Source organism: Chitinophaga sp. 180180018-3, assembly GCF_037893185.1.
In the GTDB taxonomy this organism is placed as follows: Bacteria; Bacteroidota; Bacteroidia; order Chitinophagales; family Chitinophagaceae; genus Chitinophaga.
Map to the genome: position 1 here is coordinate 7,961,101 of NZ_CP140772.1, position 57,671 is coordinate 8,018,771.

Sequence of the window (57,671 nt, forward strand, 5' to 3'; positions counted from 1 at the left end):
CCAGCAGATACGGTGGCTGATTTGTACCGGTTAAAGTGATAGATAATAGGCGGACTGGTTTCTTCTTCGATAGACACTACGTTATCGAGCTGAATAGCCTGGCCATTGTTGTTGCGGACATAAAGATTTTCAAGATCCATAGGATCGTCGCGGTTGGCGCGGAATACCTGCCCCATTACCTGGTATTGTTTACCATTGCGGATGAAATAGCCATACCGCAGGTTACTTAATGCCAGCTGAAGTGTTTGTGAGATGTCCTGTACAGAAACGCCCAGCTGCGTAGCTTTATCACGATTGATGTGAATGCGCAGTTCAGGCTTATTGAATTTCAGGTCTACATCCGTACCCTGGAAAACAGGGCTGTTGCTTACTTCATCCATGAATTTGGGAAGTACAGCTGAGAGGGTATCGAAGTTGATATGTTCCAATACAAATGATACAGGCAGCCCGCTACGACGTCCTACCTGAATAGTTTGTTGCTCGATGGCAAATACTTTTCCTTCCGGGAACCGGCTCATGTTCCGGTTCACCATGTTTACAATGTCTTTCTGTGAGCGGGTACGGTCGTGGGGCTCGGTGAGCATCACATTGGCAAAGGCGGTGTTAACTGCGCCAGACCCGCTGAATCCGGGTGAAGTAACACTCAGTATGATTTTCTTTTCCGGAATGGAATCGACCATGAACTTCGTGAGTTTGTCCACGTATTTATCCATATAGTCATATGCCGTGCCTTCCGGAGTGGTAATTGACAGGCGGAAAGTGCTACGATCTTCCAGCGGCGCCAGTTCAGCCGGCAGTGTTTTGAACAGGAAGTAGATCATGACCAGACACCCGGCAACGATCAACCCTGCCACCCAACGGAAACGCATAAACGTTTCCAGCGAGCGTTGATAGCCATCTTCCATCCATCGGAAAAACGGTTCCGTTTTAGTATAGAACCAGGAGTGCGTATGTGTTTTACGGCCGAGTTTTACGTTCAATACCGGAGTAAGTGTGAGGGACACAAAGGCCGAGATCAGCACAGCTCCGGCCACCACGATACCAAATTCACGGAAGAGGCGGCCTACGAATCCCTGGAGGAATATGATGGGCAGGAAAACAAATGCGAGGGTAATAGAAGTAGCTATTACGGCAAAGAAGATTTCCTCCGAACCTTCCCTGGCGGCGCGCATACGGGGCATCCCGGCTTCTATCTTCTTATAAATATTTTCAGTAACCACAATACCATCATCCACCACAAGACCAGTAGCCAGTACAATGGCCAGCAGTGTGAGGATATTGATGGTAAATCCGCAGGCGTACATAATGAAGAAGGCACCGATCAGTGATACCGGAATATCTATCAGCGGGCGAAGTGCCATGAGCCAGTCGCGGAAAAACAGGTACACGATAATGATCACCAGTACAAGGGCTACTATCAGTGTTTCTTCCACCTCATCGATCGATTTTTTGATGAAGCGGGTGTTATCCATAGCGATATTCACCGTATAGTCGTCCGGGATATCTTTTTTCAGCTGTTCATATCTTTTGTAAAATTCATCGGCAATGGCCACATAGTTGGAGCCAGGCTGCGGGATTAACGCCAAAGCAATCATAGGGCTGCCGGATTCCTTCAGCATGGTTTCTTCGTTTTCCGGCCCCAGTACGGCCTGACCGATGTCCCGGATACGTATTTCATTGCCATTGATGTTCTTTATGATCAGCGCATTGAAATCATCTTCTGATACCAGACGGCCGAAAGTTCTCACGGTAAAGTCGGTAGCATTACCGGCAATTTTACCGGAAGGAAGTTCTACGTTCTCGCGTTGCAGGGCACTCTGAACATCACCGGGGGTAAGGCTGTAAGACGACAGCCTGGCAGGATCCATCCAGATGCGCATGGCATAGCGTTTTTCGCCCCAGATCTGGATAGCACTGACACCAGGAATGGTTTGTAGTTTTTCCAGCAATACGTTGGTGCCATATTCTGTTACTTCCAGCTGATTGCGGGTGTTGCTTTGTACCGTCATGGAGATGATGGCATCGGAGTTTGCATCCTGCTTAGACACCACCGGCGGAGCATCGATATCGGGAGGTAAGCTGCGCAGCGCCTGGGACACTTTGTCGCGCACGTCGTTGGTAGCGCCTTCGAGGTCTTGCCCCAGCTCAAATTCTACGGTAATATTGCTGCTTCCCTGGCTGCTGCTGGAAGATATATTTTTGATCCCGGCGATCCCGTTGATCTGTTTCTCCAGCGGTTCGGTGATCTGTGTTTCGATGATATCGGAGTTGGCGCCGGCATAAGAGGTACGCACGTTAACGATGGGCGGATCAATTGCCGGGAAATCCCTTACGCCCAGGAACGTGAAGCCCACCAGACCGAATATCACGATAATGATATTCATCACGATAGCAAAAACCGGGCGTTTGAGCGATAAAGAAGGTAAACTCATGATAGACTAAATATTTGAAAGAATCAGGAATCAGGAATAACTCGTATCCGAGGCCTCATTCTCAATTCTTAATTTCATTGTATTTGAGTGGCATTCCTGGCTTGAGTTGCAGGATACCGGTGGTGATCACGGTATCGCCGGGTTGCAGGCCGGAGGTGATCTGAACACTGCTTTCGGTGCGTATGCCTGTTTCTACCACTACAAATTTTGCTTTCCCTTTATCAGCAATGATCACCTGTTTGTCGCGGGTGCCTGGGATAACAGCCTGAGAAGGAATCATCATGGCATCCGGGAGATTTTTCAGTACAATTTTTACTTTGGCGAAAGAGCCCGGGAAAAGCTGTCCATTATTGTTAGGTACAATAGCTCTGAGTTTGACAGTACGGGTGGTGAGGTCGATTTTAGGATCGATGGCATAGATGCTACCTTTATATTCGTGGTTGTCGCCAGCCACATAAAAGTTCACCTGGTCGCCGTTTTTGATGGCATTGCGGTATTTTTCGGCCACAGAGAAATCCATTTTCAGCGGGTCTACCTGTTGGAGGGTAGTGAGAACGCTGGCGGACGACACAATTGCTCCCTCACTGACATTACGTAATCCAAGTTTACCGTTGAACGGGGCGCGGAGCTCTGTTTTCTGCAATTGCGTTTGGGTATATTCCATATCGGCTCCATAGGCGCTTACCTGGTTGCGGGTCACATCTACATCCTGCTGGCTGATACCGTTTATTTTCAACAGGTTCTCCTGGCGCTCGAGGGTGGTCCGCGCCAGTTGCTGCTGTAATTTCAGTTTCTGCAGCTGCGCTTTAAGGTCTTCATCGTAAAGCTTAACGAGCAGATCGCCTTTCTTAACGTTGGTACCTTCTTTAAAATAGAGATGAGTGATACGGCCATTGATTTCGGGCTTCACTTCCACTTCCTCATTGCTTTGCAAGGTGCCGCTTGCTTCAATAGTCTGATCGAGCCTGGCAGATCTTACGATCCAGGCATCGGTCAGCATCAGCCGGGCATTGTTTCCTTTGGTAGCGGGTGCCTGTTTATCGTTGGCTTTACTTCCGGTTACCTTTTTATAAATAAAGAATGCAATGATACCAGCGGTTGCTAATAAGACAGTGTTGCGAACAATCCCTTTGGTGATGGCCATACTTTCGAGTGTATTTTTCCTGCGATTATTATAGGTATTGAGTTTAGAAATCGGTCTGGCAAGACAGTACTTCATGAACCGGACAAATTTAAGCATTGAGGGGGGTGAAAGCACCCCGGAACTGTTAAATAGCGTTAAAGCTTTAGATAAGTGGTGAAAAAGCCTGTTGAATGGAGAATTTTTATGATTTATATAAATTGAAAATAAGGGAGTGGTGTAATTGTCATGAAAAAGGCGACTTTTGTGTTAAAATAAGCAAATCTATAAACCCACCAGTATCAAAATTGTATAAATTCTTTTATTAACAAAGCTATGAATATGTTTACTGTACTGGATTTGGAGAGAATGCCCATATTGGAATCCCCTTAAAATTCGGGCCATCTGTTGGCAATTCAATAAAAATTATATTTTTGCACTCAAGTTTTAAACCAAAAACACTTAAAATTATGTCAGACATTGCATCAAGAGTTAAAAAGATCATCATTGACAAATTGGGCGTTGACGAAGCCGAGGTAACTCCTGAAGCCAGCTTCACCAATGACTTAGGTGCTGACTCTTTGGATACGGTAGAACTGATTATGGAATTCGAAAAAGAATTCAACATCTCCATTCCTGACGAACAAGCTGAAACTATTACTACTGTTGGCCAGGCAGTTGCTTACCTGGAAGAACATGTAAAATAATCCTACTAATCAGAATTGTTTTAATGCAACCAAGACGAGTTGTCGTTACAGGTTTAGGCGCTCTTACACCGCTCGGCAATTCCGTAGCCGATTTTTGGCACGGATTGACGAACGGTGTATCCGGCGCAGATTATATCAAGCAATTTGATGCTTCCAAGTTCAAAACCCGTTTTGCTTGCGAACTGAAGAATTTCGATCCTGCTAACTACCTGGACAAGAAGGAGGCCCGTAAAATGGACCCCTTTACACAAACGGCTGTAATTGCCGCAGATCAGGCGATACTGGACGCCAATATCAACAAAGACAAGATCAATGTAGATCGTGTGGGGGTGATATGGGGTACTGGTGTTGGGGGCATGGTCAATTTCAGTCAAGAGCTGAAAGAATTCCACACAGGGGACGGTACACCCCGTTTTAGTCCTTTCCTGATCACAAGGCTTATTCTTGATATTGCTGCCGGATATATTTCTATCCGTCACGGTTTCAGGGGGCCTAACTTTTCTGTTGTATCAGCCTGTGCATCTGCTACCAATGCGATTATTGAGGCAATGTACAGTATCCGTTATGGTAAGACCGACATGGTGATTACCGGTGGATCTGAAAATGTGATCAACGAGCCTTGCGTTGGTGGATTCAATTCCATGAAGGCTTTGTCAGAAAGAAATGATGATCCTAAAACTGCTTCCCGACCCTTTGATCTGGACCGTGATGGTTTTGTGATGGGAGAAGGAGCTGGTGCCCTGGTGCTTGAGTCGTTAGAACACGCACAGGCAAGGGGAGCCAAAATATATGCTGAGCTGGCAGGCGGTGGTGCTACAGCAGATGCGCATCATATCACTGCACCCCATCCTGAAGGACTGGGTGCCATGAATGTAATGCGGAATGCTTTGGCGGATGCCGGAATGCAGGCTGGCGAAATTGATTATATCAACGTTCACGGTACTTCCACTCCATTGGGAGATATTGCCGAAGTAAAAGCCATTCAGCGCGTTTTTGAAGAGCATGCCTATAAAATGAACATCAGCTCTACAAAATCCATGACCGGACACTTACTCGGGGCTGCCGGCGCCGTTGAATCCATAGCCGTGATTATGTCTATCATTAATGGCATAGTTCCTCCTACGATCAACCACTTCACAGACGACCCGCAGCTAGACCCGAAACTGAATTTTACTTTCAATGTCGCACAAAAGAGAGAAGTAAAAGCAGCCCTGTCTAATACCTTCGGATTTGGCGGACATAATGCCTCCGTGATTTTCAAAAAATTTGTTCCTTGATCCTGATTGTGTGAGTTTACTGCCAGGTTTTTTATATCGACTTTTTTCCAAAAAAAGGCACTTGTATAAAGAGCTGCACAACCTGCTGGGATTCCCCCCGGGTAATTTTGCACTTTATGAAGTGGCCCTGAGCCATCGTTCCAGTAAGGAAAAATTCCTCGAAAGCAACGAAAGGCTGGAATACCTGGGTGACGCTATTCTTGGCGCCATCGTGGGTGACTATCTGTTTAAAAAATATCCCTACAAAACAGAAGGATATCTGACAGAGATGCGGTCTAAGATCGTTAACCGGCAACAACTGAACGACATTGCCATCAAGATGGGATTACGTAAACTGACCATCTACGATAAATACAACAGCTTCCTGAAAATAAGCCAGATCTTTGGTAATACCCTGGAAGCATTGGTAGGAGCTGTTTACCTCGACCGTGGCTATAATAAAACTCAGCAGTTTGTACATAAGCGCATCATCCTTCCGTATATTGATATGGAAATGCTGGAAACAGTGGAAATGAACCACAAGAACAAACTGTATGGCTGGGCCAACAAAAATGGTAAGACCCTCGAGTTTGAATTGCTTGAAGAGCAGATGGACAATGGCCGGCGCATTTTTACAGTAGGCGCCGTGGTAGATGGAGAACTGATCTGCAGCGGCAAAGCCTTCAATAAAAAAGATGCCAGCCAGATTGCAGCACAGCAGGCAATTATCCAGCTGGGTCTTGGCGAAAAGGACTAATCTTTCTCTTATTTTCTTCGCACCGGGTGCCGCAGGATCGTTTTAAGTTTTGTCGGTACCGTTTTTCTGAAATCAGATAAATATACTTCGTGATGACGGCCATTCATCGCCAGGTCGTACTGCGTCATATAATCGTCCATCATTTTCAATGAAACCGGCTCCTCGCTATATGGGCCTACATGCAGCATCTGTACACTCAGCCCTTCTTCCATATGTTTCAGATCAACCTGACGGATATACGCAGATTGTTTCTTTTTCTCTGCTTTCAGCAGCGCTTCAGAAAAATTCTGTTGGGTAATATGATCTGGCATTCTGATAGCCAGTTCGTAATACCACTCACTGCGCGGTACCTTCAGTGGATCGGTAGTGGTATCATTTACCCACCAGAAGCCTTCCAGCTTACTAACGGTAAAATCCTGGTCTTTCGACTTGCTGCCAAATTTAATCGCATAGGCGACCGCGTATAATGCACCCGTCACTTCCTCAAATGTGCTGCTGTTGGGATCTCCTTTCCCATTGATTGTGAGAAACAGACCCTTCCCGATTGTTACCAGTTCGGGAGAGGCGGCAGCAGAATAATACTGTTTGAATTTTTTTGTAAGATCCAATTTTTCCATTTTTTCCGGTTTTAGGTTTATATCGAATAAGAAGGCGCCAAATAGTATCCACCCAGGAAGGATATTAGTTTTCATCGTATTGTATTGTAATTCCAATGGGGACCGTTGAGTAGCGATCCCCATCAGAGAGGTTTATAGAAAGCCGATCAATACATTAGTCAGGTTCTGCGCTGGCTGATCGAAATTGAAGCGCAGATACTGCTCCCGGGTATAGCCGCTCATTTGCATTCCCAGCAGCTGCATACCGGCAATGAGTTTACCATAGGTTTCGCCGAGTTGCTCCCAGGGACCGTTATGTTGCATGCTTACAGATTGGAATGGCGGAAGTGTTTCGCATTGCCAGGGAGCGGGAACGGGTTTAGTGGCTGCTACCGGCAAGCCAATATCGAGCGTAAATACAGTATCAGGCTGGCCATCGAACTGATAGTAATGCCACTCCGGCGCACCGCATATTTCCAGGCCGGCAGCAGCTGCCTGCTGATACGCTTCACGGATTTCCGTACGTACCAGTTCCAGCATGCCCGCCAGGTTAGTCTTATGCCGGCGGTAGAAGAAATGGAACGACTGTGCTTCCTGCATTTCCGGGAGTTTTTCCGTTTGATCGAAGAAGCTGAACCAGAATTTAAGTTTTTCGTTATCCAGCAGACCGAATTGCTGATAGATAGCTTTGGCGAAAGCTACCATGGCAGGGCCACTGGCAGTAATTACATGATTATCAGCTACCGCCGGCGCGTTTTGATATCGTGCAGCCCCTCTGTAGGCAGGAGCCAGCATTTTAAGCACCTCGGGGTGGTTGCTGGTATGTTCAATCAGGTCGAGAAAGCCATGCTGCGCTAATAATGCAGTAGCACCACAAATGGCTGCTACCGTTTTTTGCTCCGCCAGCACGCGTTGTATCAGGGGAATAATCTCCGTATTGGCCCCCTGTTCCATCGGAGCGCCCCCGGGCAGGATCAGCAGGTCGATATCGGCCGTCAGTGCATCAGCCAGACTGCTTTGCGGCTGTACCTGTACTTTGCCTCCGGAAATAACCGGATGCCCGTCGAGCGAGAAAGTAACAATATTGGTTTCGGTAAAGGAACCCAGGCCATAAAGTGCAAGAGCCGGTTCCCAATCGGAATAGCCGTTAAAGAGGAATACGTAGCAATTCACCAGCGTTTTCATGTTGTACTGTTTTTGATGACAATACAAAGCAACTACCGGCAGGTGACAACCTTATGTCAGCAGTTTTGGAAGAATTAAAAATAATGTTCGTGAAGTTCGGTTACCAGGTCTTTCATGGTAGTTTTCAGCTCTTCCGGCTGGATCACACTCACCCGGTTGCCGAACATGATCAGCCACCTGGCAAAATAACCCAGATGTGATTGGAGGAACGTGAGCTCTGTTTGATTACCATTTACCTTTTCTTCCATCAGGCCGAAATAGTATTTCTGGTCGCGTACATATCGTATGAGCTCGTTATCAATAGCTATTTTGATCAAATGGGTATTCTCCCTGTTCTTATTGCGCTGTTGCTCAAGATAGTCTTGCAGGGAGAGATGTTTATCTTTTTTATAGGTAGCAGCCAGTACATTCAGCTTACGGATCCGGTCTACGCGGAAATCGCGGTAGCCCTGGCGGAGCCGGCAAAAGGCGATCAAGTGCCAGTGGGCGCTCATATGAAAAATACCAATGGGCTCTACTTCCCTGCGGGTAGCGACTTCATCCTGAAAGGAGAAGTATTCCATGTTGATCACCTGGTTCATTCCAAGTGCATGCTGAATATCACTGAGAAAACGATTGGGAAACTCTTCCACTCCCGGCGCCTCAAGCGTTTGGTAGCGCACCACTGCAATGTTTTCATCGAGGGATTCGAGGTAGTCTTTCTCAGAGCCGCGGAGCACGGAACGTATTTTTTCCATAGCCAGGCTGAACTGCTTTCTGTTGCTGTGGTCGCTGAACTTTTCCATGAGCTTTTCGCCCGTCAGGAGGGCTGCTGCCTCTTCTTTCGAAAACATTACCGGAGGCAGATGATAGCCATCCACAATGTAATAGCCGGTTCCGGCTTCCGCCCCAACAGGAACACCTGCCTCCTGAAGTGCCTTCACATCCCGGTAAACAGTTCTCAGACTGATATTAAACCTGTCGGCTATTTCGGAAGCCTTTACTATTTTTTTGCCCTGAAGCTGTATCAGAATGGCGGTCAGACGGTCGATTCGATTCATGGAAAGTGGTAGATTCTGAGAACGAATTTCGGGTCAGAAAATTATTTTCAAAAATTTTTTTAAACTGTTTAAACTTTTATTAAAGCGGGACGTCTTAAATACATCAATCTCCTGATAACAGATAGGAAAACGGCAAAAGACACCGACGACTTTCGGGAGATCATCAAGACAATGCTACAGTACAGAATATAGGTTAAATGGTAAGTCCCTGCAATTTCTTGCGGGGACCGGTTTTTTATAGAGGTTCCAACTCGAGGCAGTATAATCCAAGTATTTGGTCTTTAATTAACTATATATATAACATCTTCCTAATTAATTAACAACAGAACTAGTAGCTCATCTCGTTTAACTTTACTTTACCCCTGAATGTCCAGAAAAGGAAAGTAGTATATCCAATTACCATGGGGGTACCGATGGCTGCGATCAGCAGCATGATCTTCAGTGATTTTGTGGTAGAGGCTGCTGCATAAATGCTGATACTGTATGCAGGGTCGGTAGTAGAGATAATGATATTCGGGAACAGGCCCACCGCAAATAATATCAGCAGGCATGCCGTAATGATGCAGGAGTATAAGAAGGCGGTGTAATATTTACGGGCATCTACATTTCTCTTAATATTTAATAAGATCAATACGGCAATCATTGGGAGGGCAAACAATTCAGGATGTGATTTGAACTGATGGGTCATATGTGGTACATAAATGAGTGTAGCCATTGACGTTAGTATGAAGCATAAAATGAAAAATTTGCTGCAGTTATTGACAATGATGGTAAGCTTTGCATACAGGCGGTGTTCGGTTTTCATCACCAGATAAATAGCGCCGTGCAGCATAAACAACGACAGGGTGGTAAATGCGATCAGGATTGCATAAGGGTTAAAGAACGTAAGCAGGTTTCCAGTGAAATCATGCTCCTTATTGATGGGCAGGCCATGTATGAGATTCCCGAGCACCAGACCCAGCGACAAAGTAATACAGGTGCTCGAAACTGTATAGCTGATATCCCACATTTTCCTCCACCAGCGCCAGGTTTCCTTGCTCCTGAATTCAATGGAAATAGCACGGAATATCAGGAATACCAGGAATAACATAAATGGAATATAGAAGGTAGACAGGATAATGCCGTACACCAGCGGAAAACCGGCGAACAGCGCGCCACCTGCGATGACCAGCCATACTTCATTCCCGTCCCATACCGGGCCGATCGCATTCAGCGCGAGGCGTCTGCTTTCTTCCTTATTGAAGAAGAGGTGTAATGAGCCTGCCCCGAGGTCGAAACCATCGAGTACGCCATAACCGGTAATTAATCCGCCAATTACCAGGAACCACCAGGTGGGAAGATCCAGTCCGAGTATTGTTTCCATAGTGCTATATTTTAGTAGGATGGAAAGTGAGATTATCGTTATAGTATCCGTCATATTCTGTGTCTGCATTCTCCGAAACATCCGGTCCGTGTTGTATTTTCCTCGTCAGCAGGTAAATGAACAGGGCGAACAGCAGCAGATATACCAATGTGAATAATATCAGGGAGAACATCACCTGGTCAGCTGTTACTTTGCGGGAGAGCGCGTCGGAAGTACGCAGTAATTTATAGACCACCCAGGGCTGGCGACCAACTTCCGCTGCATACCAGCCTACCTGGTTGGCTATCTGCGGAAGTAGTACCGCCCAGGCAAAGATGACCATCAGCCATCGTTGCTGGAAGAGCTTCTTTTTCCATAGCAGGAAAAGCGCCAGTAGTGTAAGCCCAATAAGGGTTACACCGATGCTGATCATAATATGATACATCTGGAAAACAAAATTAACAGCCCGGGGCCTGTCGGCCGCAGGTGTGGCCCTCAATCCCTCCACAGGAGCTGAAAAGCTGCCATGCGTAAGAAAGGAAAGTCCGCCTGGTATTTTGATACCGGTAGTTTTTTCGTTTTTCACATCTACCCACCCTACAATATACATAGGCGCCACAGCAGTGCTATCGAAATGGCCTTCCATAGCGGCGAGTTTAGCGGGTTGATATTTACTGACGTAATGGGCAGAACGGTGTCCGGTGAAAAGTTGCAGCAGCGCGGCAATTACAGCCACGCTGAGTCCCACTTTGAACATGGCCTGGGCATGTTTGACAAAACGGTTTTTCAGTACATACCAGGCGCCTACACTCATCACCAGGAAAGCGCCTGCGAGAAATGCACCGATCACCACATGAGCGTAGCGATCAATGGATGAAGGATTCAGTACCATTTCCCAGAAATCAGTTACCACTGCGCGTGCCTGCAGATCATGGCCTTCAATACGGTATCCGGCGGGTGTTTGCTGCCATGAATTGGCGATTACAATCCACAATGCTGAAAACATGGAGCCAAGCGCCACCATGCAGGTAGAAAAGAAGTGCACGCCTTTATTTACCCGGTTCCATCCAAACAATAATACACCCAGGAATGCGGATTCCATGGCAAATGCAAAGATGCCTTCGGCGGCCAGGGCACTGCCAAAGATATCGCCTACATAGTGAGAATAAGTAGCCCAGTTGGTGCCGAATTCGAACTCCATGACAATGCCGGTAGCCACGCCTATACCGAAGATAAGAGCGAAGATCTTGATCCAGTACCGGGTAATGTCTTTATATAAGGAAAGCCCGGTTCTGAGATACAGTCCTTCCATGATTACCAGACATAAGCCCAGGCCTATGCTCAACGGGGGATAGATATAATGAAAGGCAATAGTGAAAGCGAATTGTATCCTGGCAAGAATTTCTACAGACGGCATAACACTGAATTATTGATGCAAAGGTAGCAGGTGATCAGATGCGCGAAACTGATGTTTATCATGTATTAATATAAACATAATATTTGTGACCACTGAACAAGTAAATAACGGAATTATCAACTTGTTTTATTACCTTGAAACAATAATTTTAGTGTAATGGTTTACTTAATATAACGTCCTGCTTATAGCAGGACGTTTATATTTTAATGTTGAGACGTTTGGGCGGCGGATAATATCATTGCAGAGCTGGCTGTGATTCCCGACGGGTAGCTTTGCTTCCGTCGGGAATACGTTTTTATGACATCACAGCCATTGATTCAAATTCTTTTTTCCTGTCGCGGTATTCTTCCATTGTGAAATTATAAACAACGGAATCGCGTTTATTTTTATTCGCCACAAAATGACAGGCATGTATATATGGCTCTGCGATATTCAGTTTATCCAATGGTGTTACTACCAGCAGCTGCAGATTTAACTGGCCGCAATACTCCATCAGGTAATGGCTCTTTTCAGGATCCAGTTTACTGAATGCTTCATCGACGGTAATGAAACGCAGGCTGCGGTGCTGGCGGTTGCTTTCGTTGATACCAAACTGGTAAGCAATGGCAGCTCCGAGGATGGTGTAAGTGAATTGTGCTTTTTCACCGCCCGACAGGCTGGCTGTATCTTCGTAATATTTGAACGCTTTGTTGTCGGAGATGTAAAACTCTTTAGCGCCGAAATCGAGCCAGTTGCGGACATCGGTTACTTTACGCCGCCATGCTTCATTCTGTTGTAATTCATCTATCAGCACCTTGATATTTTCAAACAACTGATCACCATATGCCTCATCCTTTTCCATGTGATATTTGTAGGAATCCGGCACCGCGCTGCTTAGTTTTTCTTTGAAGTTGCGAATCTCCACATCGCGCACATGGCGGCATTCCAGCTGCAGATAAGTATCCGGATTTTTATTAAAGGTGATATTGCGCAAAGGTTCGTTCAGGTCTTCCATCACTTCGCGGATGAGATCTTCCTGACCGTATATCCATGCCCGGTAGTTGGTAATGGCATTGAGCATACTGGTATCCATATATTTCCGGAAGCGCTCCTTATGTTCAATGAGGCGTTGGAATTTGATGCGTTCATACAGCGCCGTAAATTCGTCGAGATATTTTACATGCGGCTGCAGATCGGTCACGTCGCCGAGCCAGTTGGGATAGGTATCGTGAATGGATTTGGGCGGCATTACAAATGCGGCCAGTTGCCGGGTGATCTCGGATTCCTTTTCGGTGGATTGGCGTATCGCTTCATTCAGTGAGGCTTTCAGGCTTTCATCTGCCTTCTTGCGATGGGCAGCGAGTTGCAAGGCTGTTTCAGCTGTTTCGGTGATCGCCAGATCTGACAGGTATTCCATGGCACGCTGTTGTGCTGCATCATCGAGTTTATTTACGCGGAGCTGTTTGAAGTAGCGTTGTTTCTCGTTCACTTTATCATCGAGTCGGCCTTTTTCCTGCAGGATCTTTTCTTTTTCCTGCTCCCGGGCGCTGATCAAACCGGCGGCTTCATCCAGCTGGTCGCATATCACCTGGTATTTGTCGGATGTTTGCAGCAGCTGTGCTTTTTCCCGCGAGAAGGTTTCAATTACTGCCACATGGGATTGCCAGCTGATCTCGCCGAAGTTGCGTAATGAGAGGAATGCGCTCAGAAAAGCATGATTACCGGATATAGCCTTACGGGATGTTTCCAACTGGCTGATGCTATGCTGCAACATATCGATGTTGGCATTGCACTCGTCCTGTTCTTCTTTGAGCAACCGCAGTTTGTTTTTATTATTCCATCCCAGTACATAATTGTTTTTCTGAGAACGGTTAGGGCGGTCATCTTTTTCGTGGCGGGTTGCCTGACGGGTCAAACCGTTGGAGGTAACTGCTTTTTTCGATTTGTTGAACACCTTCATATCGTCGGTACAGGTGTAATCGAATTGATCGAGCAGTTGCTGTTGCAGCCATTCCTTGAACGCTGTTCCGGGCTTGATATCTATTTTCTGCAGGAGGCTGTCTTTCTCAGAAGGCATGCGTAGCATCGTGTACGACTGTTCCTCGATCTTATGATAAACGAGCCTGGTTTGCAGATTATTCTCGTTAATATAACGGTTAATATCTTTGATATAATCTTCCGGTACCAACAGTCGCAGTGCGAAGTTGTGCAGCACCTTTTCAATAGCGTTCTCCCAGTGACTTTCCTTATCTTTTATTTTTATCAGTTCGCCGGCAAAAGGGAGATCCTCTTCCGATACGTCCAGCATATCAGCGAGCTGTTGTCTGATGCGGATCAGTTCAAAAGGAATATTGTTTTTCCGATGAAGGAAGGAATCGATTTCTTCCTCCAGCCGGGTGGCCTGCGACCGTTCGGCGGAAAGACTGCTTTTATGATGGAATATTTCTTCCTGCAGCGATTCTATTTGTTTGTCGAGACTACCCAGTTGTTTTTCAGCCAGGGTAATATTTTCATGAAACTGCTGTTCATCCGGAGAGGCCTGTAACTGCAGGCGTTCAGCGAGTTTATTATACTCCTCCATTTTGCTACGTTTCGCTTCCAGCGATTTCTGTTCGTAGTGAATTGTTTTTTCAATGGAGCGGAGCTGCTCATCAACGCTGTTGTTAGCTTTCTGGGCAATCAGTTCATCTTTTCTTAACTGCAGCGTGCGGAGCTGTTCGTTGGCTGAAGTCAGCGTACTGGCAATGGTTTCCTGTTCCTGTTGCAGTACCTGCAATTCTTTTTCCAGGATATCTTTTTCCTGCTTGTTAAACCAGGCGGGCAGTATATCCTGCAGTGCCTGCAGTTCCCGGTTTTTTGTTTGTACAGTGATCCAGGAGGCGCGGTTTTCGATGATGGGCTCCAGCATTTTCAGCTGGGTTTCATCTTTTTGAATAGCCCGGTGGCTGGTAAGCAGGCTGTCGTAGTTTTCCTTGAGTTTCAGAAATTCATTCTCACTGTCTGTTTCTTCCAGCATCTGGCCGCGGATAAAGGTATTGAGGTCGCCCAATACTTTTATGCCCACAGTCTGGTTAAACAGTGATAAAGCCTTTTCACTCCTCAGGCCAAATATATTGCTGAAAAGGGCTGCATATTCCTTGAAGCTGTCGGTAATTTCCGTTTTGGGGAATTCCAGTTTCAGTCTTTTTTTCCAATCGCCTTTGATATCAAATTTACCATTACCGAAATGATCGTTGATATTAAGTTTATGTGGAGATACAATGTATTGCCGTTTCATTTCTCCGGCGTGCCACCTTACCTGCGCCAGTGTGATCTGGTGCATTGTGGCAGCGTTGTAGAAGTAAGCCAGCAGTACAGAGTAAGGATTGTTTTCCTTATGCCGGAGCTGATCGGTTTTAGATTGCTGGGATTCTTCGGAAAATGTTTTACCGTAGTATCCCCAGAAGTAGGATTCCTCGCCTCTGTCGCGGCGTTGCTCCGTACCGGACGATTGGTTATAGAATCTTTTCCCTGAAGGTACGAGCAGGGTCAGGAGGGCATCGATGAGTGTTGTTTTGCCGCTACCGTTGGCGCCTGTGAGCAGGGAAGTATTTCCATTGGTATTAACACGGTATATTTTATTGTGAAATGTTCCCCAGTTGTATATTTCAAAATATTGCAACCGGAATCCACTTTCCTTTGAATCGCTATTGAACAGGGTGGACATGCAGTTTTAATTTTGATTTGATTTCTTCCAGTTTTTCGTTATTCACCAGTGCTTTGATGATCCTTTTTACCTCGAACTGTTGCATTTCCTTGTTGGCAGCGTCTTCGCGGGTAACTTTCAGTACGCCTACATTCAGCAGGGTATTAATCGGTTTGTTAAGATCTTTCAGCAGTTTAGACCTGTTGTGTCTTTCTTTGAAGAAGAGTGCAAGTCGTTCTTTGATTTCCTTCTGAGTAAGGAAAAGCCTGGTACCATTACCCTGTACGTCGAATTCATCGAGTGCTTCACGGAGTACGATGCATAGCAGGGTGGCTTCATAAGTAAGCCTTGTTTTGCGCATGAGGCGTGGCAGCGGTTTTTCATTAGCGCTGTCGTCGGCTTCCGGCTGTACGATACGGGCAAACCCGTCGGCTTCGCTGATCACCAGCTGCAGACCGGTTTGCTGCAGGTATTTATTTAATTCCGTCTGCCATCCCAGCAGATCTTTCCAGTAAGTTTTATCCTCTTCATATACGGGCCCCTGCATGAGTTTCAGGAACACGTGTGCGAAAGGTGAAATATTTTTCTCGGCCATAGTTTTAGTTTTGTGAATTAGTAAACAGCACCATCGGCATATTGATGACGCGGTTACCCAGAGACACGGGATCAGGGGTTTCGAGGATAATATGGTGAGCAGATTGGCTGGCAATTGAGAAATAGGTTACCAGTTCAGTAAGCCCTTTTTCGGCGCCATAGATATCGATCAGCTCTTTCAGGCTAATCTGTTTCTTATGTTGCAATTGGGTAGAAATTCGGTCTTCCAGCAAAGCACGGTCGATATTAAAATGGTTGAAGAGTGCGTTGATATCTTCTGCACTGAAGTCGGTACCACCTACCCCTTCAGGGAATTCCACATCGGGGTTGATTTTCTTTTCTTCCGCCATTTCCCAGCGATCGAACAGGTCTATTTCAGGATCGCTTTCCAACTCAATAAAAAATTCTTCACCGGGAGGATTCTCGAGTGATTGAAACGCCAGTTGCCGGATTTCGTTGATCAGTTCCACGGCTATTCTCCGGTCGGTGAGATTATTTTCGCTGAGTACGCGGCTAAGTTTATCACTTAATTTTTTGTTGGCATCGATCACTTTTTTGCCGGAAGCGTGCAGGTATTGTTTCAGCTTTTTCAGGAAGCGGTCGTTTTTATATTCGATGTTCCTGTCTTCCAGCAGCATGTATAGCTTTTCTATCAGCTCCCGCATTTCTTCCTGCTTCTGTTCATCCATGAGAAATTGCCAGAAGGAGTAGAAACTTTTGCCCTGATCTTTCTGGCGCAGGGCTTCGAAAGAATCCAGTGTATAAGCCAGCAGGGCGCCTTTGGCGATATCCCTTTCACTTTGTTTCCGGTATATTTCCTGTGTGATCCGTTCGAAGTTTTGTTCTACTTCTTTGAAATCGCTCAGGAGTTCCCTCGACATACGGTTTACATCGTAGAAACGTTCCTTTATCTGGGTGTCGTCAAATACCTGTACTTTACCGGTAATTGAGATAGCCTTGATCTCCTGTTCAATCTCAAATTTTTTCCTTTCCAGTTCCTGTATTCGTTGCCTGGGGTCTTTATTGCTTTGGTCTATCAGCTCCTTTAGTTTGGCAAAGATGTCTTTAAAGCGACTTTCAGTACCAACGAATTCCCGTTTTTGAAGGGTAGATACCCAATGCATTACCTTTTCCATGTCGCTGCTCAGCTCATGGATATCCACACCGTCGTCGTCGGGATATTTCCGGAGGAAGCCTTTATTGCTCCACTGGTCAATATATTTCCTGGCTTTTTCGTCGTTGTTATCCAGCAGGCTGGAGGCATCTATTTCATCGTCTGCAGACCTGTAGCCGGTGATGTCGAGATAGTCGGCTAAGCGGGTTACAAGTTCCACATTAGAAATGGTGGTATGGTTTTTTTCCTTGAATGTGTAATGAAAAAAAGACAGCATCATTGGCGCACTACGAGCCCTTAATATCTTGAGTGTTACTGACTGGGCGTATAGATTACATAATTGGTCATACGTCATCTGGTAAAATTACGAATTTAAAGCTAGAAGCTTACATGATATATAACCCATCCATTCTGGGTTGTACCGGCGCTGGTACGGGTTCATCGCCGAGGAGCTCAATGGTGTTGATTTCTATGGTGCGGGAAATGCTGTCGAGAGGGATCGCCAGGGGCTGAAAATCGAAGGGATTCATGAGCGTAATGCCGTTCAGGTGGGTGACATGGAAAACGAAGCCAAACATCCAGCCGAAGGGGATAGCCCAGGCGCCTATTGATTCTGTCATCATCAGGGTATTGAGAATGACATAGAACCAGATGAACATTTGTGTGAAGTAGACGTAGCTGGGTGGGAAAACGGTATTCCGTATACGTTCCGATTTGCCCATGCTGTCGCAATGCCTGACGAGCATCTGATCCAGCTCCAGGAACCGGAATCCGTCTACTTCGCCTGATTCGCGCAGCTGCTGAAGATCACGTGCCTGGAGGTTGAGGATCGCGTTTGGTATGTTGGATTGTTTTTGTACAGCCTCAATTTCTTCTTTGGTCAGATAACGGGTATAATAGTCGTCCGGGCGTTTACGGAGTGCCGTTTTGAGCGCGCAAACAAAAGCGAGGTGCCGGTATATCATGTGGCGGACCAGCGTCCGGGTGCTATCGCTGGCATTGGTGCTGGTATACAGCAGCAGGGTTCGGGACCAGGACCGGGAATCATTTACCAGTGCTCCCCAGATCTGGCGGGCTTCCCACCACCTGCCGTATGCCTGGTTGTTATTGAAGCCGATAAAAAATGCGATGGCGGTACCCAGCACGGTGGAAACAGCGATGGGGATAGATACATGTGCGGCGAGCCAGTAGTGATCGGCCAGATACACGAGCGTACAACATGCCATTAACATCAGGTCTACTTTCCAGGTGAAAGAGAAGATCTGTTTGATAGATAATCTGGGCTTTAACAGCATATACTGTTGTTTATTTCTTGAGTAATCTGTTCCCCAGGATCTTTTCCATTACACTGTCTTTAAGGCTCCTGGAAACGGGTATCATGGCGCTGTTCATCTCGATCACATTGCCCTCTATGCTGGTAATCCTGCGGCAGTTAATAACAAACGATTTATGGGTTTGTATAAATTCGGGGCCGTTAAGATTCTCCATCACCGACTTCAGGGTTGCATGGGTAATATGTTTGCCTGCATGGGTATGTATGTGTACATAATTCTGCATAGCTTCCACGTAAATTATATCATCCCATTCTATTCGCAATAATTTTTCTCCGGTTTTGATAAAAATAAAGCGATCTGCTTCCGGGGAGCTCTCTTTGAAGGCCTCCAACGCCCTGTTGGCGGCCTTCAGGAAACGGTCGAAAGAAATAGGTTTGAGGATGTAATCAACGGCATCGAGTTCAAATCCCTTTACCGCGTACTGTTCGTAGGCAGTAGTGAATATTACTTTCGGAGGATTGGGAAGGCTTTGCAGTAGCTCCATCCCGTTGATATAAGGCATTTCAATGTCGAGAAAGATCAGATCCACCGGCTGCTGTTGCAGCAGGGTATTAAGCGACAGTGCATCGGCGCAAACGCCTGTCAACTCCAGAAAGTCAATTTTTTCAACGTAACCGATCAGGCCTTTCCGGGCTACCGGTTCATCATCAGTAATCACGCACCTGATCTTCATAAAGCAATTTTTAGGTCTGCTGAAAAATAATCGTTTCCTTTTTGCAGTGTCAGTTCGTGCCTGTTTGGATATAGCAATGCCAGGCGACGGCGCAGGTTTTCGAGGCCGATACCTCCCTGTTTGGCGGGGGGAATAGTGTCGGGAATGGCATTGCTTACATGGAATGTCAGCCATCCGCTGTGCCAGCCCGCGGCGATAGTAATCCAGTAATTGCCTCCCGTATACTTGAATGCATTTTCTACAAGAGGAAGTAACAATAACGGGTATACGTTTTGGCTACTCAACTGTTCATCAAACGATACTTGTAACTGCAGGTGATCATTCATCCTGCTACGCTGCAGGTCGATATACGATTGCAGGTGTTTCAGCTCGCTGTTGATATTAACAGTTTGCCGATGATCATAGAGTTGATACCGCAATAACTCGGAGAGTTTTTCCACCGTATGTTTGGCTTCCCGCACGCTTTCATCCATCTGGAAATAGACGGTGTTCAGGGCATTGAACAGAAAGTGTGGATGGAATTGTGCTTTCAGGAAGCGGAGTTCTGTTTGCAGCTGGTCGTTGCTGATTTTTTCCAGTAGCAGCTGTTGCTCGTAGCTTTTTTTCTGAGATGCAGCTGCTCTTTTAATCGTGTAATAAAGCAGGTAGAATAGCGTGGGAATAATTGTCAGGTTCACCACATCGTACCAGTCTTCCCCTCCCTTGCTCAGGAAACGCAGATGTTGAACCGGCAGGATGAAACCATCGGATATCAGGATGATACAGACTGTTACCACCAGGTATTCCTTAATGGCAGAGCGGGGCTCAGGCTGGCGTTGATAATACCGGAGGAGGGAATCCAGCATATAGATATATACATATCCCATCACCAGTAACACTAGCTCGCCGGCGGTATCCTGCCAGGGGCGCTCCCAGAATCTGAAACCCGTCATTACTGCGGTGATGAGCCTCAATGAAAGATAGATCACCAGCGCATATGCTACAGGAAAGATATATTTACTCCAGAAACGTTGCATTTGGTTCAAATTAATAAAAAAAGCAGGAATCCGGCAGGGCAACTTTTACGACTTTACCGGTAGCAACGACTGGTTGCCGGGGTTTTACACCAAAGCAGCAACGGAGAAACGTGCTTCCGCTGATCACTATATTGAACAATATAATCGTTGTGAGGTAAGTGGTAAGTATTATAAAGAGGTATTTTAATAAAGGAGTGCTGTTCAGTGGTAGCAGGTACCATGTCATTCCAACTACGAGGGTTTGTTGCAGAATATAGAAAGCTGGCAGGAATTGATTGGTGTAGCTAAGTAATCTGTGTTGATGCAGGTATTGCTTTGCATAACCGGTTATGGTGAATACGATGAGCCAGGTGCTCAGCGGTCTGGAAAGGGTGGCCAGTAAGGTTTGAGGAAGCCATCGTAGAATCATAATAGTACACAACGCCAGCAACAGTGAACTGCGGCGATACAACCGGAGCTGTTCTGTGAGCTCGGGCTGCCGGGTGCAGAGGAAGCCAGCCGTTGCCAGCAACAACCACCAGATGATAAGACCTGGGTCCTGGAACCCGCAGCTGGTGAGCGTTCCCCAAACCAGCGGAATGAATAGCAGGCAATAGATATTTCCTCCCAGAGAGAGCCATCGAAAGCCTGGATGAGACAGAAGATGAGCCACCCGGAATAGTATTATTTCGTACAGTGCCATGTAGGCCAGCAACCATAGGTGTTGCCAACTGGTATTTTCCTCCGGATACAACTTAAAATGGAACACAGATCCGTAGAATTGCCAGAAACTACCATCATAGCCCTGGCAAAGTCTTTCCAGATAAACCTGAGGGGGCACTATGATTAGCAACCCAACGATGAACGGAATGAAAAGGCGCCTCAGCCACAACAGCACGACCCCCTGCCGGCTGCGTTTGTGGTTGACCAGGGAGGCAACTGCACCGGCAGAAAAGAAGAATAGCGCCGGCGCCCATAATTGAAGTAACGGCACAACTTTGTTGAGTAACAGGCTATCTGTATGATTGCTGATCAGCCAGGGCTGATTGGTGAAGGGCATAGCAGCTGTATAGCCAAAAATTCCGGTCAATGCAAACAACCGGAGCCAATCCAGGTAGTACTTGCGGGAAGAACTGTTGTCCATGATCTCTTTTCTGCAAACGTAAAAGACAACAAAGGCATAGCCTTCAAACTTTTGACCATCTGCAGTTGAGCGGTGACGAAATGCAATGCAAATTGAAGCAGCATTAAGAACAAGCCATGAAAATCCGGAAAACATCGTTCCGGATTCAGTGATGAGCATGATTTCTTGCCCAATTATCATCTGCCTGTTAAAAATATTTCCATATAACTAATTGATAATAAATTTATTATGAAATTAATAACCTAATAGTCTATAGAAATAGTAGGGTAATTGGAATAATCTCCCTATCTTTGTTTTGTCATTAACACTAAAACTAACAGCGGCCATTTTATCAGCCATTAAAAAAGTTATAGTATGTCATCACTTTACAGATACGCAGATTATTTATTGCAGCCGACCCCGGAGCGTTTCCCCAGCCCCAGCAGAAACAGGGAAAAGATTAATCCACTGAGAGCAGGTGATTTCTTTCCCGAATTCTATGTAGAAGAATCCCGTATTATTAATGCAGGGCCTTTGCTTAGCGATAGCAGGCAGGGTGCGTCGTTGCATAGTTTAACCCTTCAGCCGCTGGTGGTGGTATTTTATTCCTGGCATTGGAATAATTATGCGGAACAGCTGATAGCTGCGCTGAAAAGTAGTGTAGAAGCTATCACAGCTGCAGGTGCGCAACTGTTGGTGGTATCCAGCGAAGATAAGAAGCTGTTTGCCACAGTTAATCCGGGTCCGTTACCATTTGATGTGGTGTACGATGCGCAGCATCGTATTGCCCGCAAAGCAGGAATCTACCGGGAGTCTGATCCTATATGGGACCGTGTTTCCGGTGTTAATGCAGATGTTCCGGTACCTGCCGTATATCTGGTAACACCTTCTTTGGAAATCAGCTATGATTTTACCGATCTTTATCTGCAGGAACGTTTTGCTCCGCAGGCGCTGCTGAGAACTATCGGTAAAAAGATGGCTATCAGTGCCTGATTAGCTGGCAGTTTCCATGGAGCTACATTTCCGGATATTCATGAGCGTATACCGGTACATGCTCCATTGCAGGCTGTTACATTCCAGTGGTGAGAGGTCTTCTATTTTTTTTCCGAGTGAGGTAAAAATGCTTTTATAAGCACCGGGTTGTTGTTGTTTTATTTCCTGCAGAATCTGATCTGCCTGTTCGTAATCTGTAGCGTTGCTGAGTTTTGCAATGATCTGTAATGCTTGTGCGTCTGTAGTCATTGTATTATTTTTTGATCCTATCTTCTGATCCACATTTTTAACATTAAGTCGGCAGAAGCATCCACCAGCTGATAACTGGGCGGTACTTCATCACCAAGACTGTGAAATGTAACCAGCCTTGTACCACTTGCCTTTTTTTCCAGTTGCTTAAACAAACAGCGGCTATAATAGTTGTATAAACTTGCTGAATATTCCACTTTGTCATCTATCAGATCCTGGTCTGCCAGATTTTCAAAGAAAGAATTATAGAAGTAGAAACCATCATAGGCAGAGAGATCCTGTTGGGTGAAATTGCCCTGGATAAAATTCACATTATGGCTTTGTGTGATACTTTTTACCTCTTCTGCGTACTGATGTAGTTCCTGCCGTTGTTCGATGCCATAAAAAACAGCATCCGGGAAAAAACGGGCGCCGATCAGGCAAAATTTTCCCACCCCACTACCAATATCAAGTATTCTTTTCCCTGATCCGGAGGCCAGGAAGCGTGCGGCCGTTCTGGCGATGCTTAATGGCGTCCAGTGGCGGCGCGATAACTGTTGTACTCTCTCTGGATACAGCTTGTCGAAAGCAGCATCATTTACGTAGCAAGTCGGCGTTAGTAAAGTAGAAGTTTGCATGAAGGCGCAAAGGTACAAATTTATGGTAAGCTTTAGATCATCCGACAGACAAATAAAACTTAAAGTTAATAAGAAGATTATATAAAAGCCCGTGTTCCTGCCGATGTATAAGCCTGCCGGAATTCTTTTGGGGTACAATTTTTTTTCTTTTTGAAAATGCGGTTGAAGTTGGAAATATTGTTAAACCCACACTTATAAGCGATCTCATTAATACTTTGTGAAGTTTCTATCAGCCATCGTGAGGCATGCCCCAATCTGATTTCTATGAGTGTATCTACGAACGTTTTCCCGATCCGTGCCTTAAAGAACCGGCTGAATGCCACGTCTGTCATAGATGCGAGCCTGGCGGCTTCACCGAGGGTAATGTTTTTGTCGAAATTGGCATTGAGATAAGCCATAATCTTTTCTACACGACGGCTGCTGTAAGAGAAAGTGGTTGTATGCCCGGATGTGGTATCAGACAGGAGGCGTATATCCCCACTGGTAGACAGGCCGTGAAGGATCGACATCAGTTCCAGCACTGAATCAAACCCTCGCTGTTGTGGAAGCCTGACCAGGCGTGGCATAATCTGTTGTGTGGTTTCTGCTGAAAACAGAATGCCACGCAGCGATTTTTCAAACATATTTCTGATGTAGTTCAATTGATTGCGCTGCAGAAATTTTTCATCAAACAGGTCGCGATGAAACTGAATAGTAATTTCTCTGATGAGCTCACCATTATGTTTGTGTGTAAACCAGCCGTGCTGCAGGTTTGGACCTACCAGCACCAGTTCCAGCTCGCCTATTTCTTCGATATGATCGCCAATGATGCGCTTTGCTCCTTTGGCATGCTGAATAAAATTCAGTTCGAATTCGTCGTGATAATGCAAGGGAAAATCAAATGTTCTCTTTTCGCGGGTAAACAGGGTAAAACAATCACTCTGTGTAAGCGGGGTGATCTCCCGTAAAATTTTACTGTTCATAGATGAATGTAATTTATAACATACATGGATCCGGATAGGAATTCAATATTAGCAGATAAAAGAACATTATAAAAGTAATGGCTTCAGATTTAAAATACAATCTTTTACTTCCTTCCTGATTACTTTGTGGTATGGATTATCAGTCATTTTCAGGTGATAAAGAAGGTGCGGAAAATCAGGCAAATGGCTTATGGAATGAGGCTGGCAGATAAAACAATGTTACACTTCCTGCTGTAAAAAAAACAAGTGTATTTATGACATTTAAATGAATTTTTATAAGAAGAATGAATGGTTGCTTAATGTGGCTTTAGCAGTTTGAAGTGAGAAGAGCTACTGAAGATGTGCTATGATCAATTTTGCTATATACTTTTTAACTGTAACGTATATACGAATATAAGGCATTTATATAAAAGAGAGATTGACCGGTATAGTTGTTAGGAAGAAGTCATAAGAATTGTGACCGGGTGAAATGAGCATATCACGACATACCCTTCCTAGCAAAAGGCCCGGCTTATTCCTGGTTGTATGGAATTTTAGCTATGGATAGTTACAATCCGGAGATAATTACAGCGTTGCTGTAGGCGAAAAATACTTAGACGGACAAATTTATCCGGTACTAACGGAGACGTATACACTATTCATACAGCAACATGATTTCAAATAGCTGTATAAAAAATCCGGCCTAACGATGCTGCAGGATAGCTGGTGCGGGCCGGCTGGTTATTGAAAGGCTTCCCCGGAGCACCCGGCAGCTTTTCGGCGATTGTTGGGATTGCGGTAAGCCTAAGTGGTTTCCAGCGCTTTCCAGTAGCCAGAGAAGACGTGTTTACGGCAGTTGTTGGCCTTCAGAGGCAATGGTTTATAGCGCTTTCCGATAGCCGGCTGATGGGATAATGGGTCTGGCGGTGAGCGGCTGCGTACAGCCACATCCGTGGGAAGGCAGCGTGATGCCTCTGATCAGGTACTGGATAAGAGAAAGGTCAGCTAAATTTACCAATATCATTGAAAATGAATGAACTATGAAATCCGCTATGGTGAAGGATTTCAAAAAAAATAGCCCTTGCAATCGTTTTCGGGAAAAAAATACTCATAACTAGGTATTTGATTGCCTGAAACTTTAACATATCTTTGTGTTGAATACGCTAAAAATTAACTTATTACTTATAAAGTCATCCAGTTGATTTAATCAAATCAATGCATTTCTATCCCCAAAAAAGGGTCTCTTCTTCGAGAATGGGACCCTTTCTTATTTTTACCTACATTTGCCCGGAATGAGAGCATAATAGTCAACCAAACATCAGCATATTCCTATACAAGATTTACAAGCTACATGATTGAGCACATAGCATTTAGTAGTGAAAAATCCGGCCTGAACGAGAAGCTGCAAGCATTGAAGGCGATAGACAAGGAGCTGCCGGTTGTGGTGATCGTGATGGATATCGAGAAGAATTTCGTGGAGTATATGTCAGCCAGAGGATGCCGGGAGCTGGGCATGAGCCTGGACGAGATCCGGGAGATGGGGCCCCGGTATTATGATACTTTTTTCAATCCGCACGATGTTGCCGACTATGTACCTAAAGTAACCGCCATGTTGGGGGCTCCCGAGGAGCTGAACATGTCGGTAACCTTTTTTCAGCAGGTAAAGATGGCTGCAACGGGCGACTGGGCCTGGCATCTGGGTTCAACGCGGGTGTTCATGCGGGACGCCAAAGGGGTGCCTACGCATGTTATCACCTGTGCTACACCTGTAGATCCGTTGCATCATGTAACGAGCAAGGTAAACCGGTTGCTGGAAGAGAATAATTTTTTGCGTAGAAATCAGCATATTTTCGCCTCCCTGACTACGCGGGAACGGGAAATACTCCGCATGCTTGCATTGGGATTCAGTGCGGCGGAAATAGCCGTCAAAACAGGTATCTCAGAAAAAACAGCAGTGACTCACCGCCGTAATATCAAGGCGAAGATCGGGGCACAGTCGGGTTACGACCTGACCAGTTTTGCCCAGGCTTTTGATCTTATATAGATATAAAATATTATATCAGTAGTTTGCCGGAATCGTTATCGGATAAGCATTTGCATTGTATGCATAAAAATAACAGCCCAATTTTCGGCATGTAAGGAGAAATGTGTATTTTCATGCCGTATACCATATTTTTTGCCTGCCTGTTGCGCCTTGCAGCGGGCTTGTTAACCAAATAAAGTTATGTCTTTTAAAGCCGTTCTTAACATTGATGGGGAGGAAATGAATGTCCTGGAGTGTAGGTTTTCATTTTCCCAAAACACAGATCACAATGGAAAACCTGCTGCCCGCCCAAAAGGTGGTACCATTAGTCTGCTTATTGAATCTGCCGGCGAAACCGCCCTGTTTGACTGGATGATCTCCAATACTCAGACAAAAAATGGCAGCATTACTTTCTTCAGACGCGACTCTATGTCGAGGTTGAAGGAGCTGAAATTTACCGATGCTTATTGCGTTGAATACACCGAAACATTTGACGCGTTGAATGAGCAACCCATGAAAATACAGCTGACATTATCGTCCCGGGAGCTGAAGTTGAACAATTCTACTTATCATAATCCCTGGCCGCAATAGGTACTAAATTTCCGGACAAGATAAGGTGATGTCTTAGCCTGTCCGGAATTTTTTGCCAGTTACCAGTTGGATATGAGGCATCTATGGGCCATGCCGGCCGCTTAACAGGTTAAAGGTATTTTGCCGAACCTGTTTTGTTTTCCCCTTTCTTGTTTACAAAGGGTAGGTATTGCCCTATGCTTTTCCTGATCTGTATGAACAATATAATCTTAACAAGATGCCGGCCTTTAAATTTGAATCACAGCCTGCGTTATTCACGCCACGTTTTCACCTGAGATCTGCCAGGCTGGAAGATGACGCTGCCATTGCAGCGATGCGTTCAGACCCACGTGTGAACGAATTCCTCGAAAGGCCTGGCACTACCACCATTGAACAGGCCAGGCAGCATATAGAGAAGGTGCTGGCAGGTTTTGCAAATATGGACTCGCTGTATTGGGTTATCTCTCCCAAAGAAAATGATCAGCTGCTGGGTATCATTTGTTTATGGAATATCGTTCCGGCACTCAACAGGGCGGAAATCGGGTATGAATTGCGATCCGAATGCTGGGGCAATAAAATTATCCAGGAAGTAATGCCCGAAGTAATCAGATTTGGCTTTGAAGAAATGAAATTAGAAAAGATTATCGCCCTATCTGCTGTTGCCAATATAAGATCTGCCAAATTGTTGGAGGGACAACAGTTTGTGATTGATGAAGCGTTGAAAAAAGAGCTGGAACCGGAAGGCGAGCATTGTTATTCGCGAACCAGATAGCGCTCTTTATTCCTGCTGTATCCATTTATAAGCACCATTATCGTAATAGATCACTCCGCCGCCACAACTTTCGTCGGCGTGCAAAAAGATCCCGTCATTTTTTAAGGTGATCTTATTCTTGTCCTTTATTTGCGATGCGGCAAGTATTTCACCGTCTTCGTTTACATTATTCCAGTAAACAGTTCCCCTGGGGGCTATCTTGAAAATGCCCGCCCAGTCGATATCATCAAACCCCTGGTTCAGTATATCCTTACCCAATCCCAGGTAATCAATTTTACCGTTTTTTCCGAAGGTGATACGTAATCCACTTTTGCGGGAACGTACGTGTTGCACGATTTGAACAGTGTCTTTAAGGCCGTCGCCGTCCAGGTCGCAGTAAATGCAATTGGATTTAAGCCGGATTGACGCCACAATGGTATCTGCAGGCGGAGTACGCCGGGCTGCATTTTCCGCGGTAACAGCGGCGGTTTTGTTTTCATTGCAGGCGATGACTAATAAAGCCAGTAACGGAAATAATTTCATATTATCAGCGAAGGAAAAGAAAATAGACGAATATGCTAATTAAGACAATGATGATGATCACCGTCACAGGAAGTGAACCGGTAGCTTTTTTCTGAGTAGCATACTGGTCGCGCAGTATCTTGTCTATAGCGGTGCCGCCTGCCGGGATCCGTGGGCTAACCGGAGGAGGTGTTCCATATTCCTGCAGATGATCCACATAGTTTTTGCTGTCGGCTAATCCTGCGCTGGTTTGATCTTTATAATATTTAACAGCTTCTATCTTTTTCCCCTGTGAGAGAAGCATAAGCAGGTGTTTATCGCGATCTGCCGGTTGGGCAGCAACAAACTGATCATGTGGTGCATCGAGGTTATCTACATAATCCTTAGCCTCTTTGAGCTGGCAGCCGGTAGCATCGCGAAGCAATTTTATCGCTTCTATCTTCCGGTTGCTTTGCACCAGTTCGCGCAATGTATTTTCTATATCCAGGGGTATGTTCATACTTCAAAGTAATAAAAAAGGAGGAACTGGCGTAATTGATCTGCCTCAGAAAAAGATGTGGATATTTGCAGCAGTAAATGAATAACTATGAATGATCTGAAATATTCGCCGGGCGAAATGATGGCAATTCATATTGGAGCATGTTCGCGCATTTCTGGAGTTGCTGGAAGCAGCGTCAATCGGCATTGATCTGCTATGGAGCTGGATTTTCAGTAGTATAACATCTCTGTACAGTATAAATATCCGGAAACGGGATACTGCATTTTATTGTAGCTTTACCTCAGGAGACATATTGTATTATGTCAGTTAAGGAAATACAGCTTAAATCCGCTTTGTAACAGACACCCACCCCGGCGGTGTTATTCCGGCCTGCCGTAATAATAAGTTGAGCTGTGCTGCATGATGTTGTACATGCCGCATGTTATACATTAACATTTCAAAGAGTGTGAAATCTTTACGTTTGCTGGTAAACCGCTTTGTCAACAGTTCTTCGTCAGTGTTTTTCGACAGTTGCGCACGGAGCTTTTCCCGGCCAACCCCCACAAACATTAGGAGGTCTTCTTTTTTATAATGGATGAAAGTTGCTTTTCTTTCGAATTCTGATTTTGTAAAAGGCGGAGGCGGAAAATAGTCTGCCTGATCTGGTGTGTCGGACAGGTAATAGTCCAAATAAAAAACAGTATGATGGCTGAGACGACAAAAATTCGGTGCGTTGTTCCATTCTTCATCCGGATAGACTGCTATTGCATTTTCCAGCATATCGATAGCCGCTCCGAATTGTTGCCATAAATGGGATTTCAAGGTGGTGGTCATAGCTGATTTTTATATTGAAGATAACCCTTTTCCGAGTGTAGCCTATGATACTTTCTTCATATTCAATAACAGCTTATCAAGTTTCTCCAGAGTTGCAGTCATCCCTTGTTCCATGCCCATCTGAATTACTTTTTCCAGATCTGAAAGCGAATCGTAAGTGACAATGGTTTCTACCAAAGTGTTTTCGTTCTTGTCTGTAAAAATTACGCGCCATTTTGCAGAAGGCAGGTCTTTATTGATTTCGCCTGCTTCATTACTAAAAGCATCTGTGGAGGTAAAATAATCAATTGGTTTAATTATCAGATACGCTGTATATCCCCAATATGCGGTACCGTTGGGCTCTACCATTGCATAGTGCCAGTGACCGCCTTCCCGGAAGTCCATCGACTTTGTTTTAGTAGTAAGCGGAGCAGGTGCAAACCACTGGTTCAGTAATTCACTTTTGGTGTAGCAATCCCAAACCAACTGGCGGTCTGCTAAAAATTCACGCCTGATCGTCAGGGTATTTTGTTGTTTGTCAGCGATGAAATCGAACTGCAAATTAGGTTTCATTATTTCTTCTTTTTAATTGTTGATAAAAGATGATCGAGTTGCTGAAAGCGGGTTTCCCAGATTTTTCTGAATTGCTCCAGCCATTTATCTATCTCTTTCATTTTATCAATTTCAAGTTGATAGTATATTTCCCGGCCCTGGTGGCTTTGTGTCACCAGTTCACATTCAGTTAAAATTCTCAGATGTTTGGAAATTGCCTGTCGGGTTGTGTCGAAATGCTCGGCAATAGCATTGGGTGTCATTGCCTGCAATGCGATTAAAGTTAAGATGGCCCTTCGCGTTGGATCAGCAATGGCTTGAAAAATATCTCGTCTCACTAAAGTATCTTTTTATTCTTTCCAATAGGAATGAGCCCACTCCTATGTGATCAGCTGCACTATTTCCCAATCAGGGGCAGGTACTTTTCTTTATTATCTACCATTACCCAGGCAATGATGGCAATCAATACAAATACAATAGGCAAACCTGATGGTGCCATGTTGATATTGGTAAGCAGAATGCCTGTTAATACAGGTAAAATAACGATGGCGCCAAGTGCCCTGGTTCTTTTAAAGATCAATAGCAAGCCGCCAAGAATTTCTATAGTACCTACCAATGGCAGGAGCCAGCCTATTTCAGCAAATGCCATCCCTGCTTTTACCATTTTTTCAGGCATATCCTTGGGCATTGGCATATAGTGAAAGAACTTATCCAGGCCTGCATTAATAAACATCAGACCAGTCAGGAGGCATAAAACGAAAAGGATTTTATTCTTCATAGTTGTTAGTTTTGGTTGAGAAACCGTTCGGTTGCAAATATACATGCAACTAATTGGTTTCTCAAAGTTTTTTTAAAAGATTTTTTGGAGATTTTCGAGATTGTTTTTGTTACGATACAAATCTCATCAAAAAAAATCGTCCAATTGCAGTGTAAATGCGACAATTTTAGTGGTTGAATACGACAGGGTTTTAATAGAAAAGAGCGCTCCAATTGGAGTGCTCTTACAAAAGCCAACTCACATTCTGCAGCGTAGAAGCGGTGATTATCTATCAGATAAATACTTTTATTTAACTCCTTTTATCTGTTGAATCAGGGTATTAGCATTACTCATTTGGCTATCTGTTAAGGTGATATCCGGCCGTAGATTATTGTCTGTTATTTTACCAGCTGGTCTGATATGTTCTTTAACTCCGAAGCGAACGAAGATCTGCGTATGTGGCAGGTTGGTATAAAACATTTCGCCAATGCTGGTGGGGTGCCCGTGAATGGGCGTCTGACCAATCAGCGTCGCTATATGATTGTCTTTGATTAAAGTAGCGAAGTTCATGGCACTTGAGAAAGTGGCAGCGCCTATAACGATAAACGTTTTTCCTTTGAACGGATAGGGTACCTCTTCGGGAACAACCTGCTCAGATGGGAAGTGTAATACCTTGCCTGGTGACTCAGCAGCATATGCAGCATTATCAAATCCCCAGGATTTTAGCAGCTTTAAATATTCGTCGCTTCGCTTCCAGTTCGTCTGGTAGCCCGAATACGGCAGATGATGAATACAACTGATCAGATAATCGCCCACAGCGGTACTTCCGCCCTCATTGCGACTGACGTCGATAACAAGTTGCGTTACTTTATCTGTGCTGATTTGTTTAAATATGCTGTCTATTTTCACTTTAATGGAATCCATGCTATACTTTCCTTTGGACTTAACATCAAATGAACAGGCATTGATATAGCCAATTTTACCCTGGGGGCTATAAGATAGCCGCTCCTCACAATCGGCAATGCCTGATTGTGAGGCAAGAAATGTTTCCCAGTTTTTCAGGTTTACACCCTGTAGCCTGATTGTCTTTCCTGTAGCAGTGCTGATTGTAAATACCGTTGTTAACGCATGGCATGCCCAGGGATATAAGTAACCAAACTGCCTTAATGCCGTTTCCATTCGTTGAGCAGGGAAGCCCGTGGTAGCCAATGCGCATTGTTGAACAAGATCGGCTACCAGCAACCCGTTGATGCTATTGATAGCCAGTCCGCTGAGGCTTCTGTCTATATTTCCGAGGCACTTGTCAATGCTGTAGCTCCTGCCCGTTTTTTTCAGTGTAAAAGGAAGATACACGGCATCATTACTGTATGTTGTATTCAGTAAATCCGGTTTAAGGTTTATTTGCGCGTGTTCATCTGATAAATGTGCTATAATAGGTTTGATCCGTTTTAAAAATTCAGTTGCGCTGGCAGCATCTATCAGGGAGGATTCCACCGAGCTAAAAAGCGCATCGTACTGCCGCTGCGACAATTCGCCATAGGGATTAGCATGTACGGTTGTGATCAGGTATTTGAGATAACTAAGATCTTCCTTTAGCTGCGTGGGTGAAAAAAGGATTTGTCTATTTTGACCAGCACATGAAAGGCTGATCATGATAACAAGAAAGAAATAGGTAAGTGATTTCATGCCATAAAGACACAAAAAAAATAAAAGGTTGCATAACGGGTAGCAGCGCTGTTTTTCCATTCTTTTACTATTTTAAATAGAAAATATTCGCACAGGATTTCGGAAAGAGATAATTTTAAAACGGACTATTTCGAAAAATACAAACCTAATGACACTTTTTTCTTTTTTGTTGCCGTGGTTTTTGTTTGCCCTTGTGGGAGGTTTTATCAATTGGAGTTTGGAGCCAATAAAGAAGTAAAAAAAGGATTAGCAATTTTACCTGCCGGAAGATAAATGAACATAAGCCTTTGGGGCTTTAAATGCTACTCTCTTTACAGGATTACCAGCTTACATTGCAAGAAAAAAGCAATGGTATAGCACGCTGGACCAACCTGTGAAAAGTTGTATTTTTATTTTTAACCAGAAAACCTATTTAGCCATGACAGTAGAACAAATTACCAATCGCCTCGCTGAATATTGCCGCAAAGAGGAATTTAGCCTGGCACATAAGGAATTGTATGCTGCTGATGCAGTTAGCATCGAGCCTTATGCGACTCCCGATTTTGAGAAAGAAACCAGGGGACTGGATGCTTTAAACGAGAAAGACAAAAAGTTTAATTCAATGGTGGAATCCCGCTATGGTGTCACTGTTTCAGCGCCGTTAATTGCAGGTAATGTTTTTTGCTTTGTGCTCACGATGGATATTAAAATGAAGGGTAAGGAGCGTATGAAGATGGCAGAGCTTTGTGTGTATCATGTGAAGGATGGGAAGGTTGTTTCAGAGGAGTTTTTTATGTAGAGGGGAGGGATTTAAGAATGTTGGAAGTCAGTTATCGTTACCAGGGCTTGGGAAAGGGTGAACAGCAGCCCTGGATTTTTCTTAATTCATTGGATAAATTCCCGGGACTTAGCTTAAATTTAGCAAAAGATCTGCTCAATATCCTCTTTTGATATCAACTATGTACGAAGCGCTCATTCAATATATCAATGCTCAAACAACTAGTCCGCTTACGGAAAGCGAAACAGACATCGTAAAAAACATTTTTAAACCCCGGAGGATACGGAAGCGCCAGTATTTTTTGCAGGAAGGGGATGTGTGTAAGTACATGGGGTTTATTGTGAAGGGAGCTATGCGCCAATATAGCGTCGACGATAAAGGAGGGGAACATATTGTTCGCCTTTATCTTGAAAACTGGTGGGCTGGCGACCGTGAAAGTTTTACCAGGCTTACCCCTTCCAATTATAACATTGATGCATGGGAAGATACCGATATGCTTACCATTACCCACGCCGGCATTGCTGAGTTCAATGCTGTTCCGGCATTAAATGAATTGGCCCGCGGCCTGGATGAAAAGCACTCTTTTGCTTACCTGAAGCGGATCAATGCCGCCATCAGCCTGTCTGCGGAACAGCGTTATGCCGAACTGGCAAAAGCCTACCCGGAATTCCTCCAGCGATTTCCACAGCATATGATTGCATCTTACCTTGGAATAACTAAAGAAACCCTCAGTAGGGTACGAACTCAGTCGCTAAAAAAATGAGATAGATACATAAAGAGAAAAAGCCCGTTGACATTTATCAACGGGCTTTTGTATTATTTGTCATCGTCTGCACCCTTGCGATCATCGCATCTTTGTAAAGAATTTAACGCGATATCAAAACTGTATGTCGCCAGCAAAAATCTTAACTAAAAAAGATGTTATGAAATCAAATGCAATAGTTATATTCCTGATTGCGGCATTACATATGGTTGCTCTAAACGCCCAATCTGTTAAATCATTTGCCGGTGCTGATCTGATTGTCTTTAACGCAAAGATCACTACCCAGAACCCCGCGCAGCCAGAGGCTTCTGCACTGGCAGTTAAAAGAGGAAGAATTTACGCGGTAGGTAATGATATCGAAATCCTCAGCCTGAAAGACAGCAACACTAAAATGATAGATGCAGATGGCAAACGCCTGATACCGGGTTTGAGTGATGTTCACGTTCATGTACTGAATGAAAGAAACTATAATTATAATGTAAGGTGGGATGGGGTGCCCACACTGAAACAGGCATTAGAAATGCTGAGTGAGCAGGCAAAAAGAACACCGGAAGGGCAATGGGTAAAAGTGATTGGTGGCTGGTCGCCCTACCAGTTTAAGGAAAACAGATTTCCCACCATGGAGGAGCTAAAAAAGGCTGTACCCAATAGACCCTTTATCGTACAGTATGCCTATAATCAAGCCTTCTTAAACGATCTGGCTATGAAAGCTATGGGAGTTGGTACCCCGCGGTTTCCGATGTTTCCAGGAACTGTTTTTGAAAAAGACAAGCAGGGGCGTTATACAGGAGTCGTACATGGCTATTCATTTACATTCATTGCGATGGAAGGAATGGTGCCATTTCCTTCGTTTGAAGAGCAGGTCAATTCACTTACTTATGTTATTAATGACCTGAATCGTTTTGGAATTACTTCTGTTATTGATGGTGGCAGTTCTATGGGGTATCCGGTAGGACACGAAGTTCTGCAGGCATTGATCCGGGATAATCGCTTAAACATCCGTTTTCCGTTTATTGATCTGCAATTCGGTGTTGTTGGCAGTACTCCGGTTGATGCTGAGATCAGGGCTATAACAAGCGTTGCTCCTATTAGCCCGGGAGAAAACATTCATCCTGCAATGGTGCATGGGCATGAATATGAAGGTACCGGCGAAGTGTTAAGGGTAGAGCTGCACGATCACGAAAATTTTGATAAACCTGCATTTATTATTGACAAGGATTCTATGCGCCGATACATCGGGGAAGATGTAGCCAAATTGGTAAAGAGAAGGATTCCTTTCCGGATGCATATCAGTTACGACGAAAACATAACCCCTTTCCTGGATGCTTTAGAAAATATAAATCAACAAATACCTTTTGATGGCTTGCGCTGGAGTATAGAACATGCCGAAACTATCAGCCCCGGGAATATTGAAAGAGTGAAAAAGCTGGGCGGTGGCATTGCCCTGGATGATAAAATGGCGTTACATGGAGATGGTTTTATTAAGACCTACAACAAAGAAAAAGCATTGCAAACACCGCTATTGCGGCATCTGGTGAATAGTGGTGTTCCTTTGGCTATGACTACGGATGGATTCAGAGCGTCTTCTTATAATCCCTGGATTGGCATTAGCTGGACTGTTTCCGGTAAATCTGTATCAGGTTCAGAAGTACTGGTGGGGGATAATCGTTTAACACGGGAAGAAGCCCTGAAACTATACACGCTGGGGGCTGCCTGGTTCGAACATCATGAAAGTGAAAAAGGCAAAATAGCTCCGGGAAATCTGGCAGATTTTGCGTTGCTCAATGCTGACTATTTTACGATACCGGAAGAGGATATAAAAAACATCTCTTCCGTGTTAACAGTAGTGGATGGAAGAGTAGTGTTTGGTACGGCGAAGTATAACAACTTAGCTCCTAAGCTCCCGGATGTAATTCCTGCATGGTCTCCTATAAAATATTTCGGTGGTTATTACAATACAAAGTGAGTTTGCCAAAAGTGAACATTGTATATCATCCCGTTTGTACCCGCAATTAGAAAAACTTAGAAAAAAAATATTATGAAAAAGAAAGTAGTTCATTTAGTAGAAGGCCGGAGGGCCGATGTGGGCGAATATAAAATCTATCGCCTGCTTCCTAACCATCTTGTTCGGGCAGTAGGACCATTTGTTTTCCTGGATTATGCACCGCCCGTTCTGCACGCCGCTGATGAAGCTCCTAAGGTAGTGAATGGTAGCGGAGCACACCCGCACCGGGGGATTGCCACTTTAACTTACGTGCTTAATGGGGAAGCCGATCACTTCGATAGTAATGGTCACCATGCCAGGGTGTATTCCGGTGGGGCACAGTGGATGAAGGCCGGGACGGGCATCATTCATGATGAAGCAATGAACCCGGATCCTTATACCAGCGACCGGTTGACACAGGCCTTCCAGTTCTGGGTGAATCTGCCCGCAAAAAATAAAGCAGAGCAGCCGGATTACCTTCCGGTACAGGCAGATGAAATACCCAAAATTGGGCTGGAAAATAATGCAGGCTGGCTGAAAGTAGTTGCGGGAGAATATGCAAGCCATACCTCTCCTATCCCTGCTTTCCTGGACCAGTTCATTTATCATATTCACCTGCAGCCTGGTAAAACATTTTTACTGGATACCCAGGACAGTTTGGAATATGCCGCATTTCTTCCGGCAGCAAGTACAGCAATCATAAATGATGTATCCTACGACGCCCGAAAAACGCTGTTTTTCGATACACAAAAATCAGTTGTCGAGATAAAGAATCCATCTGATGTACCTGTTGATATTATTGTGTTTGGCGGTGCACCATATACCGAGCCATTCATCGCTAGAGGGAGTTTTGTAATGAACACGGCTGAGGAAATAGACCTTGCCTATAGTGACTATTTTGAAGGCAGGTATGGCACCATCAACTATAAACAGAAAATAGATTAACACACTTCAATCACTAAAGAAAAATATCATGCAAACACCAGAAGTATTAACCAGAACAAAATGGGCAATAGATCCCATGCACAGTCAGATCGGCTTTAAAGTAAAGCATCTGATGTTCACCAATGTGAGAGGATATTTTACAGAATATGATGCCAGCATCTATACTACCGGCTATGATTTTTTGACAGCCGAGATCGATTTCTGGATTAATCCGGCTTCCATTAGCACCAATCAAACCCAAAGGGACGAGCATTTGAAAAGCGCTGACTTTTTTGACGCGGAACATTTTAAAGAAATCACCTTCAAGGGGAACACTTATGAAAAAGTAGATAATGGGGGCGATTACTACCTGTTTGGAGATCTTACAATAAAAGGAATTACGAGGAGAGTTAAGTTATACGTAGAATTTAACGGTATTGTAAAAGATCCCTGGGGCAATGAAAAGGCTGTATTTAACATTGAGGGCAAAATCAGTCGCAAGGAATGGGGCCTAAGCTGGAATGCAGCTTTGGAGGCCGGCGGAGTAATGGTAGGTGACGATGTGTTGATTGATATTGAAGTGCAGCTGGCGAAACAGGAGGAAGCGCAGGATTAGCTTCTGCAGTGTTGGGTGTTTCTGTGGGGCTGAAACAAAAAGGGTGGCTCCTTTTTTCTAACAAAACAAAGGGCCGACCTTTTGGGTCAGCCCTTTGTTTTCAGCTTGCGGAGAAGAAGGGATTCGAACCCTTGAAACCCTTTCGAGTTTACACACTTTCCAGGCGTGCCAGTTCAACCACTCCTGCACTTCTCCGTGATTATCTTTCTGAATTCCCTGGAAATGGTTGTTTTTCCGATTCAGGGTTGCAAAGATAATCCTTTCGTTGGTATTTCAAAGAAAAATTTAGTTCTTATCATACAGCTTCCAGATACCAGCGCCCAGAAGCCCTCCCACTACAGGTCCTACGATAAATACCCAGAGGTTAGCCAGTGCTTGTCCGCCTACGAAAATAGCAGGACCAATACTACGCGCCGGGTTAACGGATACACCTGTTACAGGGATGCCCACGATGTGGATCAGCGTCAGGCACAGACCAATAGCCAGGCCCGCAAATCCAGGATTGGAGCCATTCTTACTGGTAGCACCATGTACTACTACCAGGAAAATAGCTGTAAAAACAATTTCAGCAACCAGACCGCTTACCAGATTGTAGTGGTCGGGCGAGCCGGCATCTACGCCATTGGCGCCAAGTCCATTCTTGACAATACTGTAATCTGCTTTACCCTGTGCAATGAAATACAACACTGCGGAGGCAACGATCGCACCCAGGATCTGGGATACAATGTAGGCTCCGGCGTCTTTACCGGATATTTTACCGGTAGATGCCAATGAAATGGTAATAGCAGGATTCAGATGACAACCGGAAATATGGCCAACTGCATAGGCCATTGCTACTACTGATAACCCAAAAGCAAAGGCAATTCCCAGGAAACCCACGTGGTCGCCAGCCAGAACGGCGCTACCACAGCCCATTAACACCAATACGAACGTCCCGAAGAATTCTGCGATGCATTTTTGTGATAAGGTAACTGTCATAGATTGTTGAATTTTTTGTAGTGAATAGAAAGGGCAAACATTAAACCTGGTGTTAACTAAAATTACTTTAAATAATCAAGATAAAAAAAACGGGAAGTATAAATCAATGTACTTCCCGCTTTTAGATCATTTATTTTTATTAATAAATCTCAATTGGAGTCAGTTCTCCCCTCAGTGAGGTTTCCAGCATTCCCCTGGCTGCCTCTTTCGAAAGTCCCTGTCCCAGCACAAACATCAGCTTGGTGACAGCTGCTTCAAAGGTCATATCATGGCCGCTAACCACTCCTATTTCCAGCAGATGCTGACTGGTTTCATATTTGCCCAGTTCCACAGATCCGCCATCACATTGTGTGATGTCTATTACAATGGCACCGTTATCAATCACCCTTTTTATACTTTCTATGAACCAGGGCTGGGTATTGGTGTTACCACTACCAAATGTTTCCATGATCACCCCTTTCAGTCCGGGGATGTTCAATGTAGCTTCTACAGCCTTGCGTGTGATACCGGGAAACAGTTTCAATACCGTGATATTTGTTTCCAGTTCCTTGTGTACTTTCAGCGGTTTATTGGGTGTTGGCAGTATAAACTGGTGTTTGTACTTGATATCTATACCTGCTTCTGCCAACGGCGGGTAATTCATCGTATAGAATGCCTCAAATTTCTCTGCATTATACTTTTTGGAACGGTTGCCCCTGAACAGCGAGAAATCGAAGTAGATGCAGACTTCCGGTACCATGGATATATCTGTACCATTATGACGGCTACAGGCTATTTCCATAGCAGTGATGATGTTCTCCTTGGCATCTGTCCGTATCTTCCCGATAGGTAGCTGGGAACCGGTCAAAATCACCGGCTTCGTCAGGTTTTCTAACATGAAGCTCAGTGCGGATGCCGTGAACGCCATGGTATCAGAGCCATGGAGTATCACAAATCCATCATACCGGTCGTACCGGTCTTCGATGATGCTCGCCAGCTCTACCCAAATCTCAGGCTGCATATCTGATGAATCAATAGGCGGGTTGAATGCATATACGTAGAAGTCAATCCCCATCCGGTAAAGCTCCGGCAAATTATTTCTTATTTCATTGAAGCCGATGGGACGCAGTGCTTTGGTTTTATCATCATAGATCATCCCTACTGTACCGCCCGTGTAGATTATCAGTATTTTACTCATTTTGCTAGTGGCCATTGCCTGCAAAGGTATTCACTAAACAGTTAGAGCGTTTTGAATAATTTCCGGGCATTACTGCTCGTTATAGAGGCTACGTCAGCAATTTTTAGATTTTTTATATCTGCTAACTTTTCGCCTGCCAGCGGAAGATAGGCGCTTTCATTACGTTTTCCCCTGTAAGGAACGGGAGCCAGATAAGGAGCATCTGTTTCCAACACTATATGCGCGAGGTCTATCTGTTCGAGTATTTCACCCAGCCCCGATTTCTTAAACGTTACTACTCCGCCTATGCCTAGGTAAAAGCCAAGATCAATGATTTCCTTCGCCTCTTCCACCGTTCCCGAAAAACAATGAAATACCCCACTGAGGCGGCCGTCCTGCAATGACTTTACTTCGTTGATGCATTCCCGTGTGGCCTCCCTGCTGTGGATAGATACCGGTAATCCGTATTCCCTCGCCAACAGCAACTGCTCCTGAAATGCCCGGTATTGCTGCGTTAACAGCGATTTATCCCAGTAGAAATCAAGCCCTATTTCACCAATCGCTTTGAATGGCCGCTGTTGCAACCAGGCTTTTATCAGATTCAGCTGGTCTTCCACCGTTTCTTTTACATAACAGGGATGGATGCCCATCATGGCAAAAATATGCTCCGGATGCCGGGCTTCCAGCTCCAGCATGCCCGTTATGGAGTCTTCATCTATATTCGGCAAAAACAGTTGCGATACTCCCGCTGCTAAGGCCCGCGCCACCATTTCCTCCCGGTCAGCCTCAAATTCTTCCGAATACAGGTGCGTGTGGGTATCTATCCAAAGCATAATAATTTATTTTATTTAAATTTGTAATTTCTTTAATATTTAAATGATATCTTTATACTGCAAAGGTAAATGACTGATCACCTAATTGCTAATAAAACCTAAACTATGAAAAGCTATTTCAGTACAAACCGTGTGCTGGCGCTGGCCATCACCGGAGTGGCGATAGCCACTGTCTTCTTTGCCTGCAAGAAGGACGCCGGCCCCACCGATACCGCTTCCCAAAATCAATCTGATAACAATACCATCGCCGCCTCCCAACATGAAGCTATGGCCAGTGTTGCCTATGGCGATCTGTTCGAAACGGTAGCTACTGTTGCTATCGCACAGGGGCTGTACCAGAATGCCCGGATTGCAACCAACGGAAGCAAAGCGCTGGCCGGACCTACTTCCTGCCCGGTGGCAGAACTGCTCGATGCTACGGATCCTAGTAAATGGCCCAAAACGGTGCAGATCGATTTCGGCGACGCGTGCCTCGACAGGTTCGGCATTTATCGCAGCGGCATACTGAACGTTACTTTCAATGGCCCGCTGTTTAGTCCTACTGCCACTATTGTTGTGGATCCATCTAATTACAGACGGAATGGAAAACTTGTGTCAGGGCGCCTTACCATCAGTGCCATGAGCTTCGATAAAACCAACGGCATCCGCTACACCAGCGAAATTACCAATGGTAAACTAACCCTTGCAGATACTGTAGTCGTTAGCTATGTTTCAAAAAGAACTATAAAGCAGATTGCCGGAGTTGATCAGGTTCAGCCTCTCCTGAATCCGGAAGATGATGTGTATAGCATAGAAGGTACAGCCAGCCTGTCGTACGTAAAAGGCCCGTTAACCGGTGTGGCGGCCGACTTTGCTACGCAGGAGCCGCTGATCAAAACATGGGGCTGCAACCATTGCAGTAAAGGAAAGCTGAAAGTAACAGTCGATAACGTTTCCGGAGTGATCAATTACGGAACGGGGCAGTGTACTGACCCGATTACTATCACTGTTGGAGATAAGGTGAAAGAAATTAAGATATAGATAGTAAGATGATGACCAGGCGCTGTTACAGCGCCTGGTTTGTTTATACGATAGCTGCCAGTTCGAATTGCTGTTTTTTGCAAAACTCCAGTACCCGGGGCAGCGCGTACTGCACACGATCCCAGGCTTTGGTACTGTCGTGGAATACTACAATGGAGCCGGGCTTTAATTTGAATACCACGTTCTGCACACAGGTTTCCCCATTAATTGTTGTATCAAAATCACCACTCAGGATATCCCACATAATGATCCTGGCACCGGGAATCTTATTTTTTATCTGCCTGATCTGGAAAGGCGTGATCCGGCCATAAGGAGGCCTGAATAGGGGCGAAGCGATATATTTGGCCGCTTCCAGTACATTCTCTATATATTTTTCTGTACCTGTTTTCCATCCATTGAGATGATTATGCGTGTGGTTACCGGTACTGTGACCTGCTTCCAGTATTTGCTGATAAACAGATGGATACTCCAATACATTTTTTCCGATGCAAAAGAAAGTAGCTTTAGCATTATACTTCGCCAACTGTTCCAATACAAAAGGCGTGGCTTCAGGATGCGGGCCATCATCGAAAGTAAGATAAACCTTATTGCCTGCCGGCGACAGATTCCATTCACAACTTTTATACAACATCTTCAATATACCTGGCGTTTTGGTAAGATAGAACATAGCATAGCTTTTTGCCTTCAGCAACCATTCAGGGGTGCCAAAAATGTAATACAGTACTGCAATATACTAACTTCTGTCTGGATAGCTTTGGCTTGCTCCCCTGCCCTGTAAATGTCCATTAATAACTTAAAGCTGAAGCTAAAACCTAAAAACTTATCTTTGCGCTCTATGGATCACAAAAAAGTAAGAGTGCGCTTTGCGCCCAGTCCTACTGGCGGCCTGCATCTTGGCGGTGTACGCACTGTTTTGTTCAACTATTTATTTGCCAGAAAGCACAAAGGCGATTTTGTGCTGCGTATTGAAGATACTGACCAAACCCGCTATGTGCCGGGAGCGGAGGAATATATTAATGAATGCCTGAGCTGGTGCGGGTTAGAGCCGGATGAAAGCCCAACTAAAGGCGGGGCTTACGGTCCTTACCGTCAGAGCGAACGCAAACCAATCTACCGTCAATATGCCGAGCAGCTGGTACAATCCGGCCATGCTTACTACGCATTCGACACGCCGGAAGAGCTGGACAATATGCGTGTGCAACTGAAAACGCCGGAAAATCCATCTCCCCAGTATAACCACATCGTGCGGGAAAAAATGCGTAATTCCCTTACGCTGCCTGATGCGGAAGTACAGGACCTGCTGGCGAAAAACACGCCGCATGTGATCCGTATCAAGATGCCTGTTAACGAAGAACTGATATTCACTGATCTTATCCGCGGAGAAGTAACCTTCCACACCTCGCTGGTAGATGATAAGGTGCTGCTGAAGGCTGATGGTATGCCTACCTATCACCTGGCCGTGGTGGTAGACGATTATCTCATGAAAATCACACATGTTTTCCGTGGAGAAGAATGGCTGCCGTCTGCACCTGTACATCTCCTGCTCTGGAAACACCTCGGCTGGGAAGCAGATATGCCCCAATGGGCACACTTACCGCTGATTCTGAAGCCGGATGGCAATGGCAAGCTCAGTAAACGGGATGGCGATCGTTTAGGCTTCCCCGTATATGCCATGAACTGGTTCGATCCTAAGACGAATGAGCTGACACAGGGCTTCCGTGAAAGAGGATTCCTGCCCGAAGCATTCATCAATATGTTAGCCATGCTGGGCTGGAATGACGGCACAGAACAGGAAATATTTTCACTGCAGGAACTGATAGAGAAATTTTCGCTGGAAAGGGTACACAAGGCAGGTGCGAAATTTGATTTCGAGAAAGCCAAATGGTTCAACCACCAGTATATTCATCATAAAGATAGCGAAAGCCTGGCAGCCCTCTTCCAGCCGGTATTGGCAGAGAAGGGCATCAGTGCGGATCCGGCTTACGTTGCTAAAGTAGCCGGACTCGTGAAAGACCGGTGCTATTTCGTAAACGAAATATGGGATCACGGATTTTTCTTCTTCCAGGCTCCTGAAAGCTACGACGAAGCAGCTGTTAAGCCCAAGTGGAATGCCGATAAAGAAGCCTTTTTTGAAGCCTGGTCCGCGCAGCTGGCCTCTCTGACAACTGCCACTGCAGCTGAAATGGAAGCCGCTTTCAAAACGCTCGCTACAGAAAGAAATCTGAAAATGGGAGATGTACAGTTACCCTTCCGCATCATGCTGACCAGCGGCAAATTCGGCCCTCCGGTATTTGATATCGTTGCCACCCTGGGCGTGGAAGAAACGCAGAAACGTATAGGGAAAGGACTGGAAACATTTAAGAATTAGGAATATAGAATTAAGAAATAGAGCGAAGGCCATAGCGGATAGTAATAATCGCTATGGCCTTCGCTCTATTTCTTAATTCTATATTCTATTTCTTGCTCTCTTTCGCCCAGGTATCCTTCAGCGTCACAGTCCTATTGAACACCACTTTCTCCGGAGTACTGTCCGGGTCCACAACGAAATAGCCTTTGCGCAGGAACTGGAAACGCTCGCCGGGTTTAGCTTTCAGCAAACATGGTTCAACGTAAGCTTCTTTAATCACCTGCAGGGAGTCGGTATTAATCAGTGATTTGAAATCAACTTCTTCTGCAGCCGGATTTTCAGAAGTGAACAACCGGTCGTAGATACGGACTTCAGCAGTGGCTGCATGTTCAGCACTAACCCAATGGATGGTGCCTTTTACAGTTAACCCGCTATGATCGCCACCACTTTTGCTTTCGGGCAGGTAAGATGCATAAATGGTAGTGATGTTACCAGCTGCATCCTTTTCCACGCTTTCTCCTTTGATGATGTAAGCATTCTTTAAACGTACGTGTAGGCCCGGGCCCAGCCGGAAAAACTTCTTGGGAGGGTTTTCCATGAAATCTTCCCTTTCTATGTACAGCGTCTTACTGAAATGCAGGATACGCGTACCGGCACTTTCATCTTCAGGATTATTATCAGCGATCAGCTCTTCTACTTGTCCATCCGGGTAATTGGTGATCACCAGCTTCACCGGATCCAGCACCGCCATCACACGATTGGCGGTTTTGTTCAGCTCTTCGCGGATGCAGTATTCCAACAGGCTCAGCTCAATCATATTATCACGTTTCTGAACACCTACCTTATCACACAGCATACGAATGCTGGCGGCAGTGTAACCACGGCGACGTAAACCGCTGATAGTTGGCATACGCGGATCGTCCCAGCCGCTTACAAAACCTTCTGTTACCAGCAGTTTCAGTTTTCGTTTACTCATTACCGTATTGGTCAGGTTTAAACGTGCAAACTCATACTGATGGCTGGGGAATATGTCCAGTTCTTTAATGAACCAGTCGTACAGCGGGCGATGCGGTATAAACTCCAGGGTACAGATGGAATGAGTGATGTTTTCGATGCTGTCGCTCTGGCCATGCGCAAAATCGTACATCGGATAGATGCACCATTTGTCGCCGGTGCGATGGTGATGCGCATGCTTGATCCTGTACATCAGGGGGTCGCGCATATGCATATTGGAGGAAGCCAGGTCGCCTTTGGCCCTGAGCGTTTTCTCCCCGTCTTTGAATTCTCCTTTACGCATTCTTTCAAACAGGTCCAGGTTCTCTTCTACAGAACGGCTTCTGGCCGGTGTGGGAGTGCCTGGCACGGTAGGTGTACCTTTGGCGGCGGCAATCTCTTCTGCGGTGGCATCTTCCACATAAGCCAGCCCTTTTTTGATCAGTTGCACCGCAAAATCGTACAGCTGCTCAAAATAATCGGAGGCATACAATTCTTTATCCCATTCGAATCCCAGCCAGCGGATATCTGCTTTGATAGACTCCACATATTCAGTGTCTTCAGTTACAGGGTTAGTATCATCAAAACGGAGATTGGTTTTCCCATTGTATTTCTGGGCCAGTCCGAAGTTTAATACGATCGACTTGGCATGGCCTATATGCAGGTAGCCATTGGGCTCGGGCGGGAACCGGGTAAGTACCCTGCCATCGTTTACGCCATTCGCAATGTCTTCTTCTACTATCTGTTCAATAAAATTGAGTGATTTTTCTTCGCTCATATAAATTAGTCTTGGAGGGCAAAAGTACTAAAAAGAGGAGAAAGCCGAAGACTTCAGCTTTTTGCAGCTCTTTTTAGTACATTTACGACCTTAACATCAGAAATGGTATGGTCAACCCATTAAATCGTCCTGTTCGTGTTTTGGTAGCCAAAGTCGGCCTTGATGGCCACGACCGGGGCGCTAAGGTAATCGCCGCAGCCCTGAGGGATGCCGGCATGGAGGTTATTTACACCGGTCTGCGGCAAACTCCTGAAATGGTGGTGAATGCTGCCTTGCAGGAAGATGTGGACGCTATTGGTGTCAGCATCCTTTCCGGCGCTCATATGACCGTATTTCCCAAGATCATTGCCCTGATGAAAGAAAAAGGTATGAATGATGTGCTGCTCACCGGCGGAGGGATCATCCCGGATACCGATATGGAAGCATTACAGGAGTTGGGGGTAGGAAAACTGTTCCCCCCGGGCACCACTACCCAGGACATTACCGCCTATATCACTGACTGGGTGGCCTCTCACAGAAATTTTTAAAAAAAATACGGGATCGCCGTAACATTTCTTTAGCCGGGTCGTCTTTATGGGAAATAGTCCTCCAAATCTAAAAAACCACATACCCGTTTTATGAAATGTAAGCTACTCCCGCTGTTCCTGTCCCTGATGATAATGTGCTGTAGCGTGTTTGCACAGGATAAGAAAGATTCGGCCAATACTGCCGGATCAGATACTACTGAAGTCCACACCACATTTTCCCTTATTTTCGGGAAATATCCCAAACACCGGGAAGGCATATACGTCACGCATGGTGGAGAGGGCCCCCTGTTGTCGTTTGCGTCTATGAAGAACAATGATGAACATGTGCGCAATATTCCGCGCTTTACGATATTCTTCAACGTCGGCACCAATTTTAACAAGGATGTGTCTAAAAACCTGGGCTTTTTTACAGGTATCAACCTGAAAAACATCGGGCTGATCTCTAAGCCAACTGATTCCCTGAAGTTCAAGCAACGGGTATATACAATGGGCATACCATTGGGAATTAAAATTGGAGATGTTTCCGGCGGTACCTTCTTCTTCTTTGCGGGTGGTGAAATAGACCTGGCAATCAACTACAAGGAAAAGCAATTTGTAGATGGAAAGAAGGTGCATAAGTTCAATGAATGGTTCAGTGATCGTACGCCCCTCCTGATGCCTTCTTTATTTGCCGGATTCCGTATACAGCCTGGGTTTGGCCTGAAAGTTCAGTATTATCCGCAGAATTTCTTCAATAAGGATTTCAAAGGAAAAGATAAAGACGGGAATACTATCTACCCTTTCCGAAATACGGAGGCCAACCTGATTTTCGTGACACTGGGATATAATTTTGCGGGTATCAACTACTTTAATGTGAAGAAGAAAAGACACTATATGAGGATGAAAAGCGGGAAAGCGGAGTTTGAGGTGAACTATTAACAGGAAAAAATATATTCTTGCCAAGCCGGGACTAAAAAGTATTAGTACCGGCTTTTTCTTTTTCCCGGGTGTATGCGGAGGCTGCTACCAGGCGGTTGTATCTGGTTGCCGGATATTCGTTAATATTGGTGAACTAAAATACAGCCCATGTATCAGACGATCAAAACAACAACGGAAGGTAATGTACTGATCATTACTATCAATCGCCCGGAGAAAATGAATGCACTGAACAAACAGGTGTTGGCAGAGCTGGCACTGGCGGTAGACGAAGTATATGGCAACCGGCAGATCAAAAGTGCAGTGATTACCGGCGCCGGAGAAAAGGCATTTGTAGCAGGGGCCGATATCAGCGAATTTCTAACTTTATCAGATAAGCAGGGGGAAGAACTGGCGAAGAAAGGGCATGTCATCTTCAAACGGATTGAAGCCTGCCCCAAGCCCATCATAGCGGCTGTAAACGGTTTTGCACTTGGCGGCGGCTGCGAACTGGCTATGGCCTGTCATTTCCGCCTGGCCAGTGAAAATGCGAAATTCGGCCAGCCTGAAGTGAACCTCGGCCTCATCCCCGGCTATGGAGGTACCCAGCGCCTTACCCAGCTGATAGGAAAAGGTAAAGCCATAGAGCTGATGATGACGGGAGATATGATTACCGCCACGGAAGCCCTGTCATGGGGACTGGTGAACCATGTGCTGAAGCTGGAAGAACTGCTCCCGAAAGCCCTGGCAATACTGCAGAAAATACAAGCCAAAGCCCCGCTGGCCGTGGCGAGCGTGATCAAATGCGTCAATGCTGCACTGGACAAGGAACAGGATGGTTTTGAACTGGAGTTAAAAGAATTCGGCGCCTGTTTCACAACAAAAGACCTGCAGGAGGGCGCTGCAGCCTTTCTGGAAAAAAGACAGGCGAATTTTAAAGGGGAATAGCTTGCTGCCCTATCCTTAATGCCGTACTTTTGTAGCCTTAAAAGTTCAAGTCATGGAATTCAGAATAGAGAAAGACACAATGGGCGAGGTGAAAGTGCCTGCTAATGCCTATTATGGCGCTCAAACACAGCGCTCCATTGAAAATTTCAAGATCGCCCAGGATATTAACAAAATGCCTAAGGAGATCATCAAAGCATTTGCTTACCTGAAGAAAGCCGCTGCTATCACCAATCTTGAAGCCGGTGTATTACCGAAAGAAAAAAGTGAGCTGATTGGCCAGGTATGTGATGAGATCCTGGAAGGTAAACTGGATGACCAGTTTCCGCTGGTAGTATGGCAAACAGGTTCCGGTACCCAGTCGAACATGAACGTGAATGAAGTAGTTGCTTACCGCGCACATGTACTGCACGGTGGCCAGCTGACCGATAAAGAAAAATTTATCCACCCGAACGACGATGTGAATAAATCACAATCCTCCAACGATACGTTCCCTACAGCCATGCACATCGCAGCATATAAAATGCTGAAGGAAACAACAATCCCGGGTATAGAAAAACTCCGCGATACCCTCGCAAAGAAAGCAGAAGCTTACAAGCATGTGGTAAAGATCGGCCGCACCCACTTTATGGATGCTACGCCACTCACACTCGGACAGGAAATCAGCGGATATGTAGCCCAGCTGAACCATGGCCTGAAAGCCATCAATAATTCACTGGCGCATCTGAGCGAACTGGCATTGGGCGGTACTGCGGTTGGTACTGGTATTAATACGCCTAAAGGCTATTCAGAGAATGTTGCTAAGAACATCGCAAAATTAACCGGACTGCCATTTATCACCGCCGAAAATAAATTCGAAGCGCTCGCTGCACATGATGCTATCGTTGAATCTCACGGCGCACTGAAAACAGTAGCGGTAAGCCTGATGAAGATAGCCAACGATGTACGCATGCTGAGCTCCGGCCCCCGCGCCGGTATTGGCGAAATCCACATCCCTGATAATGAACCAGGTTCTTCTATCATGCCGGGTAAAGTGAACCCTACGCAATGTGAGGCACTCACAATGATTGCAGCCCAGGTAATGGGTAATGATGTGGCAATCAGCGTAGGAGGCTCTAATGGCCACTTTGAGCTGAATGTGTTCAAACCGGTGATGATTTACAACTTCCTGCACAGCGCCCGCCTGATCGGTGATGGCTGTGTAAGCTTCAACGACAAATGCGCAGAAGGTATAGAACCTATCGAAGCAAATATCAAAAAACATGTGGAAAACTCCCTGATGCTGGTTACTGCGCTGAATACGAAAATCGGCTACTATAAAGCCGCTGAGATTGCACAGAAAGCACATAAGGAAGGAACTACCCTCAAGGAAATGGCAGTAAAACTGGGTTATGTAACTCCTGCTGAATTTGATGAATGGGTGGTGCCTGCACACATGGTGGGAGAAATCAAATAAATCTCCATCTCATTAAAAATACCAACAGCGGAACAGGGCACACAGCATCTGTTCCGCTGTTTTTTATATTCTATCCTCTGCCCATCTGCTAAACGCTTATCTTCGCCGAACACTCACCGTTAACACTAAAACCTGGGAGCTGACTATGAAATTGCTATTCTTTAGTGCGCAATCCTACGATATCCATTACTTCAATCTCGCCAACACGCGGGGCCTGCATCAATTCCGGTTCCTCGATGCACCATTGAATGAAGATAATACCGCACTCATCAAAGATGAAGAAGCGGTTTGTGTATTCGTGAACGATAAAGTGAATGCTGCCGTGATCAGTATGCTGCAGGCGAAAGGCGTGCGGCTTATTGCCCTCCGTTGCGCCGGATTCAATAATGTTGATCTGAAGGCAGCCGAGGCTGCCAATATAAAAGTGGTGAGGGTTCCTGCCTATTCGCCAAATGCAGTGGCCGAACATGCTGTTGCATTGCTGCTTGCCCTCAACCGGAAAATATATAAATCGTATAACCGTGTACGTGACGGTAACTTTACCCTGAACGGGCTGGAAGGATTTGATCTTTTCGGAAAAACGATAGGCGTGATCGGTACCGGAAACATCGGCGCTGTGTTTTGCAGAATCATGCTGGGCTTTGGTTGCAGGGTCTATGCCCACGATCTTTATGAAAACGCTGACCTGAAAACGGCTGGCGTTGAATATGTATCCATGAACACCGTTTTTGCCCAATCAGATATTATTTCATTGCATTGCCCGCTGTTGCCCGACACACATCATATTGTGAACGCCCACTCTATTGCCTCCATGAAACGGGGCGTGGTATTGATTAATACCAGTCGCGGTGGCCTTGTAGATACGAAAGCCGTGGTGGAAGCACTGAAAAACGGACATTTAGGGGCACTGGGTATAGATGTATATGAACAGGAAGAACATTTATTTTTCCAGAATTTTTCTGGAGTAGTGATACAGGACGACGTATTATCAAGACTCACCACCTTCCCCAATGTATTGATCACTGCTCATCAGGGCTTTTTCACGAAAGAGGCACTGATGCAGATCGCAGAAATAACGCTGCGGAACGTGGCGGAATTTGAAAAGGTACACTAGCTTATAATAAAAATGCAGCGAAGAATAGCATTTTTCTTCGCTGCATTTTTACCGGAAACTAAACGCTAGTCTCTCTTCCTGAATATATTATCATATGTCACGGTCAGGTAGTAAAGGCCGCGGATCGTTGGACCGCCAACATACTGAAAGTACTGCGTATTCAGCAGGTTGGAGGCGCCCACTTTAAATGAAGTATTGATCTTGGGTACGCGGTAGGTTACCTGGGCATCTACGGTGTTATAGGAAGGCACATCGCCGTTTCCGAACAGGTTCTGCCAGTAGAAGGTATTCTGCCAGTGCCATACTACGTTAAAGCCGATATTCCGGAATACATTTCTGTTACCTATGCTGACGTTGGTGAACCAGTTAGGGGTATTGAAACCGGGAATCAGTGCATCATCTTTGGTTTTATCCTGTGCTAATGTGTTGTAGTTGGCGTTGCCACTTATCGTATAGCCTTTATAGATATCGTAGGTAACTGCCAGTGCTACTCCGTAGTTGCTGACGGCGGATTTACTGTTCGTCCATACCCGGTATCGGTTTTGCTGGGCTTTGTCCAGCATCTGATTCCATACCGTCTGGTCCGCATTATGTACATCGCCGGTTTTGGGCACTACAGCTTCTACCTGGCCAATAAAATGTTTGTAGGTACTGTAGTAGCCATCGAGGTCTATGAAGAGCTTATTGTCCAGTAAAACGGCTTTATAGCCGGCTTCAAAAGCATTGATCTCTTCCGGTACGATCGGATCAAGGTTAGCTATTTTCAATACGCCGGCATTTTTGGCGGCGGCCGCATCTTTCGAAATATGTTCCGCGTTGATGGTCTTGTTTACTGCTACTCCAAAAGCGTCCACAGAGCTGGTCAGATAGGAATTTTTAAAATAACCGAGTCCCTGCTCAATGAATGCAAGTCCGCCTACACGCCGTACCTGGCCGTTGTTAACGAAGGAATAGGCTTCAAACAGCGACGGAAACCGGAACCCGTTCTGCCAGGAAACGCGGAACGTATGTTTGTCTTTTATACTGTAGACAGCGGCAATACGGGGATTCACCTTTCCATCGAACTGTTCATTTTTATCGTAGCGCAATGATCCTGTCAGTTTTAAGGCGTCGTTGAAGAAGGTTTTGCTGATCTGGGCAAATCCGCCGTACTTACCGTACCAAATGTGCTTTCCACCCGCTTCATTGCGCTTGTCGGCCGGTCTGGAGAAGTCCACGAAGTTATTGCCATCGGGTATGATCTCATAGGTGCGGTAATCGGCGCCTACGAGTACGTCTGCGAAATGAATGTATTTACGCAGGTTCCAGGTACCTTCTGTATGATAAAAACGGCTTTTTTGCCAGAGTGCGGCGCCACCACTGGTGTTAGCCGGGTTCTTGGAAACAGGGTAGATATCCCAGTCGTTGATCCCCTTGATTTTAGCTACCTGGGCATCGAAAGCAGCGGTACCCGGTGTCCATCTGCCCGCATCCGCAAATGATCTGGCGGCCTGATGTGCAGCTACGAGGTCTTTACCGGAAGTGAGTGCGTCGTTGAGCGCTTTGGTATAATCGGCCTGCCATTGTTTATCCGGTTTGAAAGATTTTTCCAGGTTGTCGGCCAATGGATTCATGTTATAGGAATCCCCCGTATTTTCTATGGAAATGTAGGATCTCAGTGTAAAATCAGGATGTGTCAGTTCCAGTTTGGCATTTTGCACCGTCACGCCTTTCAGCCCGATACGGTTACCACGCTGGAAGAAGCCATCCATTTGCCCGTACCGGTAAGAAGCAGCCAATTCCATCTTACGGGGCAGCCGGAAGTTCAATGAGATATCGGCTTTGGTATTCCGCACAGTGTAATCGCCTACCAGGTCTTTTTCCCAGTAGCCAGTGCGGTGTACGTTATAAGCCCGGCCATCCTTATCGATGATCTGCAGATTGGCATTGTCGCCATATTTATTCCAGGCGTCGTTGGCAATGTTATTCGGTCCGCTCAGCTGAGGAAAGTCAGGATTGATCTTCGATTGCGGGGTGAAGTCATTGTGACTGTCGGCGTACCAGTCTGTTCCCTGCATATAGCTCAGATTAATTTTCCAGGCAAACCAGGAGGAATATGCCTGCGCATAACGTACAGCCGTTTCCGTGAGTAGCTTAGCGCCGCCTGCATCGCCCACATGATTCACTGCCAGTTTCTGATATACGCTCACGCCCTGGTACTGGAAAGGGTTTTTCGTGATCAGGTTCGACATCCCGTTGATGGCATTCATCCCATAGAGCGCGGAAGAGGCGCCGGGAGTTACTTCCACACTGGAAATATCCAGTTCAGTAGGGCCGATGGCATTTCCCAATGGAACACCCAAAGTAGCGGCCTGGTTATCTACCCCATCTACCAGCTGCATGAAACGGAAGTTATTGGGCACATTAAAGCCACGGGTATTGAACACTTTAAACGTAAGACCGGCAGTAGTCATCTGTACGCCTTTGAGGTTGCCAAGTGCATCATAAAAAGTGGACGATGGCGTTTCCTTGAGTGCCCTGATATCCAGCTTTTCTATGGCTACAGGAGAGCGCAGCAGTCTTTCCTGCTGACGGGAAGCAGATACTACTACCTCGTTTACCAGCAGCGATTGCGTATACAGCTGTATCGCAATTTTACTATTGCTGTTTTTTACTTCGAACTCCTGTGGTTGATAGCCAATCAGCCTGATAACGAGTTTCAATGGAAATTTTGAGTTGGTGGTTACTTCAAAGAGGCCGGCGGTATCTGTTTGTGCGCCGAATGAAGTGCCTTTGATCTGTACAGAAGCGCCAGGCAGCCCAAAGCCATGATCGTCGGTGATTTTACCGGCGATCACGTAAGAGCCGTTCAGCTGGGCCAATACAGCAACCGGACTTAATACCAATATTACAAGCAGGTATTTAGCCAGTACAGGTAAGAACTTTTGCATAGTGTTGGTAACATTATTGGATTCTGGAATGATAAAAATGATAAGAGGAAGTATAAAATCGATGTTGTGCCTAACATCGTATTAATAATGAGTGTGTTGTAAATTTATTAACCATATAGTCTATAGAATTAGTAGACAAATATAGTCCGGGTATTTTTCATTTCAAAGCAAACCCGCCAAAAAAAAGCAGCCAGGGTGATGATTATACCGCAGGAATAGTTGTAAGTGGTTAATTATAAATATGTTATATGAAGATGTTTTTTTTAGGGGAATTCCGGAGGCGATAGTGGCAGGTGAATATCTTACCGGTACATCTTCCTGCCAACATAACAGCATATAGGCAGGACATGAATAAAAAGGAAAGCGCCCGCTGTAAGCGGGCGCTTTCCTTTTTATTTAAGAATGTTGAAATTATACTGCAGGATCTTTTGCCACCGGAGGTTCCACTTCTTTGTTATGATGTGCGTGCTTTCCGAAAAAACGTTTTTGAAAAACGAGGATAGCAATAACACCGGTGGAAATAGCGGCATCCGCTACGTTAAACACGGGGCGGAAGAAAACGAAATAATCACCGCCTTTGAAGGGAATCCATTTAGGCAGGTAGCCTTCATAGATAGGGAAATAGAGCATATCTACCACCCGGCCATGTAAAAAGCTGCCATAACCGCCGCCGGAAGGCATAAACTTCGCCACTTCGTAACCTATACTGTCGTTGAAGATCAGACCATAAAACATGCTGTCTATCAGGTTACCGGCAGCTCCCGCCAGGATCAGGGATCCGCAGATCAGCAAACCGGTGCTGTATTTTTCTTTCACCAGCCTTTTCATGTACACAAAACCCACTACCACGGCAGCCAGGCGGAATAAGGTGAGCAGGATCTTCCCAAAATCGCCTCCAAACTTCAGCCCGTAGGCCATTCCTTCATTCTCAATGAAATGGATCCTGAACCAATTCGGAATAATCACAAACTCCTGTTGCATGAACATATGCGTTTTGATCCAGAACTTCAGCGTCTGATCAATCACCAGGATAAGGATAACAATAAATACTACGTGACGATATTTCAACTGATATTAGAATTTTATCAAAAATAATAGTTTATTTCAAAGTCGAAGCCTGCAATATCACTATTCCTGAAAATATACCCTTTTTACACGCTGTGAAATTCCTGTTAATATTTCGTACGGAATAGTATCCGCCCAGCCCGCAAGCTCCTGTACTGGCAGATCCTGGCCGAAAACGATCACTTCGTCCCCTTCTGCAATATCTGTGATATGTGTTACATCCAGCATCAGCATATCCATGGCTACCACTCCAATCACCGACGCCATTTTGCCACGGATCAGCATTTTTCCTACGCCCATGCCCAATCTCCGGGGATATCCGTCGGCATAACCGATACGTACTGTTGCAGTTACTGACGGCCCTTTGGCCTCCCAGCGGGCACCATAGCCTACTGTTTCTCCTGCTTCGAGGTGTTTCAGCTGTGCCACCGTAGTTTTCAGGGTACTTACATTGCGGAGCTGATCCTGGATGGCATTACTGCTGTCGATGCCGTACATGCCAATACCTAATCGCACCATATCCAGTTGCAGATCAGCATGCCTGCTGATACCGGCGCTGTTATCGATATGTCTGATAACGGCGTAACCCAGTGCTTTCTGCAGTTCGTGGCTCATTTCGAAGAACAGGCGGCCCTGCTGCTGGGTGAGCGCATCTTTTTCCGGATCCTCGCTTGCTGCGAGGTGACTGAAAATAGATTGCACTTTTACCAGTGGCGTAGCGGTAAGCATCTGCCCCAGTTCTGCTATATCACTCTTCACAAAGCCCAGCCGGTGCATCCCGGTGTCCAGCTTAATGTGTATCGGAATGGCGGATTTACCTGTTGCGGTAATTTCTTCCATAAACTGCAATAAGAGCTGTATGGAATAGATTTCCGGTTCCAGGTTCCATTGCAGGATGGCATCGAAGCTGGCTGGTTCGGGATTCATTACCATGATAGGCATGGTAATGCCGGCCCTTCTCAGCTCTACCCCTTCATCGGCATAAGCCACTGCCAGGTAATCCACTCCGTGGAACTGCAGCAGGTTGGCGATCTCAAAACTGCCGCTGCCGTAAGAGAATGCTTTCACCATCGCCATTAGTTTGGTGTCGGGCTTGAGCATCGACTGATACAGCTTCACATTGTGGGAGATGGCAGAAAGATTGATCTCCAGGATGGTCTGATGCGCCTTTTGCTCCAGCAGTTTTCCGATGCGTTCGAACTGGAATACACGGGAACCTTTTACCAGTATGGTTTCATTCTGGAAATCGTCCGCATTGAACTGTTGTATATATTCATCGGTAGTGGTGAAAAACTGCGTTTTCAATCCTTCTATCTGCTGAAAACTTTTTTTCTCGCGGCCGATATTCTTACCAATAGCAATCAGGCGGTTGATACCTTTTTTCTGCAGCAGATCTGCTACTTCTTCATATAGTGATGCATCGCTTTTTCCACTCTGCAGGATATCACTCAGTATAACCGTGCGCGTAGCATGTTGCTGCTGTTGCTGGAGAAAATCCAGCGCAATGGTCAATGAGCCCAGATCCAGGTTGTAGCTGTCGTTTATTACCGAACAGTTGTTGATTCCCTGTTTCAATTCCAGGCGCATGGCGATATTGCTCAGCTGATCCATCCGCTGCTGAATCACCGCGGGGTCTTTGCCCAGGTAAAGCATCAACGCTACACAGTGAATCGCATTTTCAATAGAACCCTCGTCTACAAAGGGTATCCTGAAATGCAGAGAGGTTTGTTTATACAGCACCTCGATCTGTGTATGATGTTCGTTCTTGTCGACACTGGTTACTCGCAGATCTGCATCTGTTTTCCTGGACCACGAAAACAATTCCGGGCCGCCTCCACCGCCTTCCTGGTTATCTTTTTTACCTACCTGGTTATGGAAGGCCAGCACACATTCATTGAGGGCCAGGTAATCTTTACAATAAATCAGTATATCACTTTTGGCAAACAGTACCAGCTTTTCATTGATCTTCTGGCGGATATTCAAAAAACCTTCGCTATGTGCTTCGCCTATATTGGTAAATATACCGATGGTTGGACGGATGATCTTTTCCAGGTTTACCATTTCCCCGGGTTGGGATATACCGGCTTCGAAGATGGCCAGCTGGTGCTCCGGTTTCATCTGCCATACAGACAATGGTACTCCTATCTGCGAATTATAGCTTTTCGGACTGCGTACGATGTTGTAATCTTTTTCAAGTAACTGGAACAACCATTCTTTTACAATAGTTTTTCCGTTACTGCCGGTAATACCTATCACCGGAATGTGGAACTGCTGCCGGTGGAAAGCCACCAGCGTGTGCAGTGCCTGCATGGTATCTTTTACAAGGATAAAATTGGCCTTGGGATATTTTTCCAGTGGTACAGGCTCACTTACAATGAAGTTGCTGACTCCTTTGCGGTATAGTTCTTCAATGTATTGGTGTGCATTGCGCCGCGGGCTAACCAATGGAATGAACAGCGATGTTTCCGGGAAGCTGAGCTTCCTGCTGTCCAATAGCAGATGTTCAATTTCAGAAAATCCTGTCTCTTGCAACAATTCTCCTTTCAAAGTCTTGTTGATGCTTGCTGCGTTATACACGTTTATCAGATTTGAATAAGCACTTAGCAACTGCAAATTGATGTATTGCCTGCTGCTTTTTATTTCTCTTCAGTTTCCGGTAATTCTCTTTTCTGACGGCGGAGGGAATGGAACCTTCAAATACAATCACCTGCACCATTACATAAAAGTATACCCTGCATTGATATAAGTATTTTTTCTATGTGTTGGCCTTCTCAGAGCAGCAAATATAGGAAAACGCCAGCTAGGAATTATTGATTAACAGAATCTTATCTTTCTGCAAATCTGCGTTGGCGTATAAACTGGAATATCATCGCGAACAGCAGTATCAGTCCAACCGGTACCAGGAAACAGATGGCCTGCCATTTGGTTTTTTCTTGTCTGATTTTTTCAGGATCAAGCAGGCGCAGCGTCAGCTCCTTGTTCCGGGCTTCCATAATGCCGCTGTTACCACTCAGGTACTCGAGGCAGTTCAGGAAAAATTCCTTGTTGGCAAAGGCAAATCCCTGGTTGAATTCGTTGATTCCCATCTGCAGCGGGCCTTCTTTACGGGCTACTGCATTGGCGATCAGGTCGCCATCGCTTACCACAATCATTTTATTCTGACCATCTGATATGTCTTTAAACGGCTTGCCGGACGCCTGTTGCAGGGCATCGACCAGGGCCGGATCCTGACGGTTGTGGAAAAGGGAGCTGAAGCGTCCTTCAAGTAATACGGCGGCGGGCAGGTACTG

The 57,671-nt window shown here is 45.5% G+C and carries 52 protein-coding genes and 1 tRNA gene (2 of these 53 only partly in view); 19 read left to right on the plus strand and 34 right to left on the minus strand.

Annotated elements, in window-relative coordinates; all coding sequences use genetic code 11:
* Positions 1-2,432, minus strand: the 5' portion of a protein-coding gene (locus UNH61_RS31555; RefSeq protein WP_326996016.1) for an efflux RND transporter permease subunit. It extends 697 nt beyond the left edge of the window; the window shows 2,432 of its 3,129 coding nt (coding positions 1-2,432); the start codon lies at positions 2,430-2,432; the stop codon falls past the left edge of the window.
* A gap of 61 nt (positions 2,433-2,493) precedes the next feature.
* Positions 2,494-3,651 (minus strand): efflux RND transporter periplasmic adaptor subunit, encoded by a 1,158-nt coding sequence (locus tag UNH61_RS31560; RefSeq protein ID WP_326996017.1) that lies wholly within the window; start codon positions 3,649-3,651, stop codon positions 2,494-2,496.
* A 371-nt stretch (positions 3,652-4,022) separates the two neighbouring features.
* Between UNH61_RS31560 and UNH61_RS31565 the strand changes: the two genes are divergently transcribed.
* The 3 genes from UNH61_RS31565 (at position 4,023) to rnc (ending at position 6,272) form a co-directional block, all read left to right on the plus strand.
* Positions 4,023-4,259, plus strand: coding sequence for an acyl carrier protein (locus UNH61_RS31565; RefSeq protein WP_012788038.1), 237 nt, complete (start codon positions 4,023-4,025; stop codon positions 4,257-4,259).
* Between the two features lie 23 nt (positions 4,260-4,282).
* Positions 4,283-5,536 (plus strand): beta-ketoacyl-ACP synthase II, encoded by a 1,254-nt coding sequence (fabF, locus tag UNH61_RS31570; protein WP_326996018.1) that lies wholly within the window; start codon positions 4,283-4,285, stop codon positions 5,534-5,536.
* A gap of 61 nt (positions 5,537-5,597) precedes the next feature.
* Positions 5,598-6,272 (plus strand): ribonuclease III, encoded by a 675-nt coding sequence (gene rnc, locus UNH61_RS31575; protein WP_326996019.1) that lies wholly within the window; start codon positions 5,598-5,600, stop codon positions 6,270-6,272.
* An 8-nt stretch (positions 6,273-6,280) separates the two neighbouring features.
* On the opposite strand, the gene UNH61_RS31580 is transcribed toward rnc, so the two are convergent.
* The 12 genes from UNH61_RS31580 to UNH61_RS31635 all read right to left on the minus strand — a co-directional run bounded on the left by UNH61_RS31580 (position 6,281) and on the right by UNH61_RS31635 (position 21,370).
* On the minus strand, positions 6,281-6,889 hold the full coding sequence (locus UNH61_RS31580; RefSeq protein ID WP_326996020.1) for a GyrI-like domain-containing protein: 609 nt from the start codon (positions 6,887-6,889) through the stop codon (positions 6,281-6,283).
* A 132-nt stretch (positions 6,890-7,021) separates the two neighbouring features.
* Entirely contained in the window at positions 7,022-8,053 is a 1,032-nt protein-coding gene (locus UNH61_RS31585; protein ID WP_326996021.1) for a DJ-1/PfpI family protein, read from the minus strand.
* Between the two features lie 74 nt (positions 8,054-8,127).
* Positions 8,128-9,093, minus strand: a complete 966-nt coding sequence (locus UNH61_RS31590) for a YafY family protein (protein ID WP_326996022.1) — start codon at positions 9,091-9,093, stop codon at positions 8,128-8,130.
* Positions 9,094-9,421: 328 nt separating this feature from the next.
* Positions 9,422-10,456, minus strand: coding sequence for a cytochrome d ubiquinol oxidase subunit II (cydB, locus tag UNH61_RS31595; RefSeq protein ID WP_326996023.1), 1,035 nt, complete (start codon positions 10,454-10,456; stop codon positions 9,422-9,424).
* A 4-nt stretch (positions 10,457-10,460) separates the two neighbouring features.
* Positions 10,461-11,852, minus strand: coding sequence for a cytochrome ubiquinol oxidase subunit I (locus tag UNH61_RS31600; protein ID WP_326996024.1), 1,392 nt, complete (start codon positions 11,850-11,852; stop codon positions 10,461-10,463).
* Between the two features lie 295 nt (positions 11,853-12,147).
* The gene (locus tag UNH61_RS31605) at positions 12,148-15,537 is read right to left on the minus strand and encodes an SbcC/MukB-like Walker B domain-containing protein (protein ID WP_326996025.1); all 3,390 of its coding nucleotides are present in this window, start codon (positions 15,535-15,537) and stop codon (positions 12,148-12,150) included.
* Positions 15,518-16,111: a DUF4194 domain-containing protein gene (locus UNH61_RS31610; RefSeq protein WP_326996026.1), complete on the minus strand. Its 594-nt coding sequence runs from the start codon at positions 16,109-16,111 to the stop codon at positions 15,518-15,520. Before UNH61_RS31610 ends, UNH61_RS31605 begins: the two co-directional genes overlap by 20 nt.
* Before the next feature lie 4 nt (positions 16,112-16,115).
* The gene (locus UNH61_RS31615) at positions 16,116-17,579 is read right to left on the minus strand and encodes a DUF3375 domain-containing protein (RefSeq protein ID WP_326996027.1); all 1,464 of its coding nucleotides are present in this window, start codon (positions 17,577-17,579) and stop codon (positions 16,116-16,118) included.
* A gap of 31 nt (positions 17,580-17,610) precedes the next feature.
* A complete protein-coding gene (locus tag UNH61_RS31620; RefSeq protein WP_326996028.1) occupies positions 17,611-18,519 on the minus strand; it encodes a bestrophin family ion channel in 909 nt (302 codons plus the stop codon).
* Positions 18,520-18,529: 10 nt separating this feature from the next.
* Positions 18,530-19,231 (minus strand): LytTR family DNA-binding domain-containing protein, encoded by a 702-nt coding sequence (locus UNH61_RS31625; protein WP_326996029.1) that lies wholly within the window; start codon positions 19,229-19,231, stop codon positions 18,530-18,532.
* Positions 19,228-20,247, minus strand: coding sequence for a sensor histidine kinase (locus UNH61_RS31630; RefSeq protein ID WP_326996030.1), 1,020 nt, complete (start codon positions 20,245-20,247; stop codon positions 19,228-19,230). Before UNH61_RS31630 ends, UNH61_RS31625 begins: the two co-directional genes overlap by 4 nt.
* A 10-nt stretch (positions 20,248-20,257) precedes the next feature.
* Positions 20,258-21,370, minus strand: a complete 1,113-nt coding sequence (locus tag UNH61_RS31635; protein WP_326996031.1) for an acyltransferase family protein — start codon at positions 21,368-21,370, stop codon at positions 20,258-20,260.
* A gap of 354 nt (positions 21,371-21,724) precedes the next feature.
* Between UNH61_RS31635 and UNH61_RS31640 the strand changes: the two genes are divergently transcribed.
* Positions 21,725-22,342, plus strand: a complete 618-nt coding sequence (locus tag UNH61_RS31640) for a redoxin domain-containing protein (protein ID WP_326996032.1) — start codon at positions 21,725-21,727, stop codon at positions 22,340-22,342.
* On the opposite strand, the gene UNH61_RS31645 is transcribed toward UNH61_RS31640, so the two are convergent.
* The 3 genes from UNH61_RS31645 to UNH61_RS31655 all read right to left on the minus strand — a co-directional run bounded on the left by UNH61_RS31645 (position 22,343) and on the right by UNH61_RS31655 (position 24,170).
* A complete protein-coding gene (locus tag UNH61_RS31645; RefSeq protein WP_326996033.1) occupies positions 22,343-22,591 on the minus strand; it encodes a hypothetical protein in 249 nt (82 codons plus the stop codon).
* A 17-nt stretch (positions 22,592-22,608) separates the two neighbouring features.
* A complete protein-coding gene (locus tag UNH61_RS31650; RefSeq protein WP_326996034.1) occupies positions 22,609-23,208 on the minus strand; it encodes a methyltransferase domain-containing protein in 600 nt (199 codons plus the stop codon).
* Positions 23,209-23,285: 77 nt separating this feature from the next.
* The gene (locus UNH61_RS31655; RefSeq protein WP_326996035.1) at positions 23,286-24,170 is read right to left on the minus strand and encodes an AraC family transcriptional regulator; all 885 of its coding nucleotides are present in this window, start codon (positions 24,168-24,170) and stop codon (positions 23,286-23,288) included.
* A gap of 1,330 nt (positions 24,171-25,500) precedes the next feature.
* Between UNH61_RS31655 and UNH61_RS31660 the strand changes: the two genes are divergently transcribed.
* The 3 genes from UNH61_RS31660 (at position 25,501) to UNH61_RS31670 (ending at position 27,514) form a co-directional block, all read left to right on the plus strand.
* Positions 25,501-26,193 carry a helix-turn-helix transcriptional regulator gene (locus UNH61_RS31660; RefSeq protein ID WP_326996036.1) on the plus strand — a complete coding sequence of 231 codons (693 nt, stop codon included), beginning with the start codon at positions 25,501-25,503 and terminating at the stop codon, positions 26,191-26,193.
* Positions 26,194-26,373: 180 nt separating this feature from the next.
* Positions 26,374-26,763, plus strand: a complete 390-nt coding sequence (tssD, locus tag UNH61_RS31665; RefSeq protein ID WP_326996037.1) for a type VI secretion system tube protein TssD — start codon at positions 26,374-26,376, stop codon at positions 26,761-26,763.
* Positions 26,764-26,980: 217 nt separating this feature from the next.
* A complete protein-coding gene (locus tag UNH61_RS31670; RefSeq protein WP_326996038.1) occupies positions 26,981-27,514 on the plus strand; it encodes a GNAT family N-acetyltransferase in 534 nt (177 codons plus the stop codon).
* Positions 27,515-27,520: 6 nt separating this feature from the next.
* On the opposite strand, the gene UNH61_RS31675 is transcribed toward UNH61_RS31670, so the two are convergent.
* From UNH61_RS31675 to UNH61_RS31705, 7 genes are all read right to left on the minus strand, one after another.
* Positions 27,521-28,036, minus strand: coding sequence for a hypothetical protein (locus UNH61_RS31675; RefSeq protein ID WP_326996039.1), 516 nt, complete (start codon positions 28,034-28,036; stop codon positions 27,521-27,523).
* A 4-nt stretch (positions 28,037-28,040) separates the two neighbouring features.
* The gene (locus tag UNH61_RS31680; RefSeq protein WP_326996040.1) at positions 28,041-28,514 is read right to left on the minus strand and encodes a ribosomal protein L7/L12; all 474 of its coding nucleotides are present in this window, start codon (positions 28,512-28,514) and stop codon (positions 28,041-28,043) included.
* A gap of 321 nt (positions 28,515-28,835) precedes the next feature.
* Entirely contained in the window at positions 28,836-29,327 is a 492-nt protein-coding gene (locus UNH61_RS31685; protein WP_326996041.1) for a DinB family protein, read from the minus strand.
* 42 nt (positions 29,328-29,369) lie between these two features.
* Complete coding sequence (locus UNH61_RS31690; RefSeq protein ID WP_326996042.1) at positions 29,370-29,879, minus strand: SRPBCC domain-containing protein; 510 nt, start codon at positions 29,877-29,879, stop codon at positions 29,370-29,372.
* Positions 29,879-30,196 (minus strand): metalloregulator ArsR/SmtB family transcription factor, encoded by a 318-nt coding sequence (locus UNH61_RS31695; protein WP_326996043.1) that lies wholly within the window; start codon positions 30,194-30,196, stop codon positions 29,879-29,881. Before UNH61_RS31695 ends, UNH61_RS31690 begins: the two co-directional genes overlap by 1 nt.
* Before the next feature lie 59 nt (positions 30,197-30,255).
* The gene (locus tag UNH61_RS31700) at positions 30,256-30,636 is read right to left on the minus strand and encodes a DoxX family membrane protein (protein WP_326996044.1); all 381 of its coding nucleotides are present in this window, start codon (positions 30,634-30,636) and stop codon (positions 30,256-30,258) included.
* A gap of 285 nt (positions 30,637-30,921) precedes the next feature.
* On the minus strand, positions 30,922-32,301 hold the full coding sequence (locus UNH61_RS31705; protein WP_326996045.1) for a S41 family peptidase: 1,380 nt from the start codon (positions 32,299-32,301) through the stop codon (positions 30,922-30,924).
* A 418-nt stretch (positions 32,302-32,719) separates the two neighbouring features.
* Between UNH61_RS31705 and UNH61_RS31710 the strand changes: the two genes are divergently transcribed.
* The 5 genes from UNH61_RS31710 to UNH61_RS31730 all read left to right on the plus strand — a co-directional run bounded on the left by UNH61_RS31710 (position 32,720) and on the right by UNH61_RS31730 (position 37,345).
* Positions 32,720-33,079: a SnoaL-like domain-containing protein gene (locus tag UNH61_RS31710; RefSeq protein WP_326996046.1), complete on the plus strand. Its 360-nt coding sequence runs from the start codon at positions 32,720-32,722 to the stop codon at positions 33,077-33,079.
* A gap of 148 nt (positions 33,080-33,227) precedes the next feature.
* Complete coding sequence (locus UNH61_RS31715; protein ID WP_326996047.1) at positions 33,228-33,821, plus strand: Crp/Fnr family transcriptional regulator; 594 nt, start codon at positions 33,228-33,230, stop codon at positions 33,819-33,821.
* Positions 33,822-33,981: 160 nt separating this feature from the next.
* A complete protein-coding gene (locus UNH61_RS31720) occupies positions 33,982-35,787 on the plus strand; it encodes an amidohydrolase (protein ID WP_326996048.1) in 1,806 nt (601 codons plus the stop codon).
* A 72-nt stretch (positions 35,788-35,859) separates the two neighbouring features.
* Positions 35,860-36,750 (plus strand): pirin family protein, encoded by an 891-nt coding sequence (locus UNH61_RS31725; protein WP_326996049.1) that lies wholly within the window; start codon positions 35,860-35,862, stop codon positions 36,748-36,750.
* Positions 36,751-36,778: 28 nt separating this feature from the next.
* Positions 36,779-37,345, plus strand: coding sequence for a YceI family protein (locus tag UNH61_RS31730; RefSeq protein ID WP_326996050.1), 567 nt, complete (start codon positions 36,779-36,781; stop codon positions 37,343-37,345).
* Positions 37,346-37,453: 108 nt separating this feature from the next.
* Here the strand turns inward: UNH61_RS31730 and UNH61_RS31735 are convergent.
* From UNH61_RS31735 to UNH61_RS31750, 4 genes are all read right to left on the minus strand, one after another.
* Positions 37,454-37,540: transfer RNA gene (locus UNH61_RS31735), tRNA-Ser, on the minus strand.
* A gap of 90 nt (positions 37,541-37,630) precedes the next feature.
* The gene (gene aqpZ / locus UNH61_RS31740; RefSeq protein ID WP_326996051.1) at positions 37,631-38,323 is read right to left on the minus strand and encodes an aquaporin Z; all 693 of its coding nucleotides are present in this window, start codon (positions 38,321-38,323) and stop codon (positions 37,631-37,633) included.
* 139 nt (positions 38,324-38,462) lie between these two features.
* On the minus strand, positions 38,463-39,515 hold the full coding sequence (locus UNH61_RS31745) for a type I asparaginase (protein ID WP_326996052.1): 1,053 nt from the start codon (positions 39,513-39,515) through the stop codon (positions 38,463-38,465).
* Between the two features lie 26 nt (positions 39,516-39,541).
* Positions 39,542-40,312, minus strand: a complete 771-nt coding sequence (locus UNH61_RS31750) for a TatD family hydrolase (protein WP_326996053.1) — start codon at positions 40,310-40,312, stop codon at positions 39,542-39,544.
* A gap of 105 nt (positions 40,313-40,417) precedes the next feature.
* Between UNH61_RS31750 and UNH61_RS31755 the strand changes: the two genes are divergently transcribed.
* Complete coding sequence (locus UNH61_RS31755; protein WP_326996054.1) at positions 40,418-41,332, plus strand: hypothetical protein; 915 nt, start codon at positions 40,418-40,420, stop codon at positions 41,330-41,332.
* 43 nt (positions 41,333-41,375) lie between these two features.
* Here the strand turns inward: UNH61_RS31755 and UNH61_RS31760 are convergent, their stop codons facing one another.
* Positions 41,376-41,999 carry a polysaccharide deacetylase family protein gene (locus UNH61_RS31760; RefSeq protein WP_326996055.1) on the minus strand — a complete coding sequence of 208 codons (624 nt, stop codon included), beginning with the start codon at positions 41,997-41,999 and terminating at the stop codon, positions 41,376-41,378.
* A gap of 168 nt (positions 42,000-42,167) precedes the next feature.
* On the opposite strand from UNH61_RS31760, the gene gltX reads away from it, so the two are divergent.
* On the plus strand, positions 42,168-43,700 hold the full coding sequence (gltX, locus tag UNH61_RS31765; protein ID WP_326996056.1) for a glutamate--tRNA ligase: 1,533 nt from the start codon (positions 42,168-42,170) through the stop codon (positions 43,698-43,700).
* Between the two features lie 85 nt (positions 43,701-43,785).
* Here gltX and UNH61_RS31770 read toward each other — a convergent pair whose 3' ends face one another.
* Complete coding sequence (locus tag UNH61_RS31770; RefSeq protein WP_326996057.1) at positions 43,786-45,450, minus strand: glutamine--tRNA ligase/YqeY domain fusion protein; 1,665 nt, start codon at positions 45,448-45,450, stop codon at positions 43,786-43,788.
* A 107-nt stretch (positions 45,451-45,557) separates the two neighbouring features.
* On the opposite strand from UNH61_RS31770, the gene UNH61_RS31775 reads away from it, so the two are divergent.
* From UNH61_RS31775 to UNH61_RS31795, 5 genes are all read left to right on the plus strand, one after another.
* Positions 45,558-45,977, plus strand: a complete 420-nt coding sequence (locus tag UNH61_RS31775) for a cobalamin B12-binding domain-containing protein (protein ID WP_326996058.1) — start codon at positions 45,558-45,560, stop codon at positions 45,975-45,977.
* Positions 45,978-46,067: 90 nt separating this feature from the next.
* Positions 46,068-46,895, plus strand: coding sequence for a hypothetical protein (locus UNH61_RS31780; RefSeq protein ID WP_326996059.1), 828 nt, complete (start codon positions 46,068-46,070; stop codon positions 46,893-46,895).
* A 147-nt stretch (positions 46,896-47,042) separates the two neighbouring features.
* Positions 47,043-47,819 carry an enoyl-CoA hydratase-related protein gene (locus UNH61_RS31785; RefSeq protein WP_326996060.1) on the plus strand — a complete coding sequence of 259 codons (777 nt, stop codon included), beginning with the start codon at positions 47,043-47,045 and terminating at the stop codon, positions 47,817-47,819.
* Between the two features lie 52 nt (positions 47,820-47,871).
* A complete protein-coding gene (fumC, locus tag UNH61_RS31790) occupies positions 47,872-49,272 on the plus strand; it encodes a class II fumarate hydratase (RefSeq protein WP_326996061.1) in 1,401 nt (466 codons plus the stop codon).
* A 145-nt stretch (positions 49,273-49,417) separates the two neighbouring features.
* A complete protein-coding gene (locus UNH61_RS31795; protein ID WP_326996062.1) occupies positions 49,418-50,386 on the plus strand; it encodes a 2-hydroxyacid dehydrogenase in 969 nt (322 codons plus the stop codon).
* Between the two features lie 65 nt (positions 50,387-50,451).
* Here UNH61_RS31795 and UNH61_RS31800 read toward each other — a convergent pair whose 3' ends face one another.
* From UNH61_RS31800 to gldG, 4 genes are all read right to left on the minus strand, one after another.
* The gene (locus UNH61_RS31800; RefSeq protein ID WP_326996063.1) at positions 50,452-53,316 is read right to left on the minus strand and encodes a TonB-dependent receptor; all 2,865 of its coding nucleotides are present in this window, start codon (positions 53,314-53,316) and stop codon (positions 50,452-50,454) included.
* 411 nt (positions 53,317-53,727) lie between these two features.
* Positions 53,728-54,384: a lipoprotein signal peptidase gene (locus UNH61_RS31805; RefSeq protein WP_326996064.1), complete on the minus strand. Its 657-nt coding sequence runs from the start codon at positions 54,382-54,384 to the stop codon at positions 53,728-53,730.
* Positions 54,385-54,444: 60 nt separating this feature from the next.
* The gene (locus UNH61_RS31810) at positions 54,445-56,958 is read right to left on the minus strand and encodes a bifunctional UDP-N-acetylmuramoyl-tripeptide:D-alanyl-D-alanine ligase/alanine racemase (protein WP_326996065.1); all 2,514 of its coding nucleotides are present in this window, start codon (positions 56,956-56,958) and stop codon (positions 54,445-54,447) included.
* Positions 56,959-57,206: 248 nt separating this feature from the next.
* Positions 57,207-57,671 carry the final stretch of a gliding motility-associated ABC transporter substrate-binding protein GldG gene (gene gldG / locus UNH61_RS31815; protein ID WP_339071601.1) on the minus strand. 1,257 nt of this gene lie beyond the right edge of the window, so the window shows 465 of its 1,722 coding nt (coding positions 1,258-1,722); the start codon falls outside the window, past its right edge; the stop codon is at positions 57,207-57,209.

Excerpts from the sequence above, each read along its gene's own strand:
- tssD (WP_326996037.1), top strand. The coding sequence starts at position 26,374 with ATGTCTTTTAAAGCCGTTCTTAACATTGATGGGGAGGAAATGAATGTC.
- UNH61_RS31685 (WP_326996041.1), bottom strand. The coding sequence starts at position 29,327 with ATGACCACCACCTTGAAATCCCATTTATGGCAACAATTCGGAGCGGCT.
- UNH61_RS31775 (WP_326996058.1), top strand. The coding sequence starts at position 45,558 with ATGGTCAACCCATTAAATCGTCCTGTTCGTGTTTTGGTAGCCAAAGTC.
- UNH61_RS31700 (WP_326996044.1), bottom strand. The coding sequence starts at position 30,636 with ATGAAGAATAAAATCCTTTTCGTTTTATGCCTCCTGACTGGTCTGATG.
- UNH61_RS31760 (WP_326996055.1), bottom strand. The coding sequence starts at position 41,999 with ATGTTCTATCTTACCAAAACGCCAGGTATATTGAAGATGTTGTATAAA.
- UNH61_RS31585 (WP_326996021.1), bottom strand. The coding sequence starts at position 8,053 with ATGAAAACGCTGGTGAATTGCTACGTATTCCTCTTTAACGGCTATTCC.
- UNH61_RS31640 (WP_326996032.1), top strand. The coding sequence starts at position 21,725 with ATGTCATCACTTTACAGATACGCAGATTATTTATTGCAGCCGACCCCG.
- UNH61_RS31705 (WP_326996045.1), bottom strand. The coding sequence starts at position 32,301 with ATGAAATCACTTACCTATTTCTTTCTTGTTATCATGATCAGCCTTTCA.
- UNH61_RS31560 (WP_326996017.1), bottom strand. The coding sequence starts at position 3,651 with ATGAAGTACTGTCTTGCCAGACCGATTTCTAAACTCAATACCTATAAT.
- UNH61_RS31580 (WP_326996020.1), bottom strand. The coding sequence starts at position 6,889 with ATGGAAAAATTGGATCTTACAAAAAAATTCAAACAGTATTATTCTGCT.
- UNH61_RS31620 (WP_326996028.1), bottom strand. The coding sequence starts at position 18,519 with ATGCTGTTAAAGCCCAGATTATCTATCAAACAGATCTTCTCTTTCACC.
- aqpZ (WP_326996051.1), bottom strand. The coding sequence starts at position 38,323 with ATGACAGTTACCTTATCACAAAAATGCATCGCAGAATTCTTCGGGACG.
- UNH61_RS31590 (WP_326996022.1), bottom strand. The coding sequence starts at position 9,093 with ATGAATCGAATCGACCGTCTGACCGCCATTCTGATACAGCTTCAGGGC.
- UNH61_RS31600 (WP_326996024.1), bottom strand. The coding sequence starts at position 11,852 with ATGCCGTCTGTAGAAATTCTTGCCAGGATACAATTCGCTTTCACTATT.
- UNH61_RS31770 (WP_326996057.1), bottom strand. The coding sequence starts at position 45,450 with ATGAGCGAAGAAAAATCACTCAATTTTATTGAACAGATAGTAGAAGAA.
- UNH61_RS31690 (WP_326996042.1), bottom strand. The coding sequence starts at position 29,879 with ATGAAACCTAATTTGCAGTTCGATTTCATCGCTGACAAACAACAAAAT.
- UNH61_RS31785 (WP_326996060.1), top strand. The coding sequence starts at position 47,043 with ATGTATCAGACGATCAAAACAACAACGGAAGGTAATGTACTGATCATT.
- UNH61_RS31710 (WP_326996046.1), top strand. The coding sequence starts at position 32,720 with ATGACAGTAGAACAAATTACCAATCGCCTCGCTGAATATTGCCGCAAA.
- fabF (WP_326996018.1), top strand. The coding sequence starts at position 4,283 with ATGCAACCAAGACGAGTTGTCGTTACAGGTTTAGGCGCTCTTACACCG.
- fumC (WP_326996061.1), top strand. The coding sequence starts at position 47,872 with ATGGAATTCAGAATAGAGAAAGACACAATGGGCGAGGTGAAAGTGCCT.
- UNH61_RS31795 (WP_326996062.1), top strand. The coding sequence starts at position 49,418 with ATGAAATTGCTATTCTTTAGTGCGCAATCCTACGATATCCATTACTTC.
- UNH61_RS31675 (WP_326996039.1), bottom strand. The coding sequence starts at position 28,036 with ATGAAATTATTTCCGTTACTGGCTTTATTAGTCATCGCCTGCAATGAA.
- UNH61_RS31725 (WP_326996049.1), top strand. The coding sequence starts at position 35,860 with ATGAAAAAGAAAGTAGTTCATTTAGTAGAAGGCCGGAGGGCCGATGTG.
- UNH61_RS31650 (WP_326996034.1), bottom strand. The coding sequence starts at position 23,208 with ATGCAAACTTCTACTTTACTAACGCCGACTTGCTACGTAAATGATGCT.
- UNH61_RS31630 (WP_326996030.1), bottom strand. The coding sequence starts at position 20,247 with ATGCAACGTTTCTGGAGTAAATATATCTTTCCTGTAGCATATGCGCTG.
- UNH61_RS31660 (WP_326996036.1), top strand. The coding sequence starts at position 25,501 with ATGATTGAGCACATAGCATTTAGTAGTGAAAAATCCGGCCTGAACGAG.
- UNH61_RS31730 (WP_326996050.1), top strand. The coding sequence starts at position 36,779 with ATGCAAACACCAGAAGTATTAACCAGAACAAAATGGGCAATAGATCCC.
- UNH61_RS31745 (WP_326996052.1), bottom strand. The coding sequence starts at position 39,515 with ATGGCCACTAGCAAAATGAGTAAAATACTGATAATCTACACGGGCGGT.
- UNH61_RS31680 (WP_326996040.1), bottom strand. The coding sequence starts at position 28,514 with ATGAACATACCCCTGGATATAGAAAATACATTGCGCGAACTGGTGCAA.
- UNH61_RS31605 (WP_326996025.1), bottom strand. The coding sequence starts at position 15,537 with ATGTCCACCCTGTTCAATAGCGATTCAAAGGAAAGTGGATTCCGGTTG.
- UNH61_RS31720 (WP_326996048.1), top strand. The coding sequence starts at position 33,982 with ATGAAATCAAATGCAATAGTTATATTCCTGATTGCGGCATTACATATG.
- UNH61_RS31750 (WP_326996053.1), bottom strand. The coding sequence starts at position 40,312 with ATGCTTTGGATAGATACCCACACGCACCTGTATTCGGAAGAATTTGAG.
- UNH61_RS31635 (WP_326996031.1), bottom strand. The coding sequence starts at position 21,370 with ATGGACAACAGTTCTTCCCGCAAGTACTACCTGGATTGGCTCCGGTTG.
- UNH61_RS31755 (WP_326996054.1), top strand. The coding sequence starts at position 40,418 with ATGAAAAGCTATTTCAGTACAAACCGTGTGCTGGCGCTGGCCATCACC.
- UNH61_RS31615 (WP_326996027.1), bottom strand. The coding sequence starts at position 17,579 with ATGACGTATGACCAATTATGTAATCTATACGCCCAGTCAGTAACACTC.
- UNH61_RS31625 (WP_326996029.1), bottom strand. The coding sequence starts at position 19,231 with ATGAAGATCAGGTGCGTGATTACTGATGATGAACCGGTAGCCCGGAAA.
- UNH61_RS31610 (WP_326996026.1), bottom strand. The coding sequence starts at position 16,111 with ATGGCCGAGAAAAATATTTCACCTTTCGCACACGTGTTCCTGAAACTC.
- UNH61_RS31655 (WP_326996035.1), bottom strand. The coding sequence starts at position 24,170 with ATGAACAGTAAAATTTTACGGGAGATCACCCCGCTTACACAGAGTGAT.
- UNH61_RS31800 (WP_326996063.1), bottom strand. The coding sequence starts at position 53,316 with ATGCAAAAGTTCTTACCTGTACTGGCTAAATACCTGCTTGTAATATTG.
- UNH61_RS31645 (WP_326996033.1), bottom strand. The coding sequence starts at position 22,591 with ATGACTACAGACGCACAAGCATTACAGATCATTGCAAAACTCAGCAAC.
- UNH61_RS31565 (WP_012788038.1), top strand. The coding sequence starts at position 4,023 with ATGTCAGACATTGCATCAAGAGTTAAAAAGATCATCATTGACAAATTG.
- cydB (WP_326996023.1), bottom strand. The coding sequence starts at position 10,456 with ATGGAAACAATACTCGGACTGGATCTTCCCACCTGGTGGTTCCTGGTA.
- UNH61_RS31670 (WP_326996038.1), top strand. The coding sequence starts at position 26,981 with ATGCCGGCCTTTAAATTTGAATCACAGCCTGCGTTATTCACGCCACGT.
- gltX (WP_326996056.1), top strand. The coding sequence starts at position 42,168 with ATGGATCACAAAAAAGTAAGAGTGCGCTTTGCGCCCAGTCCTACTGGC.
- UNH61_RS31780 (WP_326996059.1), top strand. The coding sequence starts at position 46,068 with ATGAAATGTAAGCTACTCCCGCTGTTCCTGTCCCTGATGATAATGTGC.